General features: G+C 66.0%; 49 protein-coding genes (1 of these 49 only partly in view). 15 read left to right on the top strand and 34 right to left on the bottom strand.

All coding sequences use genetic code 11. The features are described 5' to 3' along the window. From AC5RVY_RS09025 to AC5RVY_RS09015, 3 genes are all read right to left on the bottom strand, one after another. Positions 1-522: the beginning of a DUF4192 domain-containing protein gene (locus tag AC5RVY_RS09025; protein WP_493954380.1), read on the bottom strand. The gene continues 771 nt to the left of window position 1, outside the view; 522 of the gene's 1,293 nt are visible here — the first part of the coding sequence; the start codon lies at positions 520-522; its stop codon lies beyond the left edge, outside the window. Between the two features lie 102 nt (positions 523-624). Further along, entirely contained in the window at positions 625-1,974 is a 1,350-nt protein-coding gene (locus tag AC5RVY_RS09020; RefSeq protein ID WP_493954379.1) for an MFS transporter, read from the bottom strand. Between the two features lie 78 nt (positions 1,975-2,052). Continuing rightward, the gene (locus AC5RVY_RS09015; protein ID WP_493954378.1) at positions 2,053-3,015 is read right to left on the bottom strand and encodes a proteasome assembly chaperone family protein; all 963 of its coding nucleotides are present in this window, start codon (positions 3,013-3,015) and stop codon (positions 2,053-2,055) included. A 261-nt stretch (positions 3,016-3,276) separates the two neighbouring features. Between AC5RVY_RS09015 and AC5RVY_RS09010 the strand changes: the two genes are divergently transcribed. The 5 genes from AC5RVY_RS09010 to AC5RVY_RS08990 all read left to right on the top strand — a co-directional run bounded on the left by AC5RVY_RS09010 (position 3,277) and on the right by AC5RVY_RS08990 (position 9,381). After that, entirely contained in the window at positions 3,277-4,803 is a 1,527-nt protein-coding gene (locus AC5RVY_RS09010) for a leucyl aminopeptidase (protein WP_493954377.1), read from the top strand. Positions 4,804-5,075: 272 nt separating this feature from the next. After that, positions 5,076-6,458: a dihydrolipoyl dehydrogenase gene (lpdA, locus tag AC5RVY_RS09005; RefSeq protein ID WP_493954376.1), complete on the top strand. Its 1,383-nt coding sequence runs from the start codon at positions 5,076-5,078 to the stop codon at positions 6,456-6,458. A 116-nt stretch (positions 6,459-6,574) separates the two neighbouring features. Beyond that, entirely contained in the window at positions 6,575-8,329 is a 1,755-nt protein-coding gene (sucB, locus tag AC5RVY_RS09000) for a 2-oxoglutarate dehydrogenase, E2 component, dihydrolipoamide succinyltransferase (RefSeq protein WP_493954375.1), read from the top strand. Between the two features lie 122 nt (positions 8,330-8,451). Further along, the gene (locus AC5RVY_RS08995) at positions 8,452-8,802 is read left to right on the top strand and encodes a hypothetical protein (RefSeq protein ID WP_493954374.1); all 351 of its coding nucleotides are present in this window, start codon (positions 8,452-8,454) and stop codon (positions 8,800-8,802) included. 150 nt (positions 8,803-8,952) lie between these two features. Then, positions 8,953-9,381 (top strand): OsmC family protein, encoded by a 429-nt coding sequence (locus AC5RVY_RS08990; RefSeq protein WP_493954373.1) that lies wholly within the window; start codon positions 8,953-8,955, stop codon positions 9,379-9,381. A 90-nt stretch (positions 9,382-9,471) separates the two neighbouring features. Here AC5RVY_RS08990 and AC5RVY_RS08985 read toward each other — a convergent pair whose 3' ends face one another. Then, positions 9,472-13,020, bottom strand: a complete 3,549-nt coding sequence (locus AC5RVY_RS08985; protein WP_493954372.1) for a S41 family peptidase — start codon at positions 13,018-13,020, stop codon at positions 9,472-9,474. Between the two features lie 75 nt (positions 13,021-13,095). Here AC5RVY_RS08985 and AC5RVY_RS08980 point away from each other — a divergent pair, with 75 nt between their 5' ends. Further along, entirely contained in the window at positions 13,096-13,989 is an 894-nt protein-coding gene (locus tag AC5RVY_RS08980) for a TIGR01777 family oxidoreductase (RefSeq protein WP_493954695.1), read from the top strand. A gap of 106 nt (positions 13,990-14,095) precedes the next feature. Here AC5RVY_RS08980 and AC5RVY_RS08975 read toward each other — a convergent pair whose 3' ends face one another. After that, positions 14,096-15,850 (bottom strand): serine/threonine-protein kinase, encoded by a 1,755-nt coding sequence (locus tag AC5RVY_RS08975; protein WP_493954371.1) that lies wholly within the window; start codon positions 15,848-15,850, stop codon positions 14,096-14,098. 162 nt (positions 15,851-16,012) lie between these two features. Here AC5RVY_RS08975 and lipB point away from each other — a divergent pair, with 162 nt between their 5' ends. The 4 genes from lipB (at position 16,013) to AC5RVY_RS08955 (ending at position 18,965) form a co-directional block, all read left to right on the top strand. After that, entirely contained in the window at positions 16,013-16,681 is a 669-nt protein-coding gene (gene lipB, locus AC5RVY_RS08970) for a lipoyl(octanoyl) transferase LipB (protein ID WP_493954370.1), read from the top strand. Continuing rightward, the gene (gene lipA, locus AC5RVY_RS08965; RefSeq protein ID WP_493954369.1) at positions 16,678-17,685 is read left to right on the top strand and encodes a lipoyl synthase; all 1,008 of its coding nucleotides are present in this window, start codon (positions 16,678-16,680) and stop codon (positions 17,683-17,685) included. The genes lipB and lipA overlap by 4 nt, the downstream gene beginning before the upstream one ends. Positions 17,686-17,786: 101 nt before the next feature. Beyond that, entirely contained in the window at positions 17,787-18,539 is a 753-nt protein-coding gene (locus AC5RVY_RS08960) for a DUF4191 domain-containing protein (protein ID WP_493954368.1), read from the top strand. A gap of 75 nt (positions 18,540-18,614) precedes the next feature. Beyond that, on the top strand, positions 18,615-18,965 hold the full coding sequence (locus tag AC5RVY_RS08955) for a DUF3817 domain-containing protein (protein WP_493954367.1): 351 nt from the start codon (positions 18,615-18,617) through the stop codon (positions 18,963-18,965). Positions 18,966-18,978: 13 nt separating this feature from the next. On the opposite strand, the gene AC5RVY_RS08950 is transcribed toward AC5RVY_RS08955, so the two are convergent. Further along, the gene (locus tag AC5RVY_RS08950; protein ID WP_493954366.1) at positions 18,979-19,416 is read right to left on the bottom strand and encodes an RDD family protein; all 438 of its coding nucleotides are present in this window, start codon (positions 19,414-19,416) and stop codon (positions 18,979-18,981) included. A 276-nt stretch (positions 19,417-19,692) separates the two neighbouring features. On the opposite strand from AC5RVY_RS08950, the gene glnA (AC5RVY_RS08945) reads away from it, so the two are divergent. Next, on the top strand, positions 19,693-21,117 hold the full coding sequence (gene glnA, locus AC5RVY_RS08945) for a type I glutamate--ammonia ligase (RefSeq protein WP_493954365.1): 1,425 nt from the start codon (positions 19,693-19,695) through the stop codon (positions 21,115-21,117). A 252-nt stretch (positions 21,118-21,369) separates the two neighbouring features. Here the strand turns inward: glnA (AC5RVY_RS08945) and AC5RVY_RS08940 are convergent, their stop codons facing one another. The 4 genes from AC5RVY_RS08940 to glnA (AC5RVY_RS08925) form a co-directional block, all read right to left on the bottom strand. Continuing rightward, positions 21,370-21,903 (bottom strand): GNAT family N-acetyltransferase, encoded by a 534-nt coding sequence (locus tag AC5RVY_RS08940; RefSeq protein WP_493954364.1) that lies wholly within the window; start codon positions 21,901-21,903, stop codon positions 21,370-21,372. A gap of 5 nt (positions 21,904-21,908) precedes the next feature. Next, positions 21,909-22,352, bottom strand: coding sequence for a VOC family protein (locus tag AC5RVY_RS08935; protein ID WP_493954363.1), 444 nt, complete (start codon positions 22,350-22,352; stop codon positions 21,909-21,911). An 82-nt stretch (positions 22,353-22,434) separates the two neighbouring features. Next, positions 22,435-25,446 (bottom strand): bifunctional [glutamine synthetase] adenylyltransferase/[glutamine synthetase]-adenylyl-L-tyrosine phosphorylase, encoded by a 3,012-nt coding sequence (locus AC5RVY_RS08930; protein ID WP_493954362.1) that lies wholly within the window; start codon positions 25,444-25,446, stop codon positions 22,435-22,437. A 9-nt stretch (positions 25,447-25,455) separates the two neighbouring features. Then, the gene (gene glnA, locus AC5RVY_RS08925; protein WP_493954361.1) at positions 25,456-26,796 is read right to left on the bottom strand and encodes a type I glutamate--ammonia ligase; all 1,341 of its coding nucleotides are present in this window, start codon (positions 26,794-26,796) and stop codon (positions 25,456-25,458) included. 267 nt (positions 26,797-27,063) lie between these two features. Between glnA (AC5RVY_RS08925) and panB the strand changes: the two genes are divergently transcribed. Next, entirely contained in the window at positions 27,064-27,960 is an 897-nt protein-coding gene (panB, locus tag AC5RVY_RS08920; RefSeq protein ID WP_493954360.1) for a 3-methyl-2-oxobutanoate hydroxymethyltransferase, read from the top strand. A 63-nt stretch (positions 27,961-28,023) separates the two neighbouring features. Here panB and AC5RVY_RS08915 read toward each other — a convergent pair whose 3' ends face one another. Further along, positions 28,024-28,191, bottom strand: coding sequence for an SPOR domain-containing protein (locus tag AC5RVY_RS08915; protein WP_493954359.1), 168 nt, complete (start codon positions 28,189-28,191; stop codon positions 28,024-28,026). Between the two features lie 121 nt (positions 28,192-28,312). Between AC5RVY_RS08915 and map the strand changes: the two genes are divergently transcribed. Together map and ppgK are read left to right on the top strand one after the other, a co-directional pair. Further along, positions 28,313-29,191: a type I methionyl aminopeptidase gene (map, locus tag AC5RVY_RS08910; protein WP_493954358.1), complete on the top strand. Its 879-nt coding sequence runs from the start codon at positions 28,313-28,315 to the stop codon at positions 29,189-29,191. Positions 29,192-29,351: 160 nt separating this feature from the next. After that, a complete protein-coding gene (gene ppgK, locus AC5RVY_RS08905) occupies positions 29,352-30,155 on the top strand; it encodes a polyphosphate--glucose phosphotransferase (protein ID WP_493954357.1) in 804 nt (267 codons plus the stop codon). Positions 30,156-30,262: 107 nt separating this feature from the next. On the opposite strand, the gene nrdR is transcribed toward ppgK, so the two are convergent. The 3 genes from nrdR to AC5RVY_RS08890 form a co-directional block, all read right to left on the bottom strand. After that, the gene (gene nrdR, locus AC5RVY_RS08900) at positions 30,263-30,766 is read right to left on the bottom strand and encodes a transcriptional regulator NrdR (protein WP_493954356.1); all 504 of its coding nucleotides are present in this window, start codon (positions 30,764-30,766) and stop codon (positions 30,263-30,265) included. Between the two features lie 152 nt (positions 30,767-30,918). Next, positions 30,919-32,313, bottom strand: a complete 1,395-nt coding sequence (hisD, locus tag AC5RVY_RS08895; RefSeq protein WP_493954355.1) for a histidinol dehydrogenase — start codon at positions 32,311-32,313, stop codon at positions 30,919-30,921. A gap of 4 nt (positions 32,314-32,317) precedes the next feature. Beyond that, on the bottom strand, positions 32,318-32,854 hold the full coding sequence (locus AC5RVY_RS08890; RefSeq protein ID WP_493954354.1) for a hypothetical protein: 537 nt from the start codon (positions 32,852-32,854) through the stop codon (positions 32,318-32,320). A gap of 170 nt (positions 32,855-33,024) precedes the next feature. On the opposite strand from AC5RVY_RS08890, the gene AC5RVY_RS08885 reads away from it, so the two are divergent. Further along, the gene (locus AC5RVY_RS08885; RefSeq protein WP_493954694.1) at positions 33,025-33,483 is read left to right on the top strand and encodes a flavin reductase family protein; all 459 of its coding nucleotides are present in this window, start codon (positions 33,025-33,027) and stop codon (positions 33,481-33,483) included. Positions 33,484-33,540: 57 nt separating this feature from the next. On the opposite strand, the gene dnaE is transcribed toward AC5RVY_RS08885, so the two are convergent. The 20 genes from dnaE to rsmH form a co-directional block, all read right to left on the bottom strand. Beyond that, positions 33,541-37,098, bottom strand: coding sequence for a DNA polymerase III subunit alpha (dnaE, locus tag AC5RVY_RS08880; RefSeq protein ID WP_493954353.1), 3,558 nt, complete (start codon positions 37,096-37,098; stop codon positions 33,541-33,543). Positions 37,099-37,133: 35 nt separating this feature from the next. Beyond that, complete coding sequence (locus tag AC5RVY_RS08875; protein WP_493954352.1) at positions 37,134-38,060, bottom strand: RluA family pseudouridine synthase; 927 nt, start codon at positions 38,058-38,060, stop codon at positions 37,134-37,136. Continuing rightward, positions 38,053-38,622 carry a signal peptidase II gene (lspA, locus tag AC5RVY_RS08870; protein ID WP_493954351.1) on the bottom strand — a complete coding sequence of 190 codons (570 nt, stop codon included), beginning with the start codon at positions 38,620-38,622 and terminating at the stop codon, positions 38,053-38,055. Before lspA ends, AC5RVY_RS08875 begins: the two co-directional genes overlap by 8 nt. A 91-nt stretch (positions 38,623-38,713) precedes the next feature. Continuing rightward, the gene (locus AC5RVY_RS08865; RefSeq protein WP_493954350.1) at positions 38,714-39,403 is read right to left on the bottom strand and encodes a DivIVA domain-containing protein; all 690 of its coding nucleotides are present in this window, start codon (positions 39,401-39,403) and stop codon (positions 38,714-38,716) included. Between the two features lie 177 nt (positions 39,404-39,580). Continuing rightward, positions 39,581-39,868, bottom strand: coding sequence for a YggT family protein (locus AC5RVY_RS08860; RefSeq protein ID WP_493954349.1), 288 nt, complete (start codon positions 39,866-39,868; stop codon positions 39,581-39,583). A gap of 122 nt (positions 39,869-39,990) precedes the next feature. After that, positions 39,991-40,521, bottom strand: coding sequence for a cell division protein SepF (locus AC5RVY_RS08855; protein ID WP_493954348.1), 531 nt, complete (start codon positions 40,519-40,521; stop codon positions 39,991-39,993). A gap of 89 nt (positions 40,522-40,610) precedes the next feature. Beyond that, positions 40,611-41,348, bottom strand: a complete 738-nt coding sequence (locus AC5RVY_RS08850; protein WP_493954347.1) for a YggS family pyridoxal phosphate-dependent enzyme — start codon at positions 41,346-41,348, stop codon at positions 40,611-40,613. Next, complete coding sequence (locus AC5RVY_RS08845; protein ID WP_493954346.1) at positions 41,341-42,030, bottom strand: purine nucleoside phosphorylase YfiH/LACC1 family protein; 690 nt, start codon at positions 42,028-42,030, stop codon at positions 41,341-41,343. The genes AC5RVY_RS08850 and AC5RVY_RS08845 overlap by 8 nt, the downstream gene beginning before the upstream one ends. An 8-nt stretch (positions 42,031-42,038) precedes the next feature. Further along, entirely contained in the window at positions 42,039-43,277 is a 1,239-nt protein-coding gene (ftsZ, locus tag AC5RVY_RS08840; RefSeq protein ID WP_493954345.1) for a cell division protein FtsZ, read from the bottom strand. 184 nt (positions 43,278-43,461) lie between these two features. Continuing rightward, positions 43,462-44,448, bottom strand: coding sequence for a cell division protein FtsQ/DivIB (locus AC5RVY_RS08835; RefSeq protein WP_493954344.1), 987 nt, complete (start codon positions 44,446-44,448; stop codon positions 43,462-43,464). Further along, positions 44,441-45,817, bottom strand: a complete 1,377-nt coding sequence (gene murC / locus AC5RVY_RS08830; protein ID WP_493954343.1) for a UDP-N-acetylmuramate--L-alanine ligase — start codon at positions 45,815-45,817, stop codon at positions 44,441-44,443. Before murC ends, AC5RVY_RS08835 begins: the two co-directional genes overlap by 8 nt. Next, entirely contained in the window at positions 45,814-46,914 is a 1,101-nt protein-coding gene (murG, locus tag AC5RVY_RS08825) for an undecaprenyldiphospho-muramoylpentapeptide beta-N-acetylglucosaminyltransferase (RefSeq protein WP_493954342.1), read from the bottom strand. The genes murC and murG overlap by 4 nt, the downstream gene beginning before the upstream one ends. Positions 46,915-46,920: 6 nt before the next feature. Beyond that, the gene (gene ftsW / locus AC5RVY_RS08820) at positions 46,921-48,276 is read right to left on the bottom strand and encodes a putative lipid II flippase FtsW (protein ID WP_493954341.1); all 1,356 of its coding nucleotides are present in this window, start codon (positions 48,274-48,276) and stop codon (positions 46,921-46,923) included. A 2-nt stretch (positions 48,277-48,278) separates the two neighbouring features. Then, complete coding sequence (murD, locus tag AC5RVY_RS08815) at positions 48,279-49,856, bottom strand: UDP-N-acetylmuramoyl-L-alanine--D-glutamate ligase (protein WP_493954340.1); 1,578 nt, start codon at positions 49,854-49,856, stop codon at positions 48,279-48,281. Beyond that, on the bottom strand, positions 49,838-50,947 hold the full coding sequence (mraY, locus tag AC5RVY_RS08810) for a phospho-N-acetylmuramoyl-pentapeptide-transferase (protein ID WP_493954339.1): 1,110 nt from the start codon (positions 50,945-50,947) through the stop codon (positions 49,838-49,840). The genes murD and mraY overlap by 19 nt, the downstream gene beginning before the upstream one ends. Next, complete coding sequence (locus AC5RVY_RS08805) at positions 50,944-52,410, bottom strand: UDP-N-acetylmuramoyl-tripeptide--D-alanyl-D-alanine ligase (RefSeq protein WP_493954338.1); 1,467 nt, start codon at positions 52,408-52,410, stop codon at positions 50,944-50,946. Before AC5RVY_RS08805 ends, mraY begins: the two co-directional genes overlap by 4 nt. Positions 52,411-52,416: 6 nt before the next feature. Continuing rightward, on the bottom strand, positions 52,417-54,051 hold the full coding sequence (locus AC5RVY_RS08800) for a UDP-N-acetylmuramoyl-L-alanyl-D-glutamate--2,6-diaminopimelate ligase (RefSeq protein WP_493954337.1): 1,635 nt from the start codon (positions 54,049-54,051) through the stop codon (positions 52,417-52,419). Between the two features lie 71 nt (positions 54,052-54,122). After that, complete coding sequence (locus AC5RVY_RS08795; protein ID WP_493954336.1) at positions 54,123-55,925, bottom strand: peptidoglycan D,D-transpeptidase FtsI family protein; 1,803 nt, start codon at positions 55,923-55,925, stop codon at positions 54,123-54,125. A gap of 48 nt (positions 55,926-55,973) precedes the next feature. Further along, entirely contained in the window at positions 55,974-56,681 is a 708-nt protein-coding gene (gene ftsL / locus AC5RVY_RS08790; protein ID WP_493954335.1) for a cell division protein FtsL, read from the bottom strand. Beyond that, a complete protein-coding gene (rsmH, locus tag AC5RVY_RS08785; RefSeq protein WP_493954334.1) occupies positions 56,678-57,670 on the bottom strand; it encodes a 16S rRNA (cytosine(1402)-N(4))-methyltransferase RsmH in 993 nt (330 codons plus the stop codon). Before rsmH ends, ftsL begins: the two co-directional genes overlap by 4 nt. Position 57,671: the final 1 nt, after the last annotated feature.

Genomic DNA, 57,671 nt, shown 5'->3' with positions numbered 1-57,671 from the left:
GACAGCGGCCGGGGTGGGCCGTTCCTCGGGCGGCGGCCCTACGCTGCTGCCCCGGTACACCATCTCGGTACTGAGCAGGCTGTCCCGGATCTGCTGCACAGGACGTCCCGGCAGCGGGCAGCAGGCGGTGTCCGCGCACCATGCATCCCGCCAGTAGCGGTCTCCTACGAACCAGGCCTCCTTCACGGGCATGCCGGCCCCGTCCAGTGCCGATTCAAGCCCAAAAAGCAGCCCGTCATAGCAGCCGGGCCCGGACAACCAGCCGTTGTTGGTGAAGAGGGCCAGCAGGGTACCGTCAGCATGTTCATCAGCTTCCAGGTACCCGGTCACTGTTCCGGCGAAGGCCGCAGGATCGGCGAGCACAGCAGGGCCGGGAAGATCCAGCCGGAGGGTGGCCCCCAATCTTTTGCCCTGAAGCGTCATAGCCACCAGGCTGTTGGCCGGCCAGTATCCCAGTGAGTGGGGGATGAAGCCCAGGATGTCTTCCGGGCCGCGGACTGTGAGGCGTTCTGGAGGTGTCATGGCTCCAGCATTCGCCTGCACCGCGCAGCTGTGCAGCAGGGGCTGCGGCTATGTGGACATTACTGAGAATCCCGGCCTGTGGAGGACCAGTGGCGCGGGCCGTTATTGTTCGTCGGAGGCCGCGGCCTTGCTGCGCCGGGCCAGGCTTTCGCGGCGCTGGCGGGCCAGGGCGGTGCGAAGCGGCGGCACCACAACACCCTGCGCTGCCATCTGCCGCCGCACCTTCCGCCGGCACACCAGCATGGCAACGGTGCCGAAGCCCAGCAGCAGGAACTGGATGCTGAGGGCAATCCGGAAGGGCTCCAGCCCGTACAGGATGCCCTGGGAGAACCCGCTGGCGTAGAGCACGTCCAGCACCAAACCGATGAGGAAGATGGCAACGAGTGCTGCAATGAACCCGCCCACATTGACAATTCCGGTGGCAGTGCCGATCCGGTGTGCCGGGTTGAAGGTCCGCGCGAAGTCAAAGCCGATCATGGATCCGGGCCCCCCGATGGCGAGCACCACCACGAGGCCGGCCAAGAGCCACAGCGGCGAACGGCCCGGCGTCAGCAGGACAGCGGCCCAGGCCCCCGCAGTGGCGGCCGCGATCAGGAGGACCAGGGTGGAACGCCGCAACGGGTGGCGGGAGACAAAGCGTCCGATGAAGGGGCCCACGGCCATGGCAGCGGCAACATACAGCGCCATGAGGGCGGCAACCGTTCCGGCGTCCAGGCCCTGGCCCGAAATCAGGAACGGGTAGCCCCACGTCATCGCAAAGACGGTGCCGCTGAACTGGATGGTGAAGTGGCTCCACAGGCCCAGCCGCGTTCCCGGCTGGCGCCACGCACGGGCCAGCGAGGTGCCGGTAGCCTTCAGGCCCTGCTGGGGCTTGGGCCGTTCTGTGCCCGGCGGCGCATCCTGCAGGAGCAGGACCACCAGGACCACGGCGAGGCCGGACATCCCCGCCAGCATCAGGAACGCCGGGGTCCAGCCGGCAGCGTGGAGGACAAACGCGAATGGCAGGACGCTGAACAGCTGCCCTAACTGCCCGGACATGCCGGTCAGCTGCGTCACCAGCGGCACCCGGGCCGGGGCAAACCACAGCGGGATCAGGCGGATCACCGAGATGAAGGTCATGGCGTCGCCCGCCCCCACCAGGACCCGGCCGGCCACGCCACCGGGGATGCTGTCCGCGAACGCCAACTGGAGCTGGCCGAGGCCCATCAGCACGGCGCCGCCCGCGATCATGGCGCGGGAGCCGAATCGGTCCACCAGCAGCCCCACCGGAATCTGGAGCCCGGCGTACACAAGGAGCTGCAGTACGGTGAAAAACGAGATTGCGGAGGCACTGGCGTGGAACCGCTCCGTAGCCTCCAGGCCCACCACCCCGAAGGACGTGCGCTGCGAAACCGCGACGAGGTACCCGAAGATTCCAATGGTCCAGATCAGCCAGGCTCGGGGTGCAGTCACTTCTTCATTATGCCCGGATGCCGCCGTCGGTCCGGCGACGGCCTCCGTCGGCAGGCGTCCGGCTGCCGCCAGTCCCTGCTAGCGGCTTCTGCTGTCCCCGGCGCTGCTGCCCGGGTTTTCGCGCGCGAGGTATGCCTCAACTGCGGCGCCGAGGACGTCCGCGTTGGGCAGCTCGTCGTTTTCGTCGGCGAGCAGCGAGCGGCGGACGGTGCCTTCTGCCTTTTCGTCATAGCGCGTCTCCAGGCGGGACACCACCTGCTGGACTTCCTCGGAGGCGTCGATCTGCTCTGCGATCTGGCGGCTGACCTCACGGCCGGCCTCACGGAGCCGGTCCGAGGGCAGCATCAGTGACGTGGCCGCGCCCAGGTATTCAAGACCGGCGACGGCGGCGGTGGGGTATTCGGCCTCCGCCAGGTAGTGCGGCACGTGGATGACGTAGCCGGCCACGTTGCGGCCCGCCTCCACGAGGCGCAGTTCCAGGATGTGCCCCACTGCAGCGGGGACCTCCACGGTGGGCTTCCACACCGAGATGCCCTCGATCAGCTCCGGCCTGTTGCCGTGCACCGTGACGCCCACCGGGCGGGTGTGGGGAACGGGCATGGGGATCGAGTGGATCCAGGTGACCAGGTTGACGTCGAGTTTCTCCACGATGCCCACCACGGCGCGGGCGAACCGTTCCCACTGCAGGTCAGGTTCGAAGCCTGCCAGGAGCAGGAAGGGATTGCCGAGGCCGTCCACAAGCCGGTACAGCGCGAGGCGGGGCTCCTGGTAGTCCTGCAGGTGGTCCTCCACGAAGGTCAGATGCGGCCTGCGGGAGCGGTAGTCGATGAGCTGGTCGGCATCGAAGACGGCGACGGTCTGGGCGTCGAGCGAGTCCAGCAGTTCAGCGTTGATCTGCTTCACCACCTGCCCGGCGTCGGCGAATCCGGTGAACCCCATCACCAGGTTCAGCCCCTTGAGCTCCGGGCTGTGGAACAGCTCAATGTTGCTTGCATAAAGCGCGTCGGGGTCCAGCAGGGAGCCGGAGAACCGTTCAAGCACGGCATGTTCCTTTCGTAGGTGCGGGTGGACATCCTCTACAACGCCGCTGGACAGCTGTGCATTCCTGCGCCCCGGTGTGGCGCACATCTCAGGAAATTCACTGGCCCAGCCGGGGACGGGCTACGATCGGAACTGGCCTGCCAGACGGGCTTGCAGACACCCGGGCTGCGTCCCGAACGACGGCAATCCGGGCATCCATGGCAGAGCGGCCGAACATGCATCCCTGCCCGAACATCTCTCGAGAATTGAGGACTGATCCCTGTGGTCAAGAATACTGAAATCAACCTTAGTACCCTCGCCAGGGACCTGAAGAAGAGGCCCAGTGACGCAGTGGTCATCGGTGTGGGAAAGGGCCCTGACGGTCCGGTCCTCCTCGACAATCCGCTGACGGCCAAGAGCGCAGAGGCGCTGGCCCAGTCCCTCAAGTCCCTCGGCGTCACCGGCGCGGCGGATCAGGTGGTCCGCCTGCCCGGCCTTCCGGAAACGGGAGCCGGAATCCTGGTTCTTGCCGGCACCGGCAGCGTTTCGGCAGCGCAGCCGCTCAGGGGAGAAACGCTGCGCCGGGCCGCAGGTTCCGCTGTCCGCCAGCTGGCCGGCCTCGCCACCGTTGTGCTGGCGCTTCCGACGGCGTCCGTTGCCGACGTGGCCGCAGTCGCCGAGGGTGCCGCCCTGGGCGCCTACTCCTTCACCGAATTCAGGTCCTCCAGGGACGGACTGAAGGACCCGGTCAAAAACGCGGTCATCTTCACGGACCTGGCAGGCAACGACGGCGTGGATGGAGCGGTGAAGCGGGCCGGGCTGATCGGCAAGGCAGTCAACGCCACCCGGTCGCTGGTCAACCAGCCGCCCAGCCACCTCTACCCGGAAACGTTCGCCGAGGCTGCGAAGGACCTGGCGAAGGGCCTGCCCGTCAAAGTCACTGTCTGGGACGAAAAGCGGCTGGAAAAGGAAGGCTTCGGCGGCATTATGGGCGTCGGCAAAGGATCTGCCCGCCAGCCGAGACTGGTCAAGGTCGAGTACTCCCCCGCCAAGGCAACGTCGAAGATCGCCCTCGTCGGTAAGGGCATTACCTTCGACACCGGCGGCATTTCCATCAAGCCGGCCCTCGGCATGGGGGACATGAAGAGCGATATGGCCGGCGCCGCCGTCGTGCTTAACACTGTCCTGGCCCTCGCGGGACTTGGCCTGCCGGTCAAGGCGACCGCGTGGCTCTGCATCGCGGAGAACATGCCCTCCGGTGCGGCTTCCCGCCCGGCGGACGTCCTCACCATGTTCGGCGGAAAGACCGTTGAGGTCCTGAACACCGACGCCGAGGGCCGGCTTGTCATGGCCGACGGCATCGTGGCTGCCAGCCGTGAATATCCGGACGCCATCATTGACGTCGCCACCCTCACCGGTGCGCAGCTCATCGCCCTGGGAAACCGTACGGCCGGTGTGATGGGTTCGGACAGTGTGACGGGCGCGTTGAAGGCCGCGGCGGACCGTGCGGGCGAGCTCGTGTGGCCCATGCCCCTGCCCGAGGAACTGCGCCCCAGCCTCGATTCCCAGGTTGCGGACCTGGCCAACATCGGCGAACGCCACGGCGGCATGATGACGGCGGCCGTTTTCCTCCGCGAATTCGTGGGTAAGGGCAAGGACGGGGAGCAGATCCCCTGGGCCCACATCGACATTGCCGGGCCTTCCTTCAACAACGGAAGCCCCTACGGCTACACGCACAAACAGGGAACGGGCTCCACCGTCCGGACCCTGGTGGCCTATGTGGAGGACATCCTGGCCAAGGCGGCATGACACCACCGGCCTGGCGGGCGGCCGCCCCGGCCGGCAGCTACGCGCCCTGCGGCACCGGAATGTTCCTTCCGCCGCAGGGCCGCGTGACACTCGACACAAGCGCTCCACAAACGCGGCACCAAGGTGGAGCATGGATAAGTGGTTCGCTAAGGTGAACCACGGTAGTCACAAATGCAAGAGAACAAGCACGCTGACATAATCACGGCAGTGCAAGTTCCAAGACCAGATGATGCGCGGAGAACGCGTCATCGTTCACGCGAGGGAGCGTTTAAGTGGCCGATCAGGCAACTGCGCAAGAATTCGACATCCTGGTACTCGGTGGAGGCAGCGGCGGGTACGCTGCCGCCCTGCGGGCCGTACAGCTAGGCCTGACCGTCGGCCTCGTGGAGAAGGCAAAGCTGGGCGGCACCTGCCTCCACAACGGCTGCATCCCCACCAAGGCGCTACTGCACTCTGCAGAGCTCGCCGACCACGCCCGTGACTCTGCCAAGTACGGCGTGAACGTCACCCTCGACGGCATCGACATCACCGCCGTCAACGCGTACAAGGACGGCATCATCGCCGGCAAGTACAAGGGCCTGCAGGGACTCATCAAGTCCAAGGGCATCACCGTCATCGAAGGTGAGGGCAAGCTCCAGGGCACCGACACCGTCGTAGTCAACGGGACCGCGTACAAGGGCAAGAACATCATTCTGGCCACCGGGTCCTACTCCCGCACCCTCCCCGGCCTGGAAATCGGCGGCAAGGTCATCACCTCGGACCAGGCCCTGACCATGGACTCCATCCCCAAGAGCGTCATCATCCTGGGCGGCGGCGTGATCGGCGTCGAGTTCGCTTCCGTCTGGAAGTCCTTCGGCGTGGACGTCACCATCGTGGAGGGCCTGCCCTCGCTGGTCCCCAATGAGGACGCCACGATAGTGAAGAACTTCGAGCGCGCCTTCAAGAAGCGCGGCATCAAGTTCTCCACCGGCGTGTTCTTCCAAGGCGTCGAGCAGAACAACGACGGCGTCAAGGTCACCCTGGTGGACGGGAAGACGTTCGAAGCTGACCTGCTGCTCGTCGCCGTCGGCCGTGGCCCCGTCACCGCCAACCTGGGCTACGAGGAAGCCGGCATCACCATCGACCGCGGCTTCGTTATCACCAACGAGCGCCTGCACACCGGCGTCGGCAACATCTACGCCGTCGGCGACATCGTCCCCGGCGTCCAGCTGGCCCACCGCGGCTACCAGCAGGGCATTTTCGTGGCCGAGGAAATCGCCGGCCTCAAGCCGGTGATCGTCGAGGACATCAACATCCCCAAGGTCACCTACTCCGACCCCGAAATCGCCACCGTGGGCTACACCGAAAAGGCAGCCAAGGAGAAGTTCGGCGAGGACCAGGTCCAGACCCAGGAGTACAACCTCGCCGGCAACGGCAAGAGCTCCATCCTGGGCACCTCCGGACTGGTCAAGCTGGTCCGCCAGAAGGACGGCCCCGTGGTGGGCGTCCACATGATCGGCGCCCGTATGGGCGAGCAGGTGGGCGAAGCCCAGCTGATCGTGAACTGGGAAGCATACCCCGAGGACGTGGCGCAGCTGGTGCACGCCCACCCCACCCAGAACGAGGCCCTGGGCGAAGCCCACCTGGCACTCGCGGGCAAGCCCCTTCACGGCTAGTCTCCCCCAAGCACCAAAGGGCCTGGTGCACCCGGCACGCAATGCCGGGTGCACTAGGCTGGCCAACAAGGCAGCAATCATCCGCACTAAAGATCAATAAGGAGAACGGGGACGACATGTCTGAATCCGTTAACTTGCCCGCCCTCGGTGAGAGCGTCACCGAAGGAACCGTCACCCGCTGGCTCAAGCAGGTAGGTGACCGGGTAGAGGTGGACGAGCCGCTGCTCGAAGTCTCCACCGACAAAGTAGACACTGAAATCCCCTCTCCTGTCGCTGGCGTGATTGAGGAAATCCTGGTTGCCGAGGACGAAACCGCCGAGGTAGGCGCTCCCCTGGTCCGCATCGGCGACGGCTCCGGAAACGGCTCTGCCGCCCCCGCCCAGGAAGCACCTGCCGCAGCCCCCGCCGAAGAAGCACCGGCAGCTCCGGCTGAGGAAGCCCCCGCCGAGCCTGCACCTGCCCAGGAAGCCCCCGCCCAGGAGGCACCCGCGGCCGGCGGCGGCGAAGGCCACGAGGTCACCCTCCCGGCCCTCGGTGAAAGCGTCACCGAAGGCACCGTCACCCGCTGGCTGAAGGCTGTTGGCGACTCCGTTGAGGTTGACGAGCCCCTCCTGGAAGTTTCCACCGACAAGGTGGACACCGAAATCCCGTCCCCCGTTGCCGGCACCCTGCAGGAAATCCGCGTCAACGAGGACGAAACCGCCGAGGTCGGCTCCGTCCTGGCCGTGATTGGTTCCGGTGCTGCAGCTGCACCCGCAGAAGCACCCAAGCCCGCACCCGCCCAGGAAGCACCCAAGCCCGCTCCCGCCCAGGAAGCACCGAAGGCTGAAGCGCCCCAGGCTGCCCCTGCGCAGGAAGCACCGAAGGCCGAAGCTCCCCAGCAGGCGGCTGCCGCCCCGGCACCCGCCGCAGCCGAAACCGCACCGTCAAACGGCGGGTCCGAGTCCGGCTACGTCACTCCCCTGGTCCGCAAGCTGGCCAACCAGCATGGCGTGGACATCGCCTCGCTCTCCGGCACCGGCGTCGGCGGACGCATCCGCAAGCAGGACGTCATCGCAGCGGCTGAAGCCAAGGCCGCGCCCGCCGCAGCCCCGGCGGCGGCACCCGCCGCGTCTGCCCCGGCAGCGTCCAACGCTGCAGTTTCGTCCCTGCGCGGCACCACGCAGAAGGCACCGCGCATCCGCCAGGTCATCGCCCGCCGCATGCGTGAGTCCCTCGAGATTTCCACGCAGCTGACTCAGGTCCACGAAGTGGACATGACCAAGGTGGCCAAGCTCCGCGCCCGTGCCAAGAATTCGTTCCAGGCGCAGAACGGCGTCAAGCTGACCTTCCTGCCGTTCATCGCCAAGGCCGTTGCTGAGGCACTCAAGCAGCACCCCAAGCTGAACGCTGCATACGACGAGGACAAGCAGGAAATTACCTACCACAACGCCGAGCACCTGGCGATCGCCGTCGACACCGACAAGGGCCTGCTGGTTCCGGTCATCTCCGACGCCGGCAACCTGAACCTCGCCGGCCTGGCCGGGAAGATCGCCGACGTTGCCAGCCGCACCCGCGACGGCAAGATCGGTCCGGACGAGCTGTCCGGCGGCACCTTCAGCATCACCAACATCGGTTCGGTGGGTGCCCTGTTCGACACCCCCATCATCAACCAGCCGCAGGTGGGTATCCTGGGCACCGGCGCCATCGTCAAGCGCGCCGTGGTTGTTTCCGATGAGAACGGTGACGATTCGATCGCCATCCGTTCCATGATGTACCTGTCGCTCACGTACGACCACCGCCTGGTGGACGGCGCGGACGCCGGCCGCTTCCTCCAGACGCTGAAGGCCCGCCTTGAGGAAGGCGCCTTCGAGGCGGACCTGGGGCTGTAGCAGGCGCGTAACGCACGACGGCGGTGCAGGCAGCGGTGGGATTCCTCCGCAGGGCCTGTGCCGCCGTCGGCGTTTAACGGTGAACTACTACAAGCTGTAGAACCTCTGGCTACACTGGTCCCATGAACATCGTCTATAACATTGTGGTTTTCCTGCACATCGTCGGCGCCGCCATGATTGTCGGCATCTGGATCGGCCAGATGAAAAACCCCACAGTCCACCCGCGCCAGTTTGACGGCGCCATGCTCCAGCTCCTCACCGGCATCGCCCTGATGGGCCTGATCCCGGCCCTGGACATGGACGCCAACTACGTCAAGCTGGGCATCAAGTTCGCTATCGCCCTTGCCGTGGGCGTCCTGGCGTTCGTCGGCCGCCGGAAGTACAAGAACAACGAGCCCGTCAGCAAGGGCCTCGCACATGGCGTGGGCGGCCTGGCGCTGCTCAACGTTGCCATCGCCACGATCTGGCAGTAATCCTGCAGAGGGAGCCGGTCCTGGCGCAGGAGTCATAATCCACCAGCAGCGGACACCGGGTGCATGCTCCCGCTGAACTCCCTAGGATGGACAACGGCGGGGTCCGGGCAGCAGCCTGCCCCGGTCGGACATCAATTTTGAGGAGTGAACATGGCAGCAACGCGTTCAGCAAATGCAGTTTGGAACGGAAACCTGACGGAGGGTTCCGGAACCACCAGCCTGGCCACCTCGGGCCTGGGCACTTTCGACGTCACATGGAAGGCCCGCACGGAAGCGGCCAACGGCAAAACCAGCCCGGAGGAACTCATCGCCGCTGCCCATGCCGCCTGCTTCTCAATGGCTTTCAGCAACGAACTCGCGAAGGCGGGCCACACGCCGGAGGAAGTACGCGCCAAGGCCGATGTGACGTTTGTACCGGGCACCGGAATCACCGGCAGCCACCTCACCGTGTCCGCACGGATCCCCGGCATCACCGAGGACGAATTCCAGAAGATCGCCGGCGAAGCCAAGGTGGGTTGCCCGGTCTCCGGCGCGCTGGCCAGCATCGACATCACCATGGACGCCACCTTGGACGCGTAATCCCCTCCCGCGTCGCCACAGCCAAAAGGCCCTGCCTGGCCGGAACATGTTCCGGCCAGGCAGGGCCTTTTTGGTTGGAGCGCCTGGGTGCTAGCTCGTCTGCCGGCGGGCCGGCAGCGGCGCCGGACGGAGCCGCCGGTAGCCCTCGCGGGCCGGCGGGCGGTCCGTGGGAAGCTCCTGCACCATCTCCTTAAGCGCACCAATGCCGTATTCCAGCTGCGGATCCCGGCCCGCAGCGTAAGCATGCGGCGGATAAGCCACTTCGATGTCCGGGTCCACACCGTAGTTCTCAACGCTCCAACCGACGCCGCCGGAGAACCAGTTGGCGTACCGCGGCTGGGTGACCCCGGTGCCGTCCGCCAGCGAGAACCTGTTGTCAATGCCCACCACGCCGCCCCAGGTCCGCGTTCCTATTACAGGCCCAATGCCGCGAAGCTTGGATACCTGGGTGATGATGTCGCCGTCGGAACCGGCAAATTCATCGGCGAGGATGATGACGGGCCCGCGCGGGGCGTGGTGCGGGTAGGTGCGCGGCTTTTCGCCCCGGGGCATGCTCCAGCCGGTGACTTTACGGCCGATCAGTTCAGCCACCAGCTGTGAGGTGTGCCCTCCCCGGTTGCGCCGCACGTCCACAATGAGGCCGTCCAAGGCCGTTTCGGTGTCAAGGTCACGGTGGAGCTGCGCCCAGCCGTTGGCCATCATGTCCGGAATGTGCAGGTAACCGAAGGTGCCCCCGGATGCTTCGCGCACCGTTCGCCGGTTGGCGGCCACCCACTCCTGGTAGCGCAGGCGCTCCTCGTCCTTCACCGGCACGACGGCGACCCGCCGCTGCCTGCCCGCCCCTTCGTTGTGGGCGGGCCCATTGAGCAGCGTGAGCTCCACGGCGCGGCCCGCGGCCCCCACCAGCTGCATGGCAGGGGTAACGGACGCGGACAGTGGAACCCCGTCGACGGCCAGCACTACGTCACCTGTTTTGGCGCCCACGCCGGGGCGTGCCAGCGGAGACGTTGCGAGCGGGTCGGAGGACTCACCGGCAAGGATGCGGGTGATTTCCCAGCCCGCCGGGGTGAGTGAAAGGTCCGCCCCGAGCCTGCCTTGGCCGTGGCTGCCGTTTTCGGTCACGGGCGCCGGCCGGACGTAGGCGTGGGAGGTGCCCAGTTCGCCGTGCAGCTCCCACAGGAGGTCCACCAGGTCATCGTGGGAGCCAAGGCGGTCCACCAGCGGACGGTAACGCTTATGGATCGACTCCCAGTCCTGCCCGGCCATGTCTTCAGCCCAGAAGAAGTCGCGCTGCAGGCGCCACGCCTCGTCGAAGGCCTGGCCCCAGACGCGGAGGGGCTCCATTATCACCCGGATACGGCCCAGGTCCACCTTGACCAGGTCGCCCGATTCCTCGTCCACTTTCTTGTCAGCCGGGACAACCGTGACCTTCTTCTCGGAAATCAGCACCACTTTGCTGCGGTCGCCGGAGAGCCGGAAGCTGTCCAGCGCCTCCACCAGGGTGGTTTGCTTCCGGCGGAGAAGATCGAAACGGGACAGGCTGGGCCGGGCATCCTTGTCATCCTGGCTGGCCTTGCCGTCACCCGTAACCCCGGCGAGGGCCCAGTCGAGCCACAGCAAGGCTCCGTCAGCTGCCTTCAGTGAGGTGTAGTTGCCCTGGGGAACGGGGACGCCGATGACACGGTGGGCGAGGCCTTCCGGATCCACCGTGACCTCGGGAACTGCCCCTTCTTCCTGCTTTGCCTCCCCGTCTGCAGCGGTATCCTCCCCTGCGCCGGCATCCACTGACGGACCAAAGGGCGACGGCGTGTCTGCAGCCAGTGCCACGAGGTAGGGCTTGATGGGGCTGGGGAAGGAGAGGTCGAAGGAGTGCCCGTCGTAAACGGGGTCGAAGCTGCGGTTGGACAGGAATGCCAGGAACTTCCCGTCCGGGGTGAAGGCCGGAGACGTGTCCCGGAAACGGCCATCTGTGACGTCCACCGGGCCAGCGTGGGGGTCGCCCACCTTGACCAGGCGGAGCCGGCTGCGCGAGCCGAAGGAGGTGACCGGCTCGGACCACACCAGCCACTGGGAGTCGGCGGACCAGGCAAGGTCCGAAACGGTGCCTTCGCCGATGCTGGCCACGAGCGTCAGCTCCCCGGTCCGGGTGTTGGCCGCGTACACCTCACCAAAGGACGTGCCCAGTGCAAGCCAGGTGCCGTCCGGGCTTGCCTCCAGTGAGCTGGTCCGCGTGGGGTGCGGGAAGCCGATGCGCAGTGCTTCCCCCTGTGCATTGGCTCCCGGCTGTGCCTCTTCTCCGGACTGGGGAGTTGCCTCTGCGTTTATGCCGGCAACCAAAGGGCCACCCTCCGGAGCGACGTCCGCCTGCTGGTCATCCCGCACAGCGGGCATGGAGTTCGCTGCCAGGACCGCAGCGCCGGCAGCGGGAACCGGCTGCGGCAGTGGCACGTGCTCCTCGTCCCGGGCAGGCACGGTGGCAGCCGCTCCCTGGCCGGGACCTCCAGCTGGTGCGGCGGCGGTGCGTGCGGTGAGGACGCCAGTGCTTGGGACGGGCGCGGCGAGGTCCTTGATGAACAGCGCTTCGACACCGCCGTGATCGGCGACGTAGGCCAGTCGGCCGTCATTCAGGGGCCGGGGCAGGCGGGCACGGACTCCCGGTGTTGCTTCGATAATGCGGGAGGGTCCGTCTTTGTGCCGGAGCCAGGAAATGGTGCCGTGGGCTTCCACGGCACTGGCTGATCCGGCGGCATCCGGGACGGCATCGGCCAGGTGTTTGGCGGTGTTGAGCAGGGCGGGCCTCCTCGACTGCGAAGCGGAGCCCAGCGTGATGTCCAGCCGGACCGCTTCGGACTCGAGCCCCGGAAGTACCCACAACTCGCCCGCGGACTCGAAAATGATCCGCTTTCCGTCAGTGGCGGCGTGGCGGACATAGAAGTCCTCGTGGTCCGTGTGGCGCCTCAGGTCTTTGCCGTCGGGAAGCACCGAGTACAGATTGCCGTACCCCTCATGGTCGGACAGGAAGGCGACCCGGCCGTCCACCCACAGTGGATCGGCGAGGTTGCCGTCGAGGTCCGGCAGCAGGCGCTCAAACTCACCGTTGCCGTCGGTGTCTATCCACAGCTTTCCTGCAGTGCCACCGCGGTAGCGCTTCCACCAGGCAGGCTCGCGCGACAGCACGCTGGCCACCACCACTGGACGCTCGTCGCCCACCTCGGGGCCGAAGGCCACCGACTCGACCGGGCCGAACGGCAGTTCTTCCGCCCACCCGCCGTCGAGGGGCACGCTGTAGGCGTGGGTGTGTCGGCTTTCGGCCTGGCGGAAGGCACTGGTGACCACCACCGAGCCGTTGGCCGTGAAGCCTTTGACCTTGGTGGTGGCGTGGCCAAAATAGGTGAGCTGCCGGTAGTCCCCGCCGTCCACTGCTGCGGACACCACTTCCGGCGCCGTTCCCTGCACCACCGTCCACACCAGCCGCTGTCCGTCTGGGGTGAAGCGGGGGTTGCGTGCAGGGAGCTGGAGGGAGGAGACCCGCCATGCGCGGCCGCCGTGCAGGGGCGCAATCCACACGTCGTCCTCGGCCACGAAGGTGACCAGATCGCCGTGCAGGTGGGGGTAGCGGAAGTAGCTCGAAGAGGTCATCGTTCGATCATAGTCAACCCCCGCGCGGCCCTGTTGGAGGTGCCGGTGCGCGGCAGCCGTGGTGTGATGGACCCCATGCGCATAGTCATCGCCGGGGCCTCCGGGCTGATCGGAACCCACATGTCAGAAACGTTCCGGACCGGCGGACACGACGTCGTTTCCCTGGTCAGGCGCACGCCCTCCTCAGCGGCAGAAGTCCGCTGGAACCCGGCAGCCGGAGAACTGGACCCCAAGGCACTGGCCGGGGCGGACGCCGTCGTCAATCTTTCCGGCGCCGGCATCGGAGACAGGCCGTGGACGCGCAAACGGGTCGAGGAGCTTTTCAGCTCACGGCTGGATTCCACCCGGACCCTCACAGGCGCCATGGGGCAACTGGATTCGCCGCCCGCTGTCTTTATCAGCCAGTCCGGCTCCGGATACTACGGCGACGCCGGCAACACTGTACTTCGGGAAAACGCCCCGCAGGGAGCCGGAACCCTCGCCCGGATCTGTGGTGACTGGGAGGCGGCAGCTGCCACCGCTCCCCCGGGCGTCCGGGTGGTGGTTCCGCGCACCGCGGTGGTCCTCAGCCGTTCCGGCGGGGCACTGGGCAGGCTCTTGCCGCTGATCCGGCTCGGTGTTGGCGGACCATTGGGCGATGGCCGTCAATACTGGCCGTGGATCACCCTGCCGGATGTTTCCGCTGCGTTCCTCTTCCTGCTGGAATCAGGCCTCAGCGGGCCTGTTAATCTCTGCGCCCCCGAGGACGCCGATGTCAACGCCCTGGTGGGTGCACTGGCTCGTGCCCTGCACCGTCCTGCCCCCCTGCGGGTCCCGGCCCCGGTCCTGCGCCTTGTTATGCGCAACCTGGCCGACGAGTTGCTGCTCGCCAGCCAACGGATGGAACCGGCCCGCCTGTCCTCTGCCGGGTTTGAGTGGCAGCATCCCACACTTGCCCAGGCCGCGCAGTGGGTGGCCGGCAAGGAATAGGGCGCCGGGGCCTCAGCTGATGGGCTGCGGGCCAACCTGACAAGTCAAACGTGGGGTTAAATCAGCAGCCGGCACGTCAGGCGCCGGCACGTCATTGGCTAACTGGTCACGGGCCGGCGAGGATTTCGCTGACCCGCCACTTGCCATCCACAGACACGAGCACCACGCGCAGCCGCTGCTCCACGCCGGTGGCGCCCGTGGCAACCACGGTGCCCTGGGCGTCCTGTTCCTCGTAGGCCGACGACGCGGAGGTTACGGCGACTACGGCACGCGCCGCAGTTCCGCCCTCCTCCGCCTGCACCTGCGACAGCCTGCTCGAGAAACCGGCGAAGGTATGGCCCGCTGCTTTCAGCCGGTCAGCGATGAGATGGTCTGCGGCCGCCGCACCGGAGCTGCGATGGTTCACCTCGTCCAGCAGATCCGGTCTTCCCGAACTGAAGGCCAATGACCTCAGCGCAGACAAGCCCTGGACGGCCACACCCGGGTCCGGGGAGCCTGCCTGCTGCCGGGCCGCCGCAACGGGATCGGCCGGACCCGGCTCCTCCGCAAGCCGCTGCTCCGCGGGTGCACTCATCGTCCCGGCATCTTGTTGGACGGGCGGGCCCGCGGGTCCTGCCGTAGTGACTCCCGCCCCCAGGAGCCAGCACGCCCCCGCCATTGCTGCGACAGCTGCGGCGGCAAGAGCGCGCCGCCGCGACGCCTTCCGGCCGCGTTCCCGCTGGACATGCCGGCCCTTCCCCCGGCCCCCGGAGTCCTGGTCCAGCATGTTCGGACCCGCCGCGTCCAGACCCGCCGCGCCCAAACCCGCCGCGTCCAGACCCGTCACGGGCCGGTCTGTGGGGGCGTGGTGCAGCGGCTGGCGGACGTTGGACGTCGGGAATGGCAGCTTCTGCGGTCCGTCGTATAAGCGGTTCCATGCCGACGTCGTCAGCCGGCGGCGCAGGCCCTGGACCCTTTCGTGAAGTCCACTGCGGGGTTCTGCAGCATGCAGTCGCGTCACCAGCTCCGGAAGGACGGTGGGGTGGACCGCGGGTGCAAGGTCCAGGGGAAGCGGCGCGGCGCTCCGGTAGACGGCGGTCCCGAGGGCAGCTGCTGTGGGCCGCAGCCGCCGGTCTTCGTTGAGCCCCGACTCCAGGGCAGCGGCGAGATCCCTGGGGACCTCCGGCACCAGGAGTGTCAGGGGCGGACGGTCCGCTGTTCGTTGCGGGGGCATCCCGGTCAGGCAGAACCAACCCAGGGCAGCGACGGAATAGACGTCGCGTTCGGGTTGCAGGCCTGCCCGGATTGCGTCAACCGGTGCCGGATCCATAAAGCCGGGGGTGCCCCGCCCCGGCGCGGAGCCAGGATCGCCGAGCATCCGGGCGATGCCAAGGTCGGAGAGCATGGGCTTTCCCTGGCCGGTGAACAGGACATTGCCCGGCGAGACATCCGCGTGTGTGAACCCCTGGCCATGCAGGTATCCCAGCACCTGGGCGATGGGGGTCAGCACCGTCACCGTCTCCCCAACGCTGAGCTTGCCCCTGGCCGCCACCAGGTCCCCGAGCGAACCGGCCGGAGCGTAATCCATGACCAGCCCGGTGTTGCCGCCAGCCCCGTCAGCCACATCCACGGCCACGGCACGGTGGGCCTTGATGAGGTGCGGATGGTCCAGGACCGAGAGGATACGGATCTCGCGCCGGATGCCTTCTTCGGTCATCGCTTCCCTGCGTGCTGCACGGCGCCCTGCCCGGCGGAAACACTTCACGGCAAACTCCCGGCCGGTCCGCTCCTCAGTGGCCAGCCAGACCGATGAGGTGCCACCATGGCCGAGCAACCGTCCCACGACGTAACCGGGGACCTTCGGGCGCTGCAGATCTTCCATGCCCTATGTCTAGCCGAATCCGAAAGACCCTGCAGAAGTTATCCACAGGCAAGCGCCCGGCCAACCCCAGGCTTTTCCCCGGCGGCGGGCCCGGCCCACTGCCGGGGGTGAGCTTCAGCACTAAACCGGGTGTGGAGCGGCCCACCGTCTAAGCTGGATGCCATGACTCTTGAGTTTTCACAGCTGGGTCTTGCTCCGGACTTCGTGGACTATACCCACGGCTTGGCCGTTCAGAGCGAACTCCATGACAACGTCGTCGCAGGAAAGGCCCCCAGTACTGTCCTTTTCCTGGAACACGCCCCGGTATATACGGCCGGTAAACGGACCGAGGACCACGAGCGGCCCTTCGACGGCACTCCCGTGGTCCCGGTGGACCGTGGCGGCAAGCTCACCTGGCACGGCCCCGGCCAGCTGGTGGGTTATCCCATCATTAAGCTGAAGAACCGCGCCGGCATCCGTGACTATGTGGAACGCCTGGAGGCCGTGATGATGGCCGTCCTCGCCGACTACGGCATCAAGGCTGTGCGGATTAAAGGCCGTGCCGGAGTGTGGATCATGGCGGATGAAAAAGGTCCTGACCGGAAAATCGCTGCCATCGGCATCCGCGTCCACGAGGGCGTCACCATGCACGGATTCGCCATCAACTGCAACAACGATCTCGCCCCGTACGCGCAGATCATCGCCTGCGGCATCACCGATGCCGGCGTCACCACCATCGCCCAGGAAACCGGTTATGACGTTGCCCCGGCAGACCTCGTTTCCCGGATCACCGAAGAACTGCGCAAGAATGAAGACGCCCTGGTCGCTACCCCCGAAGGAGCTCTACTGTGACATTGGCACCTGAAGGCCGGAAGCTTTTGCGCGTTGAACAGCGCAACTCTGCTGTCCCGGTGGAGCGTAAGCCGGAGTGGATCAAGGCCAAGGTCCAGATGGGCCCGGAGTTCGTCCAGCTCAAGAACCTGGTGAAGAAGGAAGGCCTGCACACGGTATGTGAGGAGGCCGGGTGCCCCAACATTTTTGAGTGCTGGGAGGACAAGGAAGCGACGTTCCTGATCGGCGGGTCCGAATGCACGCGGCGGTGTGATTTCTGCCAGATCGATACCGGCAAACCCTCACCGGTGGACATGTTCGAACCCACCAAGGTGGCCCGGTCGGTGCAGGCGATGCAGCTGCGCTACGCCACCGTCACCGGCGTAGCCCGGGACGACCTGGCGGACGAGGGTGTGTGGCTGTACGCCGAGACGGTCCGCAAGATCCACGAGCTGAACCCCGGCACCGGGGTGGAGCTGTTGATCCCGGACTTCTCCGGCAAGCCCGAGCACATCGCCGCGATCTGTGATTCCAAGCCGGAGGTGTTCGCGCACAACGTCGAGACCGTGCCGCGGATTTTCAAGCGGATCCGGCCGGCGTTCCGGTACGAGCGGTCCCTGGATGTGATCACGCAGGGCCGGAACCTGGGCATGGTGACCAAGTCCAACCTGATCCTGGGCATGGGCGAAACCCGCGAAGAGATCTCCGAAGCGCTCCGGGACCTGCACGAGGCCGGGTGCGATCTGATCACCATCACCCAGTACCTGCGCCCGAGTGAGCGGCACCTGCCGGTGGACCGGTGGGTCAAGCCGCAGGAATTCGTGGACCTCCAGCACGAAGCGGACGAGATCGGCTTCCTCGGCGTCATGTCCGGCCCGCTGGTCCGTTCTTCCTACCGGGCGGGCCGGCTCTGGGCCACCGCGATGCGGAAGAAAGGCTGGGAAATCCCCGCCGAACTGGCCCACATCGAATCCTCCGGCAGCACCCGCCAGGAAGCCAGCTCACTGCTCGCCGCGCGTTCCTGACGCAAACCATCCCTGACACCAAAACGCTGTATCCCGAAGGGCCGGCACCGGAGAACTCCGGTGCCGGCCCTTCGGCTTGGGTCACGTAGAATTGAGGCACTATGGCGAAATCCCCTGATTCCAGCAACTCCACTCCGGCGGGCTCAAGCGCGGTAAAGCGCGGCCTCTTCTCCCGCAAGCCGCAAGAAGCGAAGGTCAAGAAGCCCAGCCGGCTCAAGCAGATCGGCGAAGTCTTCACCATGACCCGCCGCCATGACCCCATGGTCCCGTGGCTGATGCTGCTGGTGTTCCTGGGTGTTGTGGCCGTCAGCTTCCTGGTGGGCTTCTGGCTGGACAACTGGATCACGGGCCTGATCATCGGCATTCCGCTGGGCCTGCTCGGCGCCACGCTGATCCTGTCGCGCCGCGCCGAGCGTGCCGCCTTCGCCCAGATCGAAAACCAGCCCGGCGCCTCAGGCGCCGCCCTGGGGACGCTGCGCCGCGGCTGGATCACCGAGGAGCAGCCTGTCGCCGTCAACCCGCGCACGCAGGACGCGGTGTTCCGCGCCATCGGCCGTCCCGGCGTCGTGCTTGTCAGTGAGGGGCCCAGCCACCGCGTGAAGCCGCTGCTGGACGCAGAACGCAAGCGCCTGGCGCGCATCCTGCCCAACGTCACCATCCACGTCATTGAAAGCGGACGCGGCGAGGGCCAGGTGCCCATCAGCCAGGTGGCCAAAAAGATGGGCAAAATGAAGAACGAACTGACCAAGCTCGAGGTCAATACGGTGTCCAAGCGCATCGCTTCGCTGGGCACCCGCCTCCCCATTCCCAAGGGCATCGACCCCTACAAGGCCCGTCCCAACCGCGGACGCTAAGCCACAACGCCCCGGTATCCGGCCATCTGCCGGTACCGGGGCGTTTTTTGTTTCCACCCAACGGACAGGACCCCCATGCCCCTCAAGAATGCGATGCTCCGTGCCTTCCGGATTCTCGCCGTAGCCGAAGCGGTCAGCTGGGCCGCGCTCCTGGCCGGCATGTACTTCAAGTGGATTGCCGGAACCACCGAAGTCGGCGTGCAGGTGGCCGGCCCAATCCACGGCGCGTTGTTCGTCGGCTACGGGATCACGGCGCTGGCGCTCTGGCGGCTCCAGCGCTGGCCGTTCGTGGTGGCGGTTTTCGCCGGGCTTTCGGCTGTCTTTCCCTTCGCCACACTCGGGTTCGAGCGCTGGGCCGGTAAGCGGGGACACCTCAGCGCCGCCACACCCGTTGCCGCACCAGCCGCGGAAGCCAGCAGGGTCTAAACCCCGGCGGTACCTAACGGCGCAGGAGCAGCGTGTTCATCGCCCTGTCATGAAGGCCGCGATGATCGGGGTCGAAAATAACGGCCGGCACCACGAGGCACAGCAGCACCGACCTCACCAAAGCAGCCAGCGGTCCCGGTGCTCCGCCACCGGCCCGCACCACATGGATGCCCATGACACGGTGGCCGATGCTGTAGCCCAGCGTCCCTATCAGGAGGATCTGTTCGACGGCGAAAATCGCCAGGGTGGCCCAGGCGTCACCTCCGAAGGCATAGTTGCTGATCAGCAGCGCTATGCCCCAGTCGACCATGATCGCCGCGATCCGGCGGCCCGCCCGTGCGATGGAGCCGGGCCCGGACTCCGGCAGGCCAAGCCGCTCACCCGGATATTTGGAAATGCCGGAGGTGTCAGGGCCGGTGAGCCAGGAGCCGAGGTCTTTGCGATCTACCACCGTCCAAGTTTAGCCGGGTTCCCCCGCCCACAGTGTGGATGCGGTTAGACCACAGTGTGGACGGCAGATAGCGTTGCCATATCAGGGCATTATGTAACCTGCCCGAAACAATACGGACACGGACGGGAAATGCCCCATCCATAGGCTGTTAGCAGTTTCAAGCGAATCCCCCGGCAGGGCAACAACAGCAGGGAAACCCCGCGGTTTCCCTGCCTTCGGATTGCGCTGGATCAGATGGCTGTCACGCCAGATATTACATATGCGTTAGGAGCATAGATGTTCAAGACTGCGGAAGAAGTCCTCAAGTTCATCCAAGACGAGGATATTAAGTTCGTCGATATCCGCTTCACCGACCTTCCGGGTGTCCAGCAGCACTTCAATGTCCCGGCGAAGAGCGTTGACGCCGACTTCTTCATCAACGGCCAACTCTTCGACGGATCGTCCATCCGCGGCTTCCAGGGCATCGCCGAGTCCGACATGCAGCTGATCCCGGACGTCACCACCGCGTTCCTGGACACCTTCCGCATGGAGAAGACCCTCGCGCTGAACTTCTCCATCGTCAACCCCCGCACGGGCGACCCGTACCACCGCGACCCCCGCGGCGTGGCCGAGAAGGCCGAAGCCTACCTCGCCTCCACCGGCATCGCGGACACCGCATTCTTCGCTCCCGAAGCAGAGTTCTTCGTGTTCGACAACGTCCAGTACCAGTCCTCCCCGCAGGGCAGCTTCTACAAGATCGACTCCGAGGAAGCACACTGGAACACCGGCCGCGAGGAAGAGGGCGGAAACCTCGGCTACAAGACCCCCGTCAAGGGTGGCTACTTCCCGGTCTCCCCCACTGACAAGCAGGCCGACCTGCGCGACGCCATGTGCGTGGCGCTGGATGAAGCCGGCCTCGAGGTCGAGCGCAGCCACCACGAAGTCGGCTCCGCCGGCCAGGCTGAGATCAACTACAAGTTCACCACGCTGACCCACGCAGCCGATGACCTGCAGAAGTTCAAGTACGTCATCAAGAACACCGCTGACGCCTGGGGCAAGTCCGTCACGTTCATGCCCAAGCCGGTCTTCGGCGACAACGGCTCCGGCATGCACTGCCACCAGTCGCTGTGGAACGGCGGCGAGCCGCTGTTCTACGACGAGAAGGGCTACGCCGGCCTGTCTGACACGGCACGCTGGTACATCGGCGGCCTGCTCAAGCACGCTTCCGCCGTCCTGGCCTTCACCAACCCGACGGTGAACTCCTACCGCCGCCTGGTCAAGGGCTTCGAAGCTCCGGTCAACATGGTCTACTCGCAGGGCAACCGCTCCGCCGGTATCCGCATCCCCATCACGGGCACCAACCCCAAGGCCAAGCGCATCGAGTTCCGCGCACCGGACCCCTCCTCCAACCCCTACCTGGCATTCGCTGCCCAGCTGATGGCCGGCATCGACGGCATCCGCAACCGCATCGAGCCGCCGGCACCGATCGACAAGGACCTCTACGAGCTCCCCGCAGAAGAAGCCAAGGATATCCCCAAGGCTCCGGGCACGCTTGAAGAAGCCCTGGAGGCCCTGGCCGAGGACAACGAGTTCCTGCAGGCCGGCGGCGTCTTCACCCAGGACCTGATCGACACCTGGATCGAGTACAAGTACGAGAACGAGATCCGCCCGCTGTCGCTGCGTCCGAACCCCTACGAGTTCGAGCTCTACTACGGCGTCTAGTCTCCGCAATTCCTGAGACACCAGAGGCGGCCACCGGAACACTTCCGGTGGCCGCCTTTTTGGTGCCTGGTTCTAATTCTGGGTTGAAGGTGGGAATCCGGCTCCTGACGTGCTGAGACCGGGAACCGGACTCCCTGACGGTGTTCCTCGAGACGAAGACTCAGGAAGCCTTCCCCCCAACAAGGTGTGAAGAACACCGCCAATCCACATGATCTGCCAATCCGCGACCGAGTGCAACGCCGGTCCGCACGGTTACGGCCCGGCATCCGCGGGAAAGCCGCGGAACATGGTCCGCTGGGACCCTGCGGAACCGCCCAGGTACTGGCCGCGGTCCTCGAACCCGGCACGGCTGTAGGCGGACAGACCCGCCGGATTGGCTTCATTGACGGAAAGGACGACGCCGGACTCCCCTGTCAGGTGCCGGCGGCTCAGCCTTTCCGCGGCCGCCACCGCCGCCCGGGCACCCAGTGGACCGTACCCTTTGCCCTGCTGCCGCCGGTCGATCAGAAAACCCCGCAGCAGCCACGCCGAACCGTCGTCAGGCCAGCCGGCAAGCCGGGCGGCCCCCGACTGCAGGGTCAACAGGCCGACGGCCAGGCCATTGGACTCGATTACGTAGGGACGGCGCGATTCCTCCGCCAGTCCGGCCAGGGCCATCCGCAGCGGATCGCCAACAAACTTTTCCTGCCCGGGGCCCAGTTCGAGGCCCGCAACTGCTTCCAGCTGGATGGCGCAGGCATCGGCGTCGAGGTCCTGGAGTGAAATCAGCCAGACGCCCGGGCCCACGCCGTTCAGGACCGGGCGGTGCCGGAACCGCTGTCCTCGCCGGCTTCGACGGGCGGGCCGGCGGGGTCCATCCAGAACACCTCCCAGAGGTGGCCGTCCGGATCCTGGAAGCTGCGGTTGTACATAAAGCCGTAGTCCTGCGGGTCCTGGGACGGGGAGGCGCCGTTTGCCAAGGCAGTCCGGACTGCTTCATCCACTGCATCCCTGCTGTCCACCGAGTAGGCGATGATCGCTTCGGCCGAACCCTTGGTATCGCTGACGTGCTTGCTGGTGAACGTTGTGAAGTACCCCTCCACCAGGAGCATCACGTAGGCGTTGTCGTTGACCACCATGCACGTGGCGTTCTCGTCCGTGAAATCGGGGTTGAAGGTGAAACCCAGTGCGGTAAAGAAGTCCACGGAGCGCTTCAGGTCCTGGACGGGCAGGTTGAGGAAAAGTTGTTTGGGCATGGGCTCAAACTAGCACCGGCCCCCGACAGGTGTCAGCCACTCCACGCAGCCGCTCCACACCAGGCCGGGCGTGGACGCCGCGCTACTGGCCGTAGAAGACCCGCTCAAAGACTCCCCGTGCCCGGCGGCTGACCCGCAGGTAGTCCTCTTCCAGGGCCGCGGCACCGCCTGGCTCATAGCCGCACCAGCGCGCCACGGCTTCAAGGTCGCGCCGCGAGGACGGAAGCAGGTCCGAAGCCTTTCCGCTCCAGATCACATTGGCGGACCTGATCCGGCTGGCCAGCCGCCAGGCTTCGGCAAGGAGTTCCGCGTCGTCCTGCGCGAGCAGGCCCAGTTGCGTAGCCGCCTCAAGCGCACCGACGGTGGAGGTGGTCCGCAACTCGGGATGTTTTCCGGCATGCTGAAGCTGCAGCAGCTGGACGAGCCATTCGACGTCACTCAGTCCGCCGCGGCCCAGCTTGAGGTGCCGTGCGGGATCTGCGCCGCGGGGAAGACGTTCGGACTCCACGCGCGCTTTGATCCGCCTGATCTCGCGCACATCCTGCTCGGACACGGACTTCGGGTAACGGATAGGATCGATGAGCTTCAGGAAGTCCGCAGCCAGGGTGTCGTCGCCGGCCATGGGCCGCGCCCTCAGCAGTGCTTGGGCTTCCCAGATGAGCGACCAGCGCCGGTAGTACTCGGCGTAGGAATCCAGGGAGCGCACCATTGCCCCATTCTTGCCCTCGGGACGCAGGTCCGCGTCCACCTGCAGCACCCGTTCGGCCATGATGGCAGGCTTGAGAGGCTGGGTGAGGAGGCTGGAAACCTTCGCAACAATCCGCGACGCCTGCTCCTGCGCTTCTGCCTCCGAAAAGCCCGGCAGCGCCCGGTGGACGTACATCACGTCGGCGTCGGACCCGTAACCGATCTCGCGGCCGCCCTGCCGGCCCATGGCAACCACCAGGGCAGCTGTCTTCAACGGCCCGCCAGCGGACACGATTCCTTCGGCCACGCGCAACGCGCCTAAGACAGCCGCCCTGTCGGTGTCCGCCAGGGCCGCTCCCACCTGGTCCTGGTCCAGCAGTCCGGCGGAGTCGGCGATGGCGATCCGAAGGGTCTCACGCCGCCTGATGAGGCGGATCAGGCGCATGGCGCTTTCCGGTTCCGCGTGGCGGGACATCTTGGAGGTGATCTCCTGCCACTGCACCTCGAAGCTGACGGGCACCAGATCCTTGTCGTGGCCGAGCCAGGCCACCGATTCCGGTGAAACTTCCAGCAGGTCCGCGATCAGCCGCGAGTTGGCGAGTACGTGGCATAACCGCTCGGCCGCTGCCTTGGAATCCCGGAGCATGCCCAGGTACCAGTGCGTGGTGCCCAGGGCTTCACTGACCCGGCGGAAGGCAAGGAGTCCACCGTCGGGATCCACGCCCTCGGCCAGCCAGTCCAGCAGGATGGGCAGCAGTTGCCGCTGCAGGGCAGCCCTGCGGCTGACGCCTGCGGTCAGGGCCTCGATGTGGCGCATGGCGCCCTGCGGGTCCCGATAGCCCAGGGCCGCGAGCCGGCCCTGGGCAGCTTCGGGCGTCAGCTTGGCGTCCTCGCTGCTGAGCTTGGCTGCCGTGTTGAGCAGGGGCCGGTAGAAGATGCGCTCATGCAGTTCGCGCACTGAGCGCTTGGTCTTCTGCCACGCGGCCAGCAGGGCGTCGGGGTGCGGGCGCTCGTTGGAAAACGGCCCCAGCACCGCCTTGGCCAGGGCCCGGAGTGCCGGCTCGCCCACCGGCATGAGGTGGGTCCTGCGCAGCTGGAAGAGCTGGATGCGGTGCTCCAGGAGCCGCAGGTACCGGTAGGCATTGTCAAAGGCGGCAGCATCGGCCCGCCCGATGTAACCGCCGGCGGACAACGCCGCGATCGCGGAGGTGGTGTCGCGGCGGCGGAGGGATTCGTCGGATTTGCCGTGCACCAGCTGGAGCAGCTGGACGGTGAATTCAACGTCGCGCAGTCCGCCGCGGCCAAGCTTGATCTGCCGCTGCTCCTCGGCGGGCGGTATGTGTTCGGTGACGCGGCGCCGCATGGCCTGGACGGATTCGACAAACCCGTCCCGGCTGGCCGAGCTCCAGATCAGCGGGGTGATCGCTTCTTCATACAGTTGGCCAAGGGCTGCGTCGCCGGCGATGGTGCGGGCCTTCAGCAGCGCCTGGAACTCCCAGCTTTCAGCCCAGCGGGCGTAGTACAACTGGTGTGAGGCGAGGGTCCGGACCAGCGGCCCGGACTTGCCTTCCGGACGGAGGTTCGCGTCCACCTCCCAGAGCCCGGGTTCCCGGGCTACGGATGAGATGGCACGGGAGATTCCGCTGGCCAGGGCTGTTCCGATGGTGGCGGCCCTGGCATCATCCAGGCTGCCTGGATCCACCACATAGATAACGTCAACGTCCGAAATGTAGTTCAGCTCCCGGGCCCCGCACTTGCCCATGCCTATAACAGCCAGTCCGACGTCGGCCACTTCCGCGGTGCTGAACTGGCCGGCGGCTTCTGCGCGCGAGACGGCGAGGGCGGCCTCGATGGCTGCGCCGGCAAGGTCAGCAAGCTCCCCGCCCACGGACGGCATAAAGTCCAACGGGTCGGCGGCGCACAAGTCCTTTACGGCCAGATCAACCACGCCCCTGCGGTAGGCCGTGCGAAGGGCCGCGTAGGCGTCGGTTCCTGTAGCTGCGGCGACGGGCCGCTCGGCGCGTGGATCGGCGCCGACGGACTGCAGCAGAGTAGCCCGCAGTTCCCTGGGATCTGCATGCAGCGGCTCCGGGCTGGGCCGCACCTCAAACGCCTCCAGGTGTTCGGGGTGGCGGATGAGGAACTCCCCCAGGGCCTCCGATGCACCCAGGACACGGTACATCGGCTCGCTGGTCTCCGGGTCAGCGCCGGCCAATTCCCGCAGGGCCGGATGCTTTTCGATCAGGCGGACCAGGGACTGCAGGGCCGTGTCGGGGCTGGCAGCCATCTGGAGCCCCGCAAAGAGCCGGTCTTCGTCCAGTCCTTCGAGCTCGGGGGCAGCGAGGAACCGCCCGCCCTTTTCGAGGTCGCTGAAGCCGGCCGCAATGAGGCGCCGTGCGAGGCTCATCACCGCTCCCTAGAGAATGCCCAGGTTGCGCTGCAGCTCGTAGGGCGTCACCTGCAGGCGGTAGTCCTGCCACTCGGCGCGCTTGTTGCGCAGGAAGTGTTCGAAGACCTGCTCGCCCAGGATCTGCGGCATCAGCTCGGAATCCTCCATGGAGCGGATGGCGTCATGCAGGCTCGCGGGAAGGGGGTCGTGGCCCATGGCACGGCGCTCCGCTGAGCTCAGCGACCACACGTCATCCTCGGCGGCGGCGGGCAGGTCGTAGCCTTCTTCGATGCCCTTGAGCCCGGCGCCCAGCAGGACGGCGTAGGCAAGGTAGGGGTTGGCCGCGGAATCGATGCCGCGGTACTCGATCCGGGCGGACTGGCCCTTGCCCGGCTTGTACAGCGGAACGCGGACCAGCGCGGAACGGTTGTTGTGCCCCCAGCTCAGGTAGCTCGGAGCCTCGCCGCCGCCCCAAAGTCGCTTGTAGGAGTTCACGAACTGGTTGGTCACGGCAGTGAGCTCGGGCGCGTGCTTCAGGATGCCTGCGATGAACTGGCGCGCGGTCTTGGACAGCTGGAACTCCGCGCCTGCTTCGAAGAAGGCGTTGGTGTCGCCCTCGAACAGGGAGAAGTGGGTGTGCATGCCCGAGCCGGGGTGTGCGGTGAAAGGCTTCGGCATGAACGTGGCGTAGGTCCCCTGCTGCAGCGCCACTTCCTTGATGACAGTACGGAACGTCATGATATTGTCCGCCGTCTGCAGGGCATCGGCGTACCGGAGGTCGATCTCGTTCTGGCCCGGCCCGGCCTCATGGTGGCTGAACTCCACGGAAATTCCGACCGATTCCAGCATGGTCACGGCCGTGCGGCGGAAATCCTGTGCCACGCCGCCGGGGACGTGGTCAAAATAGCCGCCCTCATCAACAGGCACCGGCGCGCCGTCCGGTCCCGGTTCCTGGGACTTGAGGAGGTAGAACTCGATTTCGGGGTGGGTGTAGCACGTGAAGCCCATGTCCGCGGCTTTGGCGAGGGTGCGCTTAAGGACGTTGCGGGGGTCCGCTGCCGAGGGCTCGCCGTCCGGCGTGAGGATGTCGCAGAACATGCGGGAGGTCTGCTCGGTTTCGCCGCGCCACGGCAGGATCTGGAAGGTGGACGGGTCCGGCTGCGCCAGCATGTCGGACTCGAAGACACGGGCAAGCCCTTCAATGGCCGAACCATCAAATCCAAGGCCTTCTTCGAAGGCACCCTCTACTTCAGCCGGCGCCAGGGCAACGGACTTGAGTGAACCCACGACGTCGGTGAACCACAGGCGCACGAAACGTACGTCGCGCTCTTCGATTGTGCGCAGGACAAACTCTTGCTGGCGGTCCATGATGGCCTCTTCTGTCGGTCAACGTCCATGCCCCGGTCCGCAGAGGAGGAAGCCGGAAAGCAGTTCATCAACACTGTACTAAGCAATTGACGGCGATGCTGGAGTCCGGGGGCCGCGTAACACAGCGTTAACACGGCAGGGCAGCGACGGTGACCGGCGGCAGCGCCTGCGCAGGTGCACACGCAGCTCCCTCCGTATGACGCGAATCACCTGGACGGTCAACGCAGGCGGTAGCTAGGAGCGCAGGTACGGCACTACGCTCATGCCATGGCCTCAAGCAACAGTTCCGACTCCAGCGCGCCCGCCGACGTCCCCGCCCCCTATGGCAGCGGGCCCTCAGAGGGCGCACCGGCTGCCTCCGTGCGGAAGCCCGCAAAAGTGCGCATCCATCACCTCCAGCAGGCCAAGGATGCCGGCACCAAGTTCGCCATGTTGACCGCCTACGAGCAGTACACGGCCGAAATCTTCGACGCCGCCGGCATCGAGGTGCTCCTCGTGGGGGACTCTGCGTCCAACAATGTCTTCGGCAACGAGACCAGCCTTCCAGTCACCGTGGACGAGCTGCTTCCCCTCTGCCGGGCTGTGGCGCGTTCGGCCAGGCGCGCCCTTGTTGTGGCGGACCTGCCGTTCGGCAGCTACGAGGTCTCGCCTGAGCAGGCAGTCGCCGCGGGCGTGAGGTTCCTCAAGGAGGGCCTGGCGCATGCGGTCAAGATCGAGGGCGGGAAGTACTACGCTCCCACCGTCCGGGCCATGGTGCAGGCCGGGATTCCCGTGATGGCCCACATCGGTTTCACCCCGCAGAGCGAGCACGCGCTGGGCGGATACCGCGTCCAGGGCCGCGGCGACGATGCACAGAGACTGATTGACGACGCCGTGGCGCTGGCTGAGGCGGGTGCGTTCAGTGTGTTGATGGAAATGGTGCCGGCAGAAACGGCAGCCGCGGTGGACGCGGCGGTCAGCGTTCCCACCGTGGGCATTGGTGCAGGCGGGGAAACCACCGGCCAGGTGCTCGTGTGGCAGGACATGGCTGGCCTGCGCGGTGGCAGGATGGCAAAGTTCGTCAAGCAGTACGCGGATCTGCGCACCACGCTCCTGGACGCCGCGGCAGCATACGGCGAAGATGTCCGGTCAGGCCAGTTCCCCGGTCCCGAACACACTTTCTAAAGGGCGGCGGGCCCCACGGGGCGGAGCAGTGCCCGCACCCGGCCGGGGTGCCCTTCCAAGCCCTCAGTCGTCGTCGTCCTGCTTGTCCCACGCCTCATTGCGCGCGCGGACCTTTTCCAGTGCGTGCTCGGCTTCTTCCCTCGTTTGGTAGGGGCCGATCAGCTGGCTCCAGTCCGATAACCGGTCCTCCTCCACCTCATGGGTCTTGATGTTGTACCAGTACTCAGTCATCGCTGTTCCCCGTTCCGCCGCCAAGGAAGCTGCGGCGTGATGCGCGTAACTTAAATTCTTACGCGGCACCGACGCGGCTCCCGGTTGTTAGGCCTTCTGTGCTGCCTTATATGATCAATCTATGCCTTCCCTTGCCTCGACTGCACCCATCGGCACCCTCACCCCGGGAACCGTCAGCCCGCAGCGTCCAGTACCGGCGTCCATCCCCCGCCCGGAGTATGTGGGCAAGCCGGCACCTGCAAAGTTCACCGGCTCGGAGGTCAAGTCCGCCGAAACGATCGAGAAGATCCGGGTAGCCTCCAGGATCGCAGCACAGGCCATTGTGGAAGTGGGCAAGCACATCGAGCCCGGTGTCACCACCGACCAACTGGACAAGGTGGGCCACGAGTTCCTCCTGGACCACCATGCCTACCCCTCAACGTTGGGATACCGGGGATTCCCCAAGTCCTTGTGCTCGTCCTTGAACGAGGTCATCTGCCACGGAATTCCGGACACCACCGTGGTCCGGGACGGCGACATCATCAATATCGACATCACGGCCTACATCGGCGGCGTCCACGGCGACACCAACTACACCTTCCTGGTGGGGGACGTGGACGAAGAGTCCCGCCTCCTGGTGGAACGGACGCAGGAATCGCTGAACCGGGCCATCAAAGCCGTCGCGCCGGGCCGCGAAATCAACGTCATCGGCCGCGCCATCCAGTCCTACGCCAAACGCTTCGGCTACGGCGTGGTGCGGGACTTCACCGGGCACGGTGTGGGCGAAGCCTTTCACACCGGACTGATCATCCCGCATTACGATGCCGCCCCCGCCTACAACACGGTGATCGAGGCCGGCATGGTCTTCACCATTGAACCAATGCTCACGCTGGGAACAGTGGAGTGGGACATGTGGGCGGATGACTGGACTGTGGTCACCCGGGACCGCAAGCGCACCGCACAGTTTGAGCACACCCTGCTGGTGACAGATACCGGCGCAGAGATCCTTACCCTGCCCTGACCGCCCGGCTGGCGGCAACGGGCGGCGCAACGTCCCGTCAGTGCCGCTGGCAGCACCACCCCGCCGCTGCTGACCAGGCAGCCACCGCCGACTTAGCACCACCCGGGCCGGCTGTCCGCCGCCCCTTTTCCTGCCCGCCCCTGCCACGAACGGAAACCCATTGGCCAAGAAGGACGAGAAGTCGCACAAGAACGCCCCGCTGATCGGCATCGATATCGGAGGCACGGGAATCAAGGGCGGCATTGTCGACCTGAAAAAGGGCAAGCTCCTGGGCGAGCGGTTCCGCGTACCCACCCCGCAGCCGGCCACCCCTGAGGCAGTTGCCGAGGCCGTGGCACTGGTGGTCTCCGAGCTTTCCGCACGTCCGGAGGCACCGGCCGCCGGCTCCCCCGTGGGCGTGACGTTCCCCGGCATCATCCAGCACGGTGTGGTCCACTCCGCCGCCAACGTGGATAAGAGCTGGCTTAACACAGACATCGATGGCCTCCTGACCGCCCGCCTGGGCCGGCCGGTGGAGGTCATCAACGACGCCGACGCTGCCGGGCTCGCCGAAGCCCGCTACGGTGCCGGGGCCGGGGTTTCCGGCACCGTCCTGGTCATCACGCTGGGCACCGGCATCGGCTCGGCCTTCATCTTCAACGGCAAGCTGGTGCCGAACGCCGAGCTGGGGCACCTGGAGATCGACGGGCACGACGCCGAGACCAAGGCCTCGGCCGTGGCCCGTGAGCGCGACGGCCTGTCCTGGGAGGAATACAGCGTCCTGCTGCAGCGCTACTTCTCCCACGTGGAGTTCCTGTTCTCCCCCGAACTGTTCATCGTGGGCGGCGGCATCTCCAAGCGCGCCGACGAATACCTGCCCAACCTCAAGCTCCGCACGCCCATCGTCCCGGCTGTGCTGCGGAATGAGGCCGGCATCGTAGGGGCCGCCATCGAAATCGCCCTGAAGCACAAGCTCGCCAAGTAGACATAGGAATGCCCCTTCCCTTTGGAAGGGGCATTCGTGTCTGCGGTAAGTGCCGGTGATGGCTGCGGCTTCCCCTCCGCTGCCACCACCGGAGATCAGGCTGGGCCTTAGAGGGCGCTCTTCTCAGAGGATTTGCCCTTTGAGCGCGCGCCGTTGGCGTCGTCCTCAGCTTCCTGGCGGAGCAGGGAAATGGCCGTTTCAAAGTCCTCGAGGGACTCGAAGGCCTGGTACACGCTGGCGAAGCGGAGATAGGCCACCTTGTCCAGCTTCTGCAGGGGCCCGAGGATCACCAGGCCCACCTCGTGAGCGTCGATCTCGGCTGCGCCAGAGGAGCGGATCTGCTCTTCGACTTCCTGGGCGAGCAGGGCGAGGTCGTCTTCGCTGACCGGCCGTCCCTGGCAGGCCTTGCGGACTCCGTTAATCACCTTGCTGCGGCTGAAGGGCTCCCCCACCCCGGACCGCTTAATAACGGAGAGGCTGGTGGTTTCCACCGTGGTGAACCTGCGCCCGCATTCGGGACACTGGCGGCGGCGGCGGATGGCCGAGCCGTCATCCGCCATGCGGCTGTCCACTACCCGGGAATCGGGGTTGCGGCAGAACGGACAGTACATGGCGTCCCTTCCTTCGCTTTATTTCCCTGGCAGTTCGAGGTTGCGGTTGGACCTGGCAAAACGCACAGGCACGCACCTTGAACGCTTCAATTCTATGTCCCAGTCCTGGCTAATAACAAGCGTGTAACTACTACATGTTGTGGTGGGTGCCACTAAATGTTGTCAGATCCGAGACGCTGGCCCGCGAAGCGTGCCGTGACGGCTTCTCCGTGTGCGGGCAGGTCTTCGGCTCCGGACAGGCTCACGATGTGGCCGCTGACCTCCGCCAGCGCCTCGCGGCTGTAGTTCACCACCTGGATGGCACGCAGGAAAGTGGTCACGTTCAGGCCGGAGGAAAAGGCAGCAGTACCGCTGGTGGGCAGCACGTGGTTGGAACCCGCACAATAGTCCCCCAGGCTCACCGGGCTGTAGTCGCCAACAAAGATGGCGCCGGCATTGCGGATCCTCGCGGCCACGGCAGCTGCATCCCGGGTCATGATCTCGAGGTGCTCGGCGGCATAGGCGTCGCAGGCAGCGATGCCCTGTTCGAGGTCATCCACCAGCACTACTCCGGACTGCGGCCCGGAGAGGGCTTCGCGGACCCGGGCCGAGTGCTTGGTGGCGGCAGCCTGCAGGTCCAGTTCTGCGCGTACGGCGGCGGCAAGCTCTTCTGACTCGGTAATCAGCACCGATGCTGCCTTGGGATCGTGCTCCGCCTGGCTGACCAGGTCCGCTGCCACCAGGGCGGGCTGGGCGCTGGCGTCAGCCAGGATGGCGATTTCAGTGGTCCCGGCCTCGGAGTCGATTCCCACCACGCCTTTGACCAGGCGCTTGGCGGTGGCCACGAAGATATTGCCCGGCCCGGTTACCACGTCCACCGGTTCCAGTGCCGGACCGGCTTCGGTTGCGGGCACCCCGTAGGCGAAGGCGGCGATCGCCTGGGCGCCGCCGATGGCATATACCTCGGTAATGCCGAGCAGGGCTGCAGCAGCAAGGATGGTGGGATGCGGCAGCCCGCCGAACTCCTTCTGCGGGGGTGAGGCCAAGGCAATGGATTCCACCCCGGCCGAGAGTGCCGGCACCACGTTCATGATGACCGATGAGGGGTAGACCGCCAGGCCGCCGGGAACGTAGAGGCCAACCCGTGCCACCGGCACCCAGTTCTGGCTGACCAGGGCGCCGTCGCCAAGCTGGACGTCAACGTTGCGGGGACGCTGGCCATCAGCAAAACGGCGTGCCCGGCTGATCGATTCTTCCAGCGCCTGCCGCACGGCGGGATCCAGCTGGTCCAGGGCGGCCGAGAGTGCACCTTCGGGGACCAGCGGGTGCTCCTGCTGGACGCCGTCGAAACGGGAAGCCAATTCAGCGAGGGCGTCGAAGCCCCGCTGCCGGACAGCCGAAATGATGTCGAGGACCTTTTCTTCGGCGTCGGCCACGGTCTGGCCTTGGGCGCGCGGCACAGCGGCCCGGAGCCCGGCAAGGGTCAGGTTTCGGCCCCGCAGGTCGATGGTGCGGAAGCTCACGGCGGCAGCGGCAGGGGTGGCGGGAAACTCCGAAGAAATGGTCACCGGGCTATTTTACGGGCCCAACCGCAACATGCCGCGCCCGTTCCGCACCGCCGTCGTCCTTCTGTCCCAGCAGGTGCATCAACTCCAGCACAAACACGGACACGGCTGTGGCCGCCGGCCACAGCAGCAGCACGGGCCAGGCGCGCAGGGAAAAAGCAATGCTGGCGTTGGCGGTGGCATCGACGGCCGGGCCAAAGAGCCGGGCTGACACTACGCCAGCCTGCCAGGCGAGGACTGCACCCAAGAGGCCGCCGGCAAGACCCATCACGAGGGCCGCCTGCGGATCCGCGCGCTTTTTATCCACCAGGAACACGGCCAGCAGGCATCCTGCGAAGACCAGGAGCCCGGCCAGCGTGAGGTCCCTCGGAAGCCAGACCTGCGGGTGGGTCCCGTCGCCAAGGACCGGATCCCGGGTGATCAGGTTGAGGCCGCCCGGTGCCAGCAGCCACCACAGAACCCCTGCCGGCACTCCGGCCACCGCAGGCAGGACAAGCAGGGCCCAGGGCAGCCGCGGGCGCGTACGTCCCGTCCGTTGTGTCATGCAACAAACCTTAACAGTTGTTCCACGGGCTTCACGCCCGGACGCGGGGCACCGGGAAATTCCACGCTTGCCCGGCGGGCCCATACAGTTGAAGGAGAGCAGGCAGTATTCAACCGTCAGGAGTTCCAGTGGCCGAACAAGAGGCGCCCTTCGAACGCACGTTCAAGGAAATGTTCCGGCGCCATGCGGCCGGCGTCGCCATCATCACGGTCAACTACCAGGACCGGCCGTTCGGATTCACCGCAACGTCCGTGGCTTCCCTGTCTGCGAAACCGCCGCGCTTCACCTTCAACATGGCCCGCAGCTCCCGGTCCTGGCCGGCCGTCGCCAACACCACCCATATCGGGGTGCACATGCTCGGCCTCGAGAACCAGGCGCTGGCCGACCGTTTTGCGCGCGGCACCGACCGCTTTGAGGGCGACCACTGGGAGGTTGGGCCGCACGGCGTGCCGGTGCTGAAGGATGTGGCCGGCTGGTTGATCGGCGAGGTGCAGATGCGCCTCTCGTTCGAGAACAACGCCGTGGTGGTGGTCCAGGTGGTTGACGGGCAGGTGGGCGGCGAGGGCTCTCCCCTGCTGTACCACGGCGGAGCATACGGCCAGCCCGTGCCGCTGGACTACGAAATCTAGGTCCCCCCACAGGAAGGACGACGACGCCACGGCGGTACCGCCGTCGTCCTTCCTTTGTCAGGCGTCCAGGCAGGCCGGCCCCAGCAGCACCTTCAGGTCACCAAACAGCGAGGGGCTCGGGTTCACCCGGAGGTGGACCGGCAGGCCCATGATTTCGGTCCTGGTATCGCCCTGCAGGTGCAGGCGTACTTCCGAGTTGCCGCGGTGCGTGCGGAGCACGTCACCAAGTTCGGTGACCACCGCCTCCGTTGCCTTGTGCGTGGGCATGGTGATCACCAGCGGCCCGCCCAGCCCCTCACTCAGATCGGGCACCGAGAGTTCCATGCAGTTGAGCGTGATCGCGCCGTCGTCGCGCTTCTGCAGCCGGCCCTTGACCACCACGATCAGGTCCTCGGCCAATACCGAGGCAATGGGTCCGTAGACCTGGCCGAAGAACATCACTTCCATGGAACCGCCGAGGTCCTCCACCTCAGCCCGGGCGTAGGCGTTGCCGCTTGCCTTGGCGATGCGACGGCTCAGGGACGTGATCATGCCGGCGATGGTGATGATGGCACCGTCCTGGGGTCCGTCTTCGCCCAGGACCGAGGTGATGCTCATCTCGGCGTGCTGGCTCAACACCCCTTCCAGGCCCTGGAGCGGGTGGTCCGAGACGTACAGGCCCAGCATGTCCCGCTCGAAGGACAGCTTGTCCTTCTTCTCCCACTCCGGCAGGTCCGGAATCTCAATGCTCAGCGACGATTCCGATTCGGCCTCCTCGAAGCCGGCAAAAAGGTCGAACTGGCCGATGGCCTCATTGCGCTTGAGCGTGATGACCGAATCGATGGCTTCTTCGTGGATCATCGCCAGCGCACGGCGGTGGTGGCCCAGGGAATCAAAGGCCCCGGACTTGATCAGCGATTCAATGGTGCGCTTGTTGCACACCACGGCGGGGACCTTCATCAGGTAATCCTTGAAGGAGGTAAACGCGCCCTCGCTCTCCCGGGCCGCCACCATGGCCTCCACCGCGTTGACGCCGACATTGCGGATGGCGCCCATGCCGAAGCGGATGTCATTGCCCACCGGGGTGAAGTTCAGGGCGGACTCGTTCACGTCCGGGGGAAGCACGGTGATGCCCATGCGCCGGCATTCGTTCAGGTAGATCGCGGACTTGTCCTTGTCGTCACCCACGGACGTCAGCAGCGCTGCCATGTACTCGGGGGCATAGTGGGCCTTGAGGTACGCGGTCCAGTAGGAGATCACACCGTAGGCGGCGGAGTGGGCCTTGTTGAAGGCGTAGTCGGAGAAGGGCAGCAGGATGTCCCACAGGGTCTTCACGGCCTCCATGGAGTAGCCGTTGTCCTGCATGCCCTGTGAGAAGCCGGCGAACTGCTTGTCCAGCTCGGATTTCTTCTTTTTGCCCATGGCGCGGCGGAGGATGTCTGCCTGGCCCAGCGAGTACCCGGCCAGCTTCTGCGCCACGGCCATGACCTGTTCCTGGTACACAATGAGGCCATAGGTTCCGCCGAGGATTTCCTTGAGGGGTTCCTCCAGCTCCGGGTGGATGGGGATGACTTCCTGGATCCCGTTTTTCCGCAGCGCGTAGTCGGTGTGGGCATTGGCGCCCATGGGACCCGGCCGGTACAGGGCCAACACAGCGGAGATGTCTTCGAAGTTGTCAGGCTTCATGAGCTTGAGCAGTGAGCGCATTGGCCCGCCGTCGAGCTGGAAGACGCCCAGGGTGTCCCCGCGTGCCAGCAGCTCGTAGGACGGGGCGTCGTCGAGCTCGAGGTTCTCAAGGTCGAGCTCGATCCCGCGGTTCATCTTGATGTTCTCGAGGGCATCGGAAATGATCGTCAGGTTCCGCAGCCCCAGGAAGTCCATCTTGATCAGGCCCAGGCCCTCGGACGTCGGGTAGTCGAACTGCGTGATGACCTGCCCGTCCTGGAAACGGCGCATGATCGGGATGACGTCGATAATCGGATCCGAGGACATGATCACGCCGGCCGCGTGAACGCCCCACTGGCGTTTCAGCCCCTCGATGCCGAGTGCTGTCTCGAACACCTTGGCGGCTTCCGGGTCGGTGCTGATCAGCTGCCGGAAGTCCCCGGCCTCGCTGTAGCGCTTCGCCTCCGGGTTCTGGATGTCGGCCAGCGGGATGTCCTTGGCCATCACCGCCGGGGGCAGCGCCTTGGTCAGCTGCTCGCCCATGCTGAACGGGTAGCCCAGTACCCGCGAGGAGTCCTTAAGCGCCTGTTTGGTTTTGATGGTGCCGTACGTGACGATCATCGCCACCCGCTCGTCCCCGTACTTGCGCGTGACGTAGTCGATGACCTCGGAGCGGCGGCGGTCATCGAAGTCGACGTCGAAGTCGGGCATCGAGACGCGGTCGGGGTTGAGGAAGCGTTCGAAGATCAGGCCGTGGCGCAGGGGGTCGAGGTCGGTGATGCGCATGGCGTAGGCCACCATGGAGCCGGCGCCCGAGCCGCGGCCCGGGCCCACCCGGATGCCGTTGTTCTTGGCCCAGTTGATGAAGTCGGCCACCACCAGGAAGTAGCCCGGGAAGCCCATCGAGGTGATGACTCCCAGTTCGTAGTCCGCCTGCTTGCGGACCTCGTCCGGGATGCCGGCCGGGTAGCGGTACTGCAGTCCCTTGTCCACTTCCTTCACCAGCCAGGAGGTCTCGTCCTCACCCGGCGGGCACGGAAAGCGCGGCATGTAGTTGGCGTCCGTGTTGAAGGACACTTCGCATCGCTCGGCGATGAGCAGGGTGTTGTCGCAGGCTTCCGGATGGTCGCGGAAAAGCTCGCGCATCTCCTGCGGCGACTTCAGGTAGTAGCCGCTGCCGGAGAAGGCGAACCGGGATCCGCCATTGTCGTACGTGGGTTCCAGGAGGGTTGAGCCGGACTGGATGGCCAGGAGCGCCTCGTGCGCCTTGGCGTCGTGCTCGTGGGTGTAGTGAAGGTCATTGGTGGCAACCAGGGGAAGGTTCAGGTCCTTGGCCAGCCGGAGCAGGTCGCCGGTCACGCGCCGCTCGATGTCCAGGCCGTGGTCCATCAGCTCGCAGAAGTAGTTTTCGGCGCCGAAGATGTCGCGGAACTCGGCCGCAGCCTCCAGCGCTTCGCGGTACTGGCCCAGGCGGAGCCGCGTCTGCACCTCCCCGGACGGGCATCCCGTGGTGGCTATCAGGCCCTCGGAATAGGTGTTGAGCAGCTCCCGGTCCAGGCGGGGCCACTTGCCGAAGACGGAGTCAAGGGATGCGATTGATGAGGCACGGAAGAGGTTCCGCATCCCCACATTGTTGTAGCTGAGGAGGGTCATGTGGGTGTACGAGCCGCCGCCGGAGACATCGTCCTTGCGTTGGGACTCCTCGCCCCAGCGCACGCGTCCCTTGTCCGTGCGGGCAGTACCCGGTGTTACATACGCTTCGACGCCGATGATGGGCTTGATGCCCTTGTCCGTGGCCTTGCGCCAGAAATCGAACGCACCGAAGAGGTAACCGTGGTCCGTAGTGGCAAGTGCCGGCATGCCCAGGCGTTCGGTCTCGTCGAAAAGCTCACCCAGGCGGGCCGCTCCATCCAGCATGGAGTACTCGGTGTGCGTGTGCAGGTGGACGAACGAATCATTGCTGGAAGTCACCGCACTATTCTAATCGCTGGCCCGGCAGCGGTCCGTCAGGCCCGCCCTGACTCCAGCACTTCCAGGGCGAATGCGAGGTCCTGCGGGTAGTCGCTGACAACGCGCACGGATTCGCCTGTGACAGGGTGTTCAAAGCCAAGTTCCCGGGCGTGCAGCCACTGGCGCGTCAGGCCCAGGGTGGCGGCAAGCCGGGGATCGGCGCCATAGGTGAGGTCGCCGGCGCAGGGGTGGCGCAGCGCGGAAAAGTGCACCCGGATCTGGTGGGTGCGGCCGGTCTCCAGGTGTACTTCCACCAGGCTTGCCTTGCCGAAGGCCTCCACCACTTCGTAGTGCGTGACAGAGGGCCGGCCGTCCTCGATGACGGCGAACCGCCAGTCGTGTCCGGGGTGCCGGCCGATGGGGGCGTCGATGGTGCCCGCCAAGGGATCAGGCAGGCCCTGCACCACTGCGTGGTACACCTTGTCCACGGTGCGGTCCTTGAAGGCGCGCTTCAGGGCCGTGTAGGCGCGCTCGGACTTTGCCACCACCATCGCTCCCGACGTGCCGACGTCGAGCCGGTGGACAATGCCCGCCCGCTCCGGCGAGCCTGACGTGGAGATGCGGTAGCCGGCGCCGGCGAGGCCGCCCACAACGGTAGGCCCCACCCAGCCCGGGGAGGGATGGGCGGCAACGCCTACGGGCTTGTCGACCACCACGAAATCGTCGTCGTCCAGCAGGATCTTCAGGCCTTCCACAACTTCCTCCACGACTTCCAGGGGGTCACGCCGTTCCGGCAGGCTCACCTGGAGGACATCTCCGGCCACCAGCCTGGCGGACTTTCCCAATGCTTTGCCTTTGCTGAGGACATGGCCCTCGGCGATCAACGTCGCGGCCAGGGAGCGCGATATGCCCAGCAGCCCCGCCACGCCGGCATCAGCGCGGGAGCCGGCGAACTGTTCGGCGACGACGATGCGCTCACGCATCGCCGGACTTTTCCTTGTGCGCCGCCAGCCGTGTCCCGTCCATGGCGATGCCCCGCAGCGTCAGGATGCAGATGATGGCGACAGCGGAGACCACGGCCGAGTCGGCGATGTTGAAGATGGCGAAGTTGGGCAACTGGATGAAGTCCACCACGTGCCCCATGCCAAAGGACGGTTCCCGGAAGAGCCGGTCGGTCAGGTTGCCCAGCGCCCCGCCCAGGAGCAGGCCCAGCGCCAGGGACCACCAGAGGGAGCCAAGTTTGCGGACCTGGAAAAGGATGGCGATGGCCACGGCCGCCATGATGATGGAGAACACCCAGGTGACGTTTTCCCCGATGGAGAACGCCGCCCCCGAGTTCCGGATGAAGTACCAGTGCAGCACCGGAGGCAGGACAGGGATCCGCTCCCCTTCCACCATGGTGGAGGTAACCCAAAGCTTTGTCAGCTGGTCCAGGACGTACGCGAAGACCGCGAACCCGGCAAAGAGGGACAGCAGCACGGCGCGGCGGGGGCGCGGCGAGGGCGGGAGCGGGCGCGCGGCGTCGGCGGCAAGTTCGTCAGTCATGGTGCTTTCATTCGTAAAACCGGTGTCAATGCCAAAAGCCGGTGGCCGAGGAATCCTCAGCCACCGGCTTTCAGAATACGTGTTTGACAGACTAGTTGGCTTCGCTGACTTCCGGCGTTGCCACTGAACCGCGGGCATCCAGATCGCGCAGCTGGCCTTCGATGTAGGCCTTGAGGCGTGAACGGTAGTCGCGCTCGAAGCCGCGGAGCTGCTCCACCTTGCGCTCAAGCACCGAGCGCTGCTGCTCCAGGGCACCAAGGATCTTGCGGGACTTTTCCTGTGCGTCGTTGACCAGGCTGCTGGCTTCGATCTGCGCTTCGGCGATGATCTTGTCCTTCTGTGCCTGCCCGTCCGCGACGTGGCGGTCGTGCATCTGCTGGGCCATGGCGAGCAGGCCGGCGGCCGATTCGGCCGAGGGTGTGGCGGCGGCAGGCGCGGCGGCAACAGGAGCAGCAGCTGCGGGGGCGGCCTGCTGCACATCCTTCTTCTTGCGCTCTTCGGCAGCCTTGGCTTCCGCTTCGGCCTTCTCGCGGGCTTCGTCCTTGTCGGACTTGACGGGCGCGGGGACCTTTTCCACCACGGGCGCGGCAACGGTGCTTGCCGGAACGCTGGAACCGGCTTCGGCGAGCTTCTTGCGAAGTTCGTCGTTTTCCTGGTTCAGGCGGCGGAGCTCCACGACGATCTCGTCCAGGAAGTCATCAACCTCGTCCTGGTCGTAGCCTTCGCGGAACTTGGTCGGCTGAAAGCGCTTGTTGACAACGTCTTCTGGCGTCAAAGCCATCTGGTCACCTCACTGGTCTGGTTAGTCAGTAGGCCTTCCGGCCGTCAAAACTACGGTACCTAAATTTGGTCTTGTTCCTCTAATTCAACACTGCGGTGTCAAACGTGAGTTTTTCTTCGCGTGGCATTCGTGGTTCCCGGCGGGTTCCATCCGTGCGCTGCTGGTCTGTTGAATGTGTCAGGCGAGGCCTCTTGTGATCCCCATGGCGATGCTGACTCCAATGAAGAGGACCAGGAAGCCCAGGTCCAGGGAGATGCCGCCCAGTCGCAGCGGCGGGATCAGCCGCCGCAGTCCGTTCAACGGCGGATCCGTGATGGCGTACACAGTGTGCGCTACCACCAGGGCAGCGCCCCTGGGGCGCCATTCCCGGGCAAACATCTGGACCCAGTCGAAAACGAGGCGAATGATGAGGGCTACAAAGAACAGCAACAGCGCGAGATAGACAAGCCCGAAAACAATTCCCATGACTTACTTCGTATCTCCATGTCCTTTGTGGATACCGCGGTGCCCTGCGGATGTGTCTCGTCTATTTCAGCACAGATGCCAGGCAGGTGTGTCCCTGCCTGGCATCCGCTCCAGCCGGCTGCTCAGCTCTGGTTGAAGAAGCTGGCCTGGGTATCGCTAAGCTTTTTGTCGTCGCCGATGACTTCGACATACGACGGCGAGAGCAGGAACACCTTGTTGGTCACCCGCTCGATGCTGCCGCGGAGGCCAAAAACCAGGCCGGCAGAGAAGTCCACCAGACGCTTGGCGTCGGCCTCGCCCATGTCGGTGACGTTCATAATGACGGGGACGCCGTCACGGAAGCTTTCACCGATGAGCTTGGCGTCGTTGTACGAGCGCGGGTGGATGGTGGTGATCTGGCGGAGGCCTGTGGCCTCCTCGCGGCTCGATGCCGCGCGTTTGATGGGGGTCACTGGAGCGCGGTATTCCTCTTCGGGGGCGTAGGACGATTCACGGCTGGCCTCGCGGACGGGTGCAGGTGCACGGCGCTCCTCGCGGTCAGCTTCCATCGTTTCGTCCTCATCCTTAGGTGTGGTCTGTTGCTCGGACTCGTAGTGTTCATCGCCGTCGGCGAGCCCAAGATAGATCATTGTCTTGCGCAGAGCGCCGGCCATGGTCGACTCCTAATCGTGTCCGTAAGCGGGCCGCCCAATGGCTTGACAGCACTGGAGTCCCCCGCCCATCACTTCCAATAGGTCCGACGCTACCCCACAGGGGGTCGCGAACCGAGAATATCGGAGCCGATTCTCAGGTGTGTCGCCCCGAACGCAATGGCCGCTTCCAGGTCCTGGCTCATGCCGGCGGAAATGGCTGCTGCAGCCGGGTGCTCCGCTGCCAGCCGGGCCGAGACCCGGGCGAGCTTTTCGAAGGCGGCTTCCGGCGGGGCGCCCAGCGGGGCCACTGCCATCACCCCTGCCAACTTCAGGCCTGAAGATCCGGCTATCCGTTCGGCAAGCGGCAGGACTTCGTCCGGGACCGCCCCGCCGCGGTGCGCTCCCGCGTCGTCCTCCAGGCTGACCTGGATGAAGCACTCCAGCGGCGCCCGCCCGCTGTTGTCGCGCTCAAGCCGGGCAGCCTTGGCCAGCGCGTCCACGAGCTGGGGCCGGTCAACGGAATGCACGGCGGCGGCGTAACGGAGCACGGACTTTGCCTTCTTGCTTTGCAGCTGGCCCACGAAGTGCCAGGCCAGGCCACAATCCGCGAGCTCAAGGGCCTTCGCGGACGCCTCCTGGTCACGGTTCTCGCCAACATCGGTGACGCCCAGCGCCGCGAGCCGTTTGATGTCCTCTGCGGGATGGAACTTGGTCACCACAATCAGGCGGGGCAGGCTTCCTTCACGGCCCGCGGCGCTTGCCGCCGTCACGATGCGCTGTTGGACGGCGGCGAGCCGCGCCGCGAGTTCGCGGGAGCGCGGGTCAGTGCCCGCGGCGGCCTCACTCATGGCACCACACCAGGCCGGCGAAGCGGCCCGTGTCCTTGTTCCGGCGGTACGAGAAGAGCGACGGTGTCTCCAGCGTGCAGGGGCCGCTGTATTCCACGCTGACGCCTGCCTGGTCCAGCTGGCTGCGGGCCCCGGCGGGAAGGTCCAGCCCGGGGGTCCCCCAGGATGTGGTGCTTCGTGAACCGGGCACGGCCGCTGCCACCTCGGCCTGCAACCCGGCGGGGACCTCGTAGCAGTTGCCGCAGACGGAAGGCCCCAGCCATGCCCGGACCCCGCGGGCGCCAAGGGACTTCATGCTGTCCACTGCCGCCGGGATGACCCCCTTGGCGAGGCCCGGACGGCCGGCGTGCACAGCCGCCAGTACCGGCCCGTCCGCCGACTCCCCCGCGAGCAGGACCGGGATGCAGTCCGCAACCATCACCGCAAGCGGGACACCGCGGGAGACCATGGCGTCCGCCTCGGGCGCGGGTGTGTCCTGCCCCATGACGGCGACGGCGGTCCCGTGTACCTGGTTCATGAACCGCAGCCCCTGCGGCGCGATGCCGATAGCCCGTTCCAGGTCCCCGCGGCGCCGGCCTACCTCGTCAGGATCATCACCGACGTGCAGTGCCAGGTTTCCGGCGTCGGCATCCGTGAAGGCGACAGAGACGCCGGGCAGGATTTGGGCGCGCCAGTGGAACAAGCCGGAGCCTACTTCAGGAAATCGGGGACATCCAGGTCATCCGAGTGGCTGCCGGAGAGGTCCGGCTCAACTACGGACGGGAGGTCGACGTCGAAGCCTGAGTCTGCCGGGATAGCCGAAGGCCGCTGCTGGCCCCAGTTGCTGAGCCCCGCGGCGCCAACGCCGGCGTGGATGGGCTGGACGTTGGCCTGGTGGCTGCCGGCCGACGGCGCCTGGGCAGGCGCCGGAGCCATTGCGGGCGCGGCGGGACGCTGCGGAGCGGCCTGGGGCTGGGACTGGTCCATCGAGGGCGAGGTGGCCTTGACGTCGTCGAACCCGGCTGCGATGACCGTCACCCGGGCTTCGTCGCCCAGGGCGTCGTCAATGACGGCGCCGAAGATGATGTTTGCCTCCGGGTGCGCCACCTCCTGGACCAGGCGCGCAGCTTCGTTGATCTCGAACAGGCCAAGGTCCGAACCACCCTGGATGGACAGCAGCACACCGTGGGCACCGTCGATGGAAGCCTCCAGCAGGGGCGAGGCGATGGCAAGCTCAGCGGCCTTGACGGCCCGGTCTTCGCCGCGGGCGGAGCCAATGCCCATCAGGGCTGAACCCGCGCCCTGCATCACAGACTTCACGTCAGCGAAGTCCAGGTTGATCAGGCCGGGGGTGGTGATGAGGTCGGTGATGCCCTGCACGCCGGAGAGCAGCACCTGGTCAGCGGAACGGAAGGCGTCCAGCACCGAGACGTTGCGGTCGCTGATGGACAGAAGGCGGTCGTTGGGGATCACGATCAGGGTGTCCACCTCGTCGCGCAGGGCGTCGATGCCGGCTTCCGCGGAACCGGCACGGCGGCGGCCTTCGAAGGTGAACGGGCGGGTCACGACGCCGATGGTCAGGGCACCAAGGGACCGGGCGATGCGGGCGACGACCGGAGCACCGCCGGTGCCCGTTCCGCCGCCTTCGCCGGCGGTGACGAACACCATGTCGGCACCGCGCAGGACTTCCTCGATCTCGTCTGCGTGGTCTTCGGCGGCCTGCTTGCCCACCTCGGGGTTCGCGCCGGCACCGAGACCGCGGGTCAGTTCCCGTCCGACGTCAAGCTTGACGTCGGCGTCGCTCATCAGCAGAGCCTGGGCGTCGGTGTTGATGGCGATGAATTCAACACCCCGCAGACCTACCTCGATCATGCGGTTGACTGCGTTCACGCCACCGCCGCCGATGCCGACGACTTTGATGACGGCCAAGTAATTCTGCGGAGCTGCCACGTTACGTGTCCCTTGTTCGTGTCTTATTGCTAAATCTGATGAAGAGCTTAGTGCCTGCAACCTTAACCCTCGAGTCGAAGGTTAGAGTTATGTCAAGTAACTCATGTCTGTGACGGTATTTCCTCTGGTTCACACATTCAATAACCGGCTCCGCGTGTCGGATTAATACCGGAAAGAAAGCGTGTCAGCGGGTTACCGGGTGCCGGGGAACGCTGACGTCGTACACCTTGACCGGGTTCTTCGGATCCGCCGGAACCTTCAGCAGGGCCGCCAGCACCTTGGCTTTGAGTTCCTTTTCACTGGCGTTGCCCCAGACGATGGTCTGGCCGTCCACAAGCTTGAGTTCCACTGCGTCCACAGACTGGGCCGAGGCGTTGGACAGCTTGGCCAGAACGTCCGGCGGCAGTGCCCCCAGCACTTCTGCGGTCGCCCGGAAAAGGTCCTTGCCGATGGCGCCCGCGCCACCGTCGATAACAGGCAGCGATACGGAGGCGGGGTCCGCGGTTGAGGCCAGCTGGATGCCGTCCACGTCAACCAGCTGGTACTGCTCCCCCTGCTTGACCAACGCCACGGGCACGCGTTCCCGGACGGCCACGGCGAGGCCCGACGGCGGACGTGCCTCAGCGGACACGGACTTGACCTGCACCAGCGGCTCGAGGAGGCGCCCCACCTCCTCGTCGGTGATCTGCGGCAGGGGCTTCCCGCGCAGGGGTTCCAATGCCGTCTCCACCTGGGCAGGCGTCAGCAGGTGCGTCCCGGAGACGGAGATGTTTTTCACGGCAAGTGCCGGGGAAAAGACCGCGGCCGCGAGGAGCCCGGCGACCACGGCCACCAGGATGGCGGCAGCCACCAGGATGTTCCGCTTCCGCCGCTTCCCCTTGGGTTCCGGAAACACCAGCACGTTGCCGGCACTCCCGGAAGCGTGCGCGGTGCGGGCAGGGTTTTCCTCAGCGGACGGGCCCTTTTTGGATCCGTCTTTTTTCAGTCCGGTGAAGGAGGCTTTGCCGGCGCCGGGAGCCTGCCGGGCTGCCGGCTCCGGAACGGGCCGCGACGCCGAAATAACGTCCTGGCTGCTGCCTGCGCCCGGGTCGGCCTGGCCCGGCCCGGCCGCACCAGGTTTTCCGGGGCGCCGGCCTGTGGACGTGTAGGTGGGGCGGCGGGAACTAGGCACGCAGGGCCTCTACGATCTGCGGTCCATATGCCGTCACGTCCCCGGCGCCTGCGGTGAGGATGATGTCGCCCTCCGCGGCGGCGCCGGCCAGCGCGGCAACGGCACCGGAGGCTGGGACCAGCCGCCCGCCGTCGTCCAGGTGGTCCGCGATGAGCTGGCTCGTGACACCGGGAATCGGGTCCTCGCGTGCGGGATAAATGTCCAGCACCCAGGCAGTATCGGCAAGATTGAGGGCTTCGGCGAACTCCTTGGCGAATTCCCGGGTCCGCGAGAAGAGGTGCGGCTGGAAGAGCACGTGTACCTTGTTCTCTCCTGCCACCGACCTGGCCGCGGCCAGGGCAGCACGGACTTCCGTGGGATGGTGGGCGTAGTCGTCGAAGACCCGGACGCCGCGCGCCTGCCCTTTCAGTTCGAAGCGCCGGGCGGCGCCGGCGAACCGGCCCAGTGCCCGCGCCGCAGCGGCGGGCTCCACCCCCAGCTCGAGCGCCACGGCAAAGGCCGCAGCCGCGTTCAGCGCGTTGTGCCGGCCCGGCACCTGCAGCTCAAGCTGGAACCGGCCGGACGGCGAGGACACCGCAACGTCTCCCGGGCCGCCGTCGTGCAGCACCAGGTCCGCGTCCCCGCCGGTGCCGTAAAGGACCACGCGCGTGTTGCCCCTGTCGCGGGTGCGCCCGGCAAGGGCCAAGGCCCCGGGATCGTCCGCACAGGCAATCAACACGCCGTCGGAGGGCAGCAGCGAGGTGAACCGGTCGAAGGATTCGTAGACGGCCTCGGCCGTGCCGTAGTAGTCCAGGTGGTCCGGCTCCACATTGGTGACCACGGCGATGTTCGGACGGTAGTTCAAAAACGACCCGTCGGATTCGTCGGCTTCGGCCACGAAGATGCCGGACGTTCCGTGGGCGGCGTTGACACCGAGGGCGGGCACGTTGGCGCCGATGGCAAAGGAAGGATCCAGGCCGGCCCCCTGCAGCAGCACGGCAACCATGGAGGTGGTGGTGGATTTGCCGTGCGTCCCGGCTACCGTTACCACCACGTCCTCCCCCATGGTCGCGGCCAGCGCCTGGGACCGGTGCAGCACCGGCAGGCCCGCTTCCCTGGCCGCCAGCACCTCCGGGTTGTCGGGGCGGATGGCGGAGCCGGCCACCACTGTCTGGGCATCGGCCAGGTTGGCAGCGTCGTATCCCACGGCGATGCGTGCCCCGGCCGCGGCGAGGTCTGCCATCACGGGGAGGTCCTTGGCATCCGAGCCGCTGACGGGCACGCCGCGGGCCACCATGATCCGGGCGACGGCGGACATCCCCACGCCGCCGATTCCCACGAAGTGGACCTTGCCCAAAGCGGCCAGGCCGGGAGTGCTGACAGGACTCATGCGGGTACCGCTTCCAGGACAAGGCCGGCCATCCGCTGGTCGGCGTTTCGGATTCCGAGCCGGTAGGAATTGGCTGCCATGCTGGCCAGGCGGGATTCGTCCTTGACAAGCGGGATGAGTTCCCGGCTTGCCCACTCGGGGGTGAAGTCGTGGTCCGCCACCAGCACGGCGCCGCCGGCCGCCACCAGTCCGGCGGCGTTGAGTGCCTGTTCGCCGTTGCCGATGGGCAACGGAACCAGGACGGCCGGAACGCCAACGGCCGCGATCTCGCAGACGGTCGCGGCGCCGGAACGGGCCAACAATACGTCGGCCGCCGCGTAGGCGAGTTCCATGCCGTCGATGTACTCGACCTGGCGGTAACCGTCTGCAGCGAGCGGCCGGCCGGCGTCGTCAAGGACCGACTTGCCGCGGCCGGTAATGTGCAGGGTCTGGATTCCGGCGTCGGCCAGTTGCCCAAGGGATGCGGCGATGGTCCGGTTGATGCTCTGGGCACCTGATGATCCACCGGTGACAATCAGGGTTGGCTTGTTCGGGTCCAGCCCCAGTACTTCCCGGGCCGACGCACGGGCTGCGGCCCGGTCAAGGTGCGAGATTTCGGTGCGCATGGGCATGCCGACGTGTTCGGCGCCACGCAGCGGAGTGGTGTCGAAGGCCACGGCAATGCGCTTAGTGAACAGCGCCCCCACCCGGTTGGCCAGCCCAGGCCGGATATTTGCCTCATGGATCACTATCGGGATGCGGCGCTTCCGCGCTGCGAGGTACATGGGTGTGCACACATAGCCGCCAACACCTACCAGGACGTCCGCGGCCGCGTTGTCCAGGATGGCACCGGCCTGCCGCACAGCGCCCGCGAGTCGCCCGGGAAGGCGAAGGAGATCGGCGGAAGGTTTGCGGGGAAAGGGCACCCGGTCGATCGTGGCAAGCTCCACTCCGGCGGCAGGAACCAGCCGCGTCTCCATGCCCGAAGGCGTTCCGACGGCAAGGATACCTGCACCCGGAGCGGCACGGCGGACGGCTGCCGCAATGGCAAGGAGCGGGCTGATATGGCCGGCGGTTCCGCCGCCCGCCAGGACGATTGAAGGATTTTTCGAGGTCATCTCGGGTCAGGCACGCTTTCTTGCAGTCTTTGGTGCGGCCTTTTGTGCGGCGCCGGTGGCCCGCGCAGGTTTGGCCTTGAACTTCAGCATCCGTTTGGGGCGGATGGCCGGGGCCATCTGCTCCCTTGCCAGGGAGAGCACCACCCCGATGGCGCAAAGCGACATCAGCAGGGCCGATCCGCCGTAGGAAATGAAGGGCAGCGGCACGCCGATGACGGGCATCAGGCCGGTCACCACCGACATGTTCACCGTGGCCTGGCCCAGCAGCCACACCATAATGGTGCCGGCCAGCACCCGGTGGAACATGTCCTCCTGCGCCACCACCACGCGGTAGATGGCGGCTCCCAGGATGGCGAACAGGATCAGGACGACGACGGTGCCCACCAGGCCGAGTTCCTCGCCGATGATGGCGAAGATGAAGTCGTTGTGGGCTTCGGGGATCCAGCTGTACTTCTGCCGGCTTTGCCCCAGCCCTACGCCGAACCAGCCACCGGACGCGAGTCCGTAAAGGCCGTTTGTGGCCTGGTAGTTGGCATCGATGCCGTCGGCGCAGGACTGGCCGGTCCACCAGGAGGTGATGCGGCACATACGGTTTGAACTCGTGACCGCCATAATGGCCGTGCCGGCCGCGGCCACCAGGCCGGCGATGCCGAAGAGATAGAGCGGTGCACCGGCGAAGAAGAGAGCGGCGGCCGTGATCATCATGATGATCATGGCCGTTCCGAGGTCGTTTCCGATCAGGACCAGGCCAACAATGATGATGGCCATTGGTACGGCCGGAATCGCCACATGCTGCCACTGGCTCAGCAGCCGCCCCTTCCGGGCCAGAACGGTGGCCATCCAGAGCGCAAGGGCCAGCTTGGACGCTTCGGACGGCTGGAAGGTGATGCCGCCCAGGTCGATCCAGTTCTTGTTCCCGTTGACCTCCGCGCCCACAATCTGCACCAGGCCCAGGAGAACCACCGCGGCGATGACCGCCAGCCACGCCAGCCGCTTCAGCCAGACCACGTTGACGCGGGACAGCACAAACATGGTGAAAATGCCGATCGCGGCAAACACGCCCTGCTTCAAGGCATCGCCGTAGGGCGACTTCCCTGCGGCAATGGATTCCACGCTGGAGGCGGAGAGGACCATCATGATGCCGATCGCCGTCAGTGCGAGGGTTGATCCCAGGATGAGGTAATAGGTGGAGCCGTTCTTGGAGGTCCCTGTTCCTTCAAGGGCTGACCAGAATTTCCGGTAGGCGGCCTTGAGGCGGAGGATGGCCGAAGCCGGGCGCTGCGCCGGTGCTGCCGAAGAGCCGGCGCGCGGCGGACCCGCCTGCTGTTGGCGTTGCTGCGGCCGGGTGGGCGTGCTGACCATTGTTACTCCTCGCCGGTCTGGGCCTGCCCTTCCACCAGCTCGCGGACAGCTTCGATGAAAGTGTCACCACGGTGAGCATAGGAAGAGAACTGATCCATGGAAGCAGCTGCCGGAGCCATCAGCACAGTATCGCCGGATTCAGCGAGCTGTGCTGCTGACGCAACGGCACCGGCCATCACCGTTTCACCGGCCACGGAAGTAGCGGCGTGGACGGTACCAGCCGCTGCGGCAGTCTGCACCTCTTCAGTTTCACCCGTGCCCGGGATGATCACCGGGACATCCGGCGCGTGTCGCTGGAGGGCCTCGCTCAGGGCGGACGTGTCACTGCCAATGAGGACCACGGCTTTGAGGCGTTGGACATGCTCACGGATCAGGTCGTCATAGGTGACACCCTTGGAGAGGCCGCCGGCAATCCAGATGACATTGCTGAAGGTTGCCAGCGAGGCGGAGGCAGCATGCGGGTTGGTGGCCTTGGAGTCATTGACCCACAGCACGCCGTTGTGGCGGGCCACCGGTTGGATGCGGTGGTCGCCCGGGATGTAGTCCTGGATTCCCTTCCGCACCGCTTTTGCATCCACTCCGTAAGCGCGCACCAGTCCTGCGGCCGCCAGGGCGTTGGCCACCATGTGGCGGGGTGCAAAGGCACCCAGGTCGCTCATGGAAGCGAGCTCCGCGGCGCTGTCCTTGCGTTCGGCAATAAAGGCCCGGTCCACGAGGAGTCCTTCCACCACGCCGAGCATGCTGACAGCGGGGGTGACAGTGGTGAAGCCGACTGCGCGGCAGCCTTCCACGACGTCGGCGTTTTCCACCATCCGCTCGGTTTCGATCTGCTCTGCGTTGTAGATGCAGGCCTTTTGGGTTTGCTCGTAGACCTTGGCCTTGTCCGCAAGGTAGGACTCGTAGGACCCGTGCCAGTCAACGTGGTCCTCGGCCACATTCAGGCAAACACTGGCTACTGGTGACAGGGATTGCGCCCAGTGGAGCTGGAAGCTGGAGAGCTCAACGGCCAGGACGTCGTACTCCACGGGGTCGCGGAGGGCATCAAGGATGGGCGTCCCCACGTTGCCCACGGCAATGGCCTTCAGGCCGGCCGCCCGGAGCATGGACTCGGTGAGGCCTACCGTGGTGGTCTTGCCGTTGGTTCCTGTAATGGCGAGCCAGTCGGCCGTCTTCCGGCCCTCACGGACCCTGACCCGCCAGGCCAGTTCCACGTCGCCCCACACGGGGATGTGCGCCCGTGCGGCGGCGGCGAGGAGTGCCTGGTCGGGACGCCAGCCTGGTGAGGTGACGATCAGTTCGGGCAGTTCGCCTTCGACCCGGGGGATGCGGGTGACCGCGTCCTCCCCCAGCAGGACGTCAGCCGCTCCGACGATCTTCAGCGTTTCGGCGTGCGCTTTGGCTGTGTCGCTGGTGGCTGCGTCAACCACCACCACCCGGGCGCCGAGCTCGATCAGGGTATCGGCGGCCGCAAAGCCGGAAACGCCGATGCCGGTCACCACAACCCGGAGGCCGGACCAGTCGGAGTCCCAGGTGACAAGGTCCTTGAGGCGGGAAGAAACGGTCACAGCAGCACAACCCATTCGGCGTAGAAAATGCCCAGGCCCACGGCGACGAAGAGCCCGCCCAGGATCCAGAAACGGACCACTACCGTCACTTCGGCCCACCCCTTCAGTTCGAAGTGGTGCTGCAGCGGCGCCATCTTGAAGACGCGTTTGCCGCCGGTGACCTTGAAGTAGCCCACCTGGATGATGACGGACAGGGTGATCAGCACGAAGAGGCCGCCGATGATGCCCAGCAGCAGTTCCGTCCGGGACAGGATGGCGAAGCCGGCGATCGCGCCGCCGATGGCCAGCGAACCGGTGTCACCCATAAAGATCTTGGCCGGCGACGTGTTCCACCACAGGAAACCCACCAGCGCGGCGCTCATGATGGCGGCCAGCAGTGCAAGGTCCAGCGGGTCCCGGACAGAGTAGCAACCGCTGCCGGCCTGCCGGGGCGATCCGCAGGCCTGGTTGCTCTGCCAGATCCCCATCAGCGTGTAGGCGCCGAAGACCATGATCGAGGCACCTGCGGCGAGCCCGTCGAGTCCGTCAGTCAGGTTGACCCCGTTGGTGGCGGCCGTGACGATCAGGTTGGACCACACCACGAAGAGAATGGTTCCAAGGACCGTCCCGCCGAAGGCCAGGTCGAGCCAGGGCAGGTCTCGGACCAGGGATATTTTGGTGGAAGCCGGCGTGGCGCCGGCCCCGTTGGGAAAGTTCAGGGCTAGTACCGCGAAGATGATTCCTACTGCTCCCTGCAGGATCAGTTTTGCCTTGGCGTCCAGGCCGAGGCTGCGCTGGCGGGAGATCTTGATGAAGTCATCCAGGAAGCCCACCAGCCCCATCCCGACCATAAGGAACAGCAGGATCAGGGCGGACGCTGAGGGCCCGGCAGAGCCCGGATTTACCATCAGCATGATGAGGTGGGTGAGTCCGTAGCTCAGCAGCACGGCGGCCACCACCACGGTTCCGCCCATGGTGGGTGTGCCGCGCTTGGTGTGGTGCGAGGTGGGGCCGTCATCCCGGATGAACTGGCCGTAACCGCGGCGGACCAGCAGCCGGATGAAGAGCGGTGTTCCCACCAGGGCGAATAACAGGGCCAGGCCGGCGCCGATCAAAAGTGCAATCACAGCAGAGTGCTCCTTTCATCGGCGGGGTGGGGGGCTTGCGGGGGTAATGCTATCCGATCGCCCAAGTGGCGGAGTCCCACGCTGTTCGAGGACTTGAACAGCACCAGGTCCCCGGGTTCGAGCTCGGAGTTCAACACGTCGTAGGCCTCGTCCACGGATTCAGCGAAGAGGCATTCATCGCCCCAGGAGCCTTCCTGGACAGCGGAAACATAGAGGGCGCGGGCTTCCCGGCCCACCACCAGCAGGCGGGAGATGTTGAGCCGGACCACTTGGGTGCCGACGGCGGTGTGTTCCCTAATGGAGTCTTCGCCGAGTTCCAGCATGGCGCCCAGCACTGCCCAGGTGCGGCGGCCACGGCCGAGGTCCGCCAGGGTACGGAGGGCGGCGCGCATGGATTCCGGGTTGGCGTTGTAGGCGTCATTGATGACGGTGACGCCGTCGGCCCGTTCAGTGCGTTCCATCCGCCACCGGCTCGCTGCAGTCTGGCTGCTGAGGGAAGCTGCGATGGCATGCCCGGGGACCCCGGCAGCCCAGGCTGCGGCGGCGGAGGCCAGCAGGTTGCCCGTGTGGTGGACGCCGATGAGCCGGCTGCTGACATGCAGCGCGGTGCCGCCGTCCGGAAGCTGGAGATCGAACTCCGGGTTGCCGTCCGCGTTGGTGTCGGCGTTGATTGCCTGCACAGCGGCATCGGCACGGCCATCCGCGGAGAAGCCCACTACCTTCGCGGTGGTGCGTGCGCGCATCGCGGCCACGCGGTCGTCGTCGAGATTAATGATGGCGGTGCCGGTGGCAGCAAGCGCTTCAACAAGCTCGCCCTTGGCCAGGGCGATGTTCTCCACTCCCCCGAATTCGCCTGCATGGGCGGTTCCGACGGCCAGCACCACGCCGATGTCGGGTTTGACCATGTCCGCCAGGTAGCGGATGTGCCCGATGCCCGTGGCACCCATCTCGATCACGAGGTAGCGCGTGTCGGTTCCCGCACGGAAGACGGTGAGCGGAACGCCGATTTCGCCGTTGTAGGAACCCTGCGGCGCCACGGTGCTTCCCTGCGTGGCCAGGATTCCGGCGAGGAGGTCTTTCGTGGTGGTTTTGCCGGCGGAGCCGGTGATTCCCACTACCGTCAGTGCGCTCCCCTGTTCGGAACGGGCCTTGCGGATCCGGCGGACGGCCTCGGCGGCCAGGGCACCCATGGCCAGCACGGCGTCCGTGACCAGCACCGAGGGGTAGCTTGTTCCGTCCGGGCGGGCGACGGGACGCTCCACCAGGGCCAGGCTGGCGCCGGCAGTGAACGCGGCAGTGACGAAGTCGTGGCCGTCCGCGTGTTCGCCGGGCTTTGCGACGTAGAGCGACCCGGCTGTGGCCTCGCGTGAATCCGTAACCACCGATAGGGGCGTGATTCCGGGATCGGCGTCCAGGCGCCCATTAGTGATTTCGGCGATCTCCGCCGCAGTAAAAGCAATCATCTCGGTCTAGGACTCTATCCGGTCGTCTTGGAGAACGTTGAATCCCCTGGCTGTCAAGGCGGTGCGAAGCTCTACCCTGTCGTCGAGGGCAAGGTTGACGCCTTTAACTTCCTGCCACACTTCGTGGCCCCGGCCGGCCACCAGGATGGTGTCCTGCGGGCGGGCGAGTTCGACGGCGCGGCGGATGGCGTCGGCACGGGGGAAAACCTCAAGGACCTCGCAGGGCAGGGAGTCGTTTTCAGTCGCGTCCCGGGCGCCGGCCAGGACATCGGCGCGGATCGCGGCCGGATCTTCATCGTGCGGGTCGTCGTCGGTGATGATGACGGTGTGGGCCAGGCGGGCGGCGATGGCGCCCATGGCCGGACGTTTTCCCTGGTCGCGCTGGCCAGTGGCCCCGAAGACCACGATGAGGCGGGAGTCCGGTGACGGCGACTGGACGGCTTCCAATGCCCTCGCGAGTGCGTCGGTGTTGTGGGCAAAGTCGACAATGGCGGCCGGTTCTGTTGACACGAGTTGCATGCGCCCGGGGACCGCCACCGTGAAGGGATCGGACTCATCCAGTGCCCTTTGCAACGTGGCGGGATCCACTCCACCCGTCAGGACCATGACTGCCGCAAGGGCTGCGTTGGCGACGTTGAAGCTGCCTGGCAGCCCGGTGTGGATGCGGAGCTGTGCGCCATCGGGCCCGGCCAGGGTGAACTCAGTGCCAAGCCCGCGCGGAGCTGTCTCTGTGACTGTCCAGTCAGCGGCCGTTCCCGTGGAGGCGCTGAAGGTGGTGACCGGCACGGCGGCGGAGGCGGCAAGCCGCCGGCCCCACTCGTCGTCGACCGCCACCACTGCGGCACGAGCGCGTCCGGGCGTAAACAGTTCCGCCTTGGCGGCGAAGTAGTCCTCCATGGTGAGGTGCAGGTCCAGGTGGTCCTGGGTGAGGTTGGTGAAGCCGGCAACATCAAACAGCACGCCATCAACGCGCTGGAAGGAGATGGCGTGCGAGGACACCTCCATCGCAGCGGCCGCCAGTCCCCTCTCACGCATGAGTGCAAGCAGCGCGTGGACATCGGTGGACTCCGGTGTTGTGAGCAGGCTGGGAATCGGGTCGCCGCCGGCATGGATTTCGATGGTGCCGATCAGCCCGGTGCTCCGGCCAAGTGCGCGCAGCAGCGAGTTGATGAAATACGTGGTGGTGGTCTTCCCGTTGGTGCCCGTGACACCGAACAACTGCGGCTGGCCGGTGCCGGGCTGGCTGCGGTAGATCAGCGCAGAGAGTGGTCCCACAACGTTTCGCGGTGACTCCACGATGAGCACGGGCACCGGCGTCTCGGTGGACAGGGCCAGCAGCCGGGCACCGGCGTCGTCCGTGAGGACGGCAACTGCTCCAGCCTCGATGGCCTGCGGCACGAAGTCTGCACCATGCCTGGTGGCACCGGGCAGGGCGACGTACAGGTCCCCCGGCTCAACAGCGCGTGAGTTCAAAGAAATTCCGGTGACTTCCAGCTCTGCCGCCGGGCCGGGGACTGCCACGTCAATGGCTTCGCCGACGCTTGCCAGCCGCACGGGTTCGACAACTGAGGGGCGGAAGGGGCTCTGGCCGGCCGCTCCCTCCGGGACAGCGCGGTTGACCGGCGAGTTGATCTCTGACAAGGAATCTCCGTTGGTGCTAGTGGATCGTGCCCGGCGGGGGTGGGCCGGTAGTGGTGCTCTACGCGGGACTGCTACTTGGCGAACTGGGGCAGCCGGGCCGGTTCGCCAGTGGACGGCTGGACGTTGTACGTCCGCAGCGCCTGGCTCATGACCGACCGGAAGACCGGCCCGTTGGTAATCCCGTAGATGCTGCCCTTGGGCCGCTGGAGTACCACCTCCACAATAAACCGCGGATCATCCATCGGTGCCATCCCCACCATGGAGGCGGTGTATCCGCAGAACCCGGACTTGCCGTCGTCGCAGGGTGATTCCGAAGTGCCGGTCTTGGCTCCCACCCGGTAGCCGTCGATGCCTGCGTCCTTGATCTGGCCCTCGGTCACGGCGCTTTCCAGGATGTCCTGGACCTGCTGGGCGGTGTTCTCCGAGACCACTTGGGTGGAGGGGGCTGCCGGAACCTTTTCCTCTGTCCCGTCCGGGGAAATGTAGGAGTCGATGAGGCGGGGCTGGAGCATCACGCCATTGTTGGCGATGGATTGGAACGCCCTGACGGTCTGCAGGGTGGACTGCGAAACGCCCTGCCCGAACAGTACGGTGTATTCCTGGCGGCCGTCCCACTGCTGCCATGGCGTGAGGATGCCGGAGGCTGTAGCGGGGAGGCCGATGTCCGGAGCTTCCCCAATGCCGAACCTCTTCAGCCAGTCGTAACGCTGCTCCTTGCTCAACGCCTGGCCTGCCATGACCGTACCGGTGTTCATCGAGTAGCCCAGGATGCCCGCGAGGGTGCGCTTTTCCGTACCGTGCGAGAACGAGTCACTGAAGGTCTGGCCGTCCACCGTGTACGAGGGCGGCAAGGTGTATTCGCTGAGCGGGTTGGCTTTGCCTTCTTCGATCAGCGCCGCCGCCGTCAACATCTTTTCAACGGACCCCGGCTCATAGGCTGCGGTAACGGCACGGACACCGCGGTCCTTGGCGGCCACCCGGCCGGGGTCGTTCGGATCGGGAGCGTTGGTATCTGCCAGGGCCACCAGGTTGCCGGTCTTCACGTCCATCACGATGATGACGCCCCACTCGGCGCTGAGCTTGTCCGCCTGGCTCTGGATGGCCTGCTGGGCGAAGTACTGCAGGTCGGAGTTGATGGTGAGCCTGACGTCCTTGCCGTCCTCCGGCGCTGTCAGCTCATCCATGCCCACCGGGATACGCAGGCCGTCGGCGCCGATTTCGAACAGGCGTTTGCCGTCGGTACCCTTCAGCAGCCCGTCCTGCGTCTGTTCAATGCCCGCCAGGCCGGTGGTGCCGTCCTGCAGGAAGCCGATGATACCGCCGGCCACCGACCCGTTGGGGTAGACCCGCTTGCTGACGCCTTCGGTGACAATTCCTGGAATCTGGAGCTTGGAGATGCGGTCCTCGACGTCCGGCTTTACATCCTTGGCCACGATGTAATAGGGCTGTTGACCGGTGACGGCGTCGCGGATGGCGTCCGTAGCCATCCCCAGGACCGCTGCGAGCTCCTTGAGCCCCTGGTCCCGGCTGACGTCCACGAGCTTGTCCTTGCCGTCCACAGTTTCCAGGCGCTTGAACGTCTCGGTTTTGGTGTTGACCCTCTGGTCCACCACCACGTTGTAGCGGATCACGCTGTTGGCCAGGACAGTGCCCCTTGAATCCAGGATGCTGCCCCGTTCGGCCGGAAGCACCGTTTGCTTCATCCTGCTGTTGAGGGCAGCTTCGGCCATACCGCCGACGTCGAGCCCCTGGACCAGGAAGAGTTTGCCGCCCACCACCAACAGGAGCGTGAGCATTATCCCCAGGCCAAGCCGGAGGCGTTTGGTGGCGTTTGGCACCTTGCTGCTTTTTGCCTTGCCGGTCCTCTGGGCCACCGTGATATTCCTTGCTGCTCGACCTTGTTGCCTGTCAGACCTGCCGTGTTACTGCCCGGGGACCTTCTGCTCGGGCGCCGGCACCGAGCCGCCGTGAAGTTCCACGGGCGGCACAGCCGCGGCTGCCGGAGTCTGCACCTGCGGCCCATCCTGCGTGGCGGCGGGGGCATTGCCTGTGGTTGCACCGGCGGATTCAGGGGCCTGAGCAGGCGCCTGAATCTCCTGTGCGGGCTTCGGGGCCTGCCGGCTTTCGCCCTTGCTTGCCGGCGGGACCACGGTCAGCTGGCCTGCGACTGCCGGGGCGGGAATGACGGCACCAGCGGCAGCATCCTTGGCGGCCGGTGTTGCCTTGCCGGTTACCGAAAGGGTGGACAGATCGATCTGGCCCTTCACGGTGGAAGGAACCATCCCCAGTTTCGTTGCCTGTGCTGCGAGGTTCTGCGGTGCTTCGAAATTCTGGACCTGCTGGGTGAGGTCCTGGTTCTGCTTTGTCAGGGTGCTCTGGGCGGCGCGCAGTTCCACAAGCTGGTACTGGGCAGTGGAAACCGAGATGTTGAGCACCAGGACGGCGATCAGCGCCAGTGCCAGCATGCCAAAGCACAGCACCACAAAAGGTGCGCGCCGCTTGCGCGGAACCGTCCGGACTACCGAGAGTGGTGTCCGGCTCCTGCGGGGCGAGTCAGGCGCGCCGGCAGGGAGCTTCTTCGCCGCCGAACCGGAGACGACGGGAAAGTTCTTCACGGCGGCGGTGCTCATTCAGCTCTCCTGGCTCGGATTCGTTCCACTGCACGCAGCCTTGCTGAGGCAGCGCGCGGGTTTTCAGCAATTTCGACGGCGGTGGGCACCTCAGTGCCTTTCGTCAGGGTCTTTAGTTCGGGCTTATGTTCTTCCAGCTCTACCGGGAAGCCGAGCGGGGCGGAGGACTTCGAGCGGGCCTGGAAGACACCCTTGACGATCTTGTCCTCCAGCGAGTGGTAGGACATGACCACAATGCGGCCCCCCAATGCTGTGGCCTCCACCGCAGCGGGCACGGCCCGCTCCAGCACCTCGAGCTCCTCATTGACTTCGATCCGCAACGCCTGGAAGGTCCTCTTGGCCGGGTGTCCGCCGGATTTGGCGGCGCCGGCCGGAACAACGGAGCGGATCTGCTCCACGAGTTCTCCGGTGGTGGTGAATGGCTTCGCGGCCCGCGCGGTTACGATCCTGTTGGCGATCCGGCCGGCGAACTTCTCCTCGCCCCATTTCCGGATGATCCGGACCAGTTCCTCTTCGCTGTAGTTGTTTACAACGTCGGCAGCTGTCTGGCCGCGGCTGGTGTCCATCCGCATGTCCAGTGGAGCGTCGAATGAGTAGGCGAAGCCGCGCTCACGCTCATCAAGCTGGAGCGAGGAAACGCCGAGGTCCATCAGGATCCCGTGGACCTCGGGGACACCGAGGTCAGCCAGGACATCTTCGATTTCGTCATACACGCCATGGACGAGGTCAGTACGGGCTTGAAAGGGGGCCAGCCGTTCGCCGGCGAGGGCGAGGGCTTCTTCATCACGGTCAATGCCGATCAGGTGCAGGTCCGGGAAGCGCTGCAGCATGGCCTCCGAGTGGCCACCCATGCCCAGCGTGGCATCAATTGCCACGGGGGTTTCGCCCCGGTTCCTGGCTGCGTCGAATCCCGGTGCCAACAAATTGATGCACCGGTCCCGCAGGACCGGTACATGGCGTTCGGACGTGGGCTTGGGGTGGTCGTTCATG

It is taken from the genome of Arthrobacter sp. Ha26 (assembly GCF_059091705.1).
Note: the sequence above shows the minus strand (reverse complement) of the source record. Positions and strands in the feature narration are given on the sequence as shown.

Excerpts from the sequence above, each read along its gene's own strand:
- AC5RVY_RS08865 (WP_493954350.1), bottom strand. The coding sequence starts at position 39,403 with ATGGCTTTGACGCCAGAAGACGTTGTCAACAAGCGCTTTCAGCCGACC.
- murC (WP_493954343.1), bottom strand. The coding sequence starts at position 45,817 with ATGAGTCCTGTCAGCACTCCCGGCCTGGCCGCTTTGGGCAAGGTCCAC.
- AC5RVY_RS08805 (WP_493954338.1), bottom strand. The coding sequence starts at position 52,410 with ATGATTGCTTTTACTGCGGCGGAGATCGCCGAAATCACTAATGGGCGC.
- AC5RVY_RS08915 (WP_493954359.1), bottom strand. The coding sequence starts at position 28,191 with ATGACTGAGTACTGGTACAACATCAAGACCCATGAGGTGGAGGAGGAC.
- ftsL (WP_493954335.1), bottom strand. The coding sequence starts at position 56,681 with ATGAGCACCGCCGCCGTGAAGAACTTTCCCGTCGTCTCCGGTTCGGCG.
- AC5RVY_RS08875 (WP_493954352.1), bottom strand. The coding sequence starts at position 38,060 with ATGCGTGAGCGCATCGTCGTCGCCGAACAGTTCGCCGGCTCCCGCGCT.
- AC5RVY_RS08960 (WP_493954368.1), top strand. The coding sequence starts at position 17,787 with ATGGCGAAATCCCCTGATTCCAGCAACTCCACTCCGGCGGGCTCAAGC.
- panB (WP_493954360.1), top strand. The coding sequence starts at position 27,064 with ATGGCCTCAAGCAACAGTTCCGACTCCAGCGCGCCCGCCGACGTCCCC.
- AC5RVY_RS08935 (WP_493954363.1), bottom strand. The coding sequence starts at position 22,352 with ATGCCCAAACAACTTTTCCTCAACCTGCCCGTCCAGGACCTGAAGCGC.
- nrdR (WP_493954356.1), bottom strand. The coding sequence starts at position 30,766 with ATGTACTGTCCGTTCTGCCGCAACCCCGATTCCCGGGTAGTGGACAGC.
- glnA (WP_493954361.1), bottom strand. The coding sequence starts at position 26,796 with ATGGACCGCCAGCAAGAGTTTGTCCTGCGCACAATCGAAGAGCGCGAC.
- rsmH (WP_493954334.1), bottom strand. The coding sequence starts at position 57,670 with ATGAACGACCACCCCAAGCCCACGTCCGAACGCCATGTACCGGTCCTG.
- AC5RVY_RS08860 (WP_493954349.1), bottom strand. The coding sequence starts at position 39,868 with ATGGGAATTGTTTTCGGGCTTGTCTATCTCGCGCTGTTGCTGTTCTTT.
- sucB (WP_493954375.1), top strand. The coding sequence starts at position 6,575 with ATGTCTGAATCCGTTAACTTGCCCGCCCTCGGTGAGAGCGTCACCGAA.
- AC5RVY_RS08955 (WP_493954367.1), top strand. The coding sequence starts at position 18,615 with ATGCCCCTCAAGAATGCGATGCTCCGTGCCTTCCGGATTCTCGCCGTA.
- AC5RVY_RS08985 (WP_493954372.1), bottom strand. The coding sequence starts at position 13,020 with ATGACCTCTTCGAGCTACTTCCGCTACCCCCACCTGCACGGCGATCTG.
- AC5RVY_RS08995 (WP_493954374.1), top strand. The coding sequence starts at position 8,452 with ATGAACATCGTCTATAACATTGTGGTTTTCCTGCACATCGTCGGCGCC.
- lipB (WP_493954370.1), top strand. The coding sequence starts at position 16,013 with ATGACTCTTGAGTTTTCACAGCTGGGTCTTGCTCCGGACTTCGTGGAC.
- AC5RVY_RS08850 (WP_493954347.1), bottom strand. The coding sequence starts at position 41,348 with ATGAGTGAGGCCGCCGCGGGCACTGACCCGCGCTCCCGCGAACTCGCG.
- AC5RVY_RS08975 (WP_493954371.1), bottom strand. The coding sequence starts at position 15,850 with ATGGAAGATCTGCAGCGCCCGAAGGTCCCCGGTTACGTCGTGGGACGG.
- AC5RVY_RS08980 (WP_493954695.1), top strand. The coding sequence starts at position 13,096 with ATGCGCATAGTCATCGCCGGGGCCTCCGGGCTGATCGGAACCCACATG.
- murG (WP_493954342.1), bottom strand. The coding sequence starts at position 46,914 with ATGACCTCGAAAAATCCTTCAATCGTCCTGGCGGGCGGCGGAACCGCC.
- ftsW (WP_493954341.1), bottom strand. The coding sequence starts at position 48,276 with ATGGTCAGCACGCCCACCCGGCCGCAGCAACGCCAACAGCAGGCGGGT.
- AC5RVY_RS08890 (WP_493954354.1), bottom strand. The coding sequence starts at position 32,854 with ATGACACAACGGACGGGACGTACGCGCCCGCGGCTGCCCTGGGCCCTG.
- map (WP_493954358.1), top strand. The coding sequence starts at position 28,313 with ATGCCTTCCCTTGCCTCGACTGCACCCATCGGCACCCTCACCCCGGGA.
- AC5RVY_RS08885 (WP_493954694.1), top strand. The coding sequence starts at position 33,025 with ATGTTCCGGCGCCATGCGGCCGGCGTCGCCATCATCACGGTCAACTAC.
- lspA (WP_493954351.1), bottom strand. The coding sequence starts at position 38,622 with ATGACTGACGAACTTGCCGCCGACGCCGCGCGCCCGCTCCCGCCCTCG.
- AC5RVY_RS08855 (WP_493954348.1), bottom strand. The coding sequence starts at position 40,521 with ATGGCCGGCGCTCTGCGCAAGACAATGATCTATCTTGGGCTCGCCGAC.
- murD (WP_493954340.1), bottom strand. The coding sequence starts at position 49,856 with ATGGGTTGTGCTGCTGTGACCGTTTCTTCCCGCCTCAAGGACCTTGTC.
- glnA (WP_493954365.1), top strand. The coding sequence starts at position 19,693 with ATGTTCAAGACTGCGGAAGAAGTCCTCAAGTTCATCCAAGACGAGGAT.
- AC5RVY_RS08990 (WP_493954373.1), top strand. The coding sequence starts at position 8,953 with ATGGCAGCAACGCGTTCAGCAAATGCAGTTTGGAACGGAAACCTGACG.
- AC5RVY_RS08930 (WP_493954362.1), bottom strand. The coding sequence starts at position 25,446 with ATGAGCCTCGCACGGCGCCTCATTGCGGCCGGCTTCAGCGACCTCGAA.